This window comes from Komagataeibacter intermedius TF2 (genome assembly GCF_000964425.1).
In the GTDB taxonomy this organism is placed as follows: Bacteria; Pseudomonadota; Alphaproteobacteria; order Acetobacterales; family Acetobacteraceae; genus Komagataeibacter; species Komagataeibacter intermedius.
The window spans coordinates 172,540-216,934 of record NZ_BANF01000010.1; the positions used below are offsets into that span (position 1 = coordinate 172,540).

At 63.9% G+C, this 44,395-nt stretch carries 45 protein-coding genes and 3 pseudogenes (1 of these 48 cut by a window edge); 11 read left to right on the forward strand and 37 right to left on the reverse strand.

Features of this window, described 5'->3' with window-relative positions:
- The 7 genes from dapD to rpmH all read right to left on the reverse strand — a co-directional run.
- Positions 1-543 carry the 5' portion of a 2,3,4,5-tetrahydropyridine-2,6-dicarboxylate N-succinyltransferase gene (dapD, locus tag B7449_RS02135; protein ID WP_039732749.1) on the reverse strand. The gene continues 306 nt to the left of window position 1, outside the view, so 543 of the gene's 849 nt are visible here — the first part of the coding sequence; the start codon lies at positions 541-543; its stop codon lies beyond the left edge, outside the window.
- 142 nt (positions 544-685) lie between these two features.
- The gene (argB, locus tag B7449_RS02140; protein WP_039732748.1) at positions 686-1,591 is read right to left on the reverse strand and encodes an acetylglutamate kinase; all 906 of its coding nucleotides are present in this window, start codon (positions 1,589-1,591) and stop codon (positions 686-688) included.
- 69 nt (positions 1,592-1,660) lie between these two features.
- On the reverse strand, positions 1,661-2,287 hold the full coding sequence (yihA, locus tag B7449_RS02145; RefSeq protein WP_082084727.1) for a ribosome biogenesis GTP-binding protein YihA/YsxC: 627 nt from the start codon (positions 2,285-2,287) through the stop codon (positions 1,661-1,663).
- 54 nt (positions 2,288-2,341) lie between these two features.
- Complete coding sequence (gene yidC / locus B7449_RS02150) at positions 2,342-4,105, reverse strand: membrane protein insertase YidC (protein WP_039732747.1); 1,764 nt, start codon at positions 4,103-4,105, stop codon at positions 2,342-2,344.
- Complete coding sequence (gene yidD, locus B7449_RS02155; RefSeq protein WP_025437582.1) at positions 4,105-4,401, reverse strand: membrane protein insertion efficiency factor YidD; 297 nt, start codon at positions 4,399-4,401, stop codon at positions 4,105-4,107. Before yidD ends, yidC begins: the two co-directional genes overlap by 1 nt.
- Entirely contained in the window at positions 4,398-4,748 is a 351-nt protein-coding gene (gene rnpA, locus B7449_RS02160) for a ribonuclease P protein component (protein WP_039732746.1), read from the reverse strand. The genes yidD and rnpA overlap by 4 nt, the downstream gene beginning before the upstream one ends.
- A 78-nt stretch (positions 4,749-4,826) precedes the next feature.
- The gene (gene rpmH / locus B7449_RS02165; protein ID WP_010507731.1) at positions 4,827-4,961 is read right to left on the reverse strand and encodes a 50S ribosomal protein L34; all 135 of its coding nucleotides are present in this window, start codon (positions 4,959-4,961) and stop codon (positions 4,827-4,829) included.
- A 152-nt stretch (positions 4,962-5,113) separates the two neighbouring features.
- On the opposite strand from rpmH, the gene B7449_RS02170 reads away from it, so the two are divergent.
- Positions 5,114-5,341, forward strand: coding sequence for a hypothetical protein (locus tag B7449_RS02170; protein WP_167335732.1), 228 nt, complete (start codon positions 5,114-5,116; stop codon positions 5,339-5,341).
- Positions 5,342-5,359: 18 nt separating this feature from the next.
- Here B7449_RS02170 and gloA read toward each other — a convergent pair whose 3' ends face one another.
- From gloA to folK, 20 genes are all read right to left on the reverse strand, one after another.
- Positions 5,360-5,749 carry a lactoylglutathione lyase gene (gene gloA, locus B7449_RS02175; protein ID WP_010513819.1) on the reverse strand — a complete coding sequence of 130 codons (390 nt, stop codon included), beginning with the start codon at positions 5,747-5,749 and terminating at the stop codon, positions 5,360-5,362.
- Positions 5,750-5,762: 13 nt separating this feature from the next.
- Positions 5,763-6,629 carry an LpxI family protein gene (locus B7449_RS02180; RefSeq protein ID WP_039732745.1) on the reverse strand — a complete coding sequence of 289 codons (867 nt, stop codon included), beginning with the start codon at positions 6,627-6,629 and terminating at the stop codon, positions 5,763-5,765.
- The gene (gene lpxA / locus B7449_RS02185; protein WP_039732744.1) at positions 6,619-7,470 is read right to left on the reverse strand and encodes an acyl-ACP--UDP-N-acetylglucosamine O-acyltransferase; all 852 of its coding nucleotides are present in this window, start codon (positions 7,468-7,470) and stop codon (positions 6,619-6,621) included. The genes B7449_RS02180 and lpxA overlap by 11 nt, the downstream gene beginning before the upstream one ends.
- A gap of 133 nt (positions 7,471-7,603) precedes the next feature.
- Positions 7,604-8,089 carry a 3-hydroxyacyl-ACP dehydratase FabZ gene (fabZ, locus tag B7449_RS02190; protein ID WP_039732838.1) on the reverse strand — a complete coding sequence of 162 codons (486 nt, stop codon included), beginning with the start codon at positions 8,087-8,089 and terminating at the stop codon, positions 7,604-7,606.
- Between the two features lie 90 nt (positions 8,090-8,179).
- Positions 8,180-9,316, reverse strand: a complete 1,137-nt coding sequence (lpxD, locus tag B7449_RS02195; RefSeq protein ID WP_039732743.1) for a UDP-3-O-(3-hydroxymyristoyl)glucosamine N-acyltransferase — start codon at positions 9,314-9,316, stop codon at positions 8,180-8,182.
- Positions 9,276-10,118, reverse strand: a complete 843-nt coding sequence (locus B7449_RS02200) for an OmpH family outer membrane protein (RefSeq protein ID WP_039732742.1) — start codon at positions 10,116-10,118, stop codon at positions 9,276-9,278. The genes lpxD and B7449_RS02200 overlap by 41 nt, the downstream gene beginning before the upstream one ends.
- A gap of 7 nt (positions 10,119-10,125) precedes the next feature.
- Positions 10,126-12,549 (reverse strand): outer membrane protein assembly factor BamA, encoded by a 2,424-nt coding sequence (gene bamA, locus B7449_RS02205; RefSeq protein ID WP_039732741.1) that lies wholly within the window; start codon positions 12,547-12,549, stop codon positions 10,126-10,128.
- A 192-nt stretch (positions 12,550-12,741) separates the two neighbouring features.
- Positions 12,742-13,851 carry an RIP metalloprotease RseP gene (gene rseP / locus B7449_RS02210; RefSeq protein WP_039732740.1) on the reverse strand — a complete coding sequence of 370 codons (1,110 nt, stop codon included), beginning with the start codon at positions 13,849-13,851 and terminating at the stop codon, positions 12,742-12,744.
- A 48-nt stretch (positions 13,852-13,899) separates the two neighbouring features.
- Positions 13,900-15,057, reverse strand: a complete 1,158-nt coding sequence (gene dxr, locus B7449_RS02215) for a 1-deoxy-D-xylulose-5-phosphate reductoisomerase (protein ID WP_039732739.1) — start codon at positions 15,055-15,057, stop codon at positions 13,900-13,902.
- 44 nt (positions 15,058-15,101) lie between these two features.
- The gene (locus B7449_RS02220; RefSeq protein WP_048883188.1) at positions 15,102-15,914 is read right to left on the reverse strand and encodes a phosphatidate cytidylyltransferase; all 813 of its coding nucleotides are present in this window, start codon (positions 15,912-15,914) and stop codon (positions 15,102-15,104) included.
- A gap of 28 nt (positions 15,915-15,942) precedes the next feature.
- Complete coding sequence (gene uppS / locus B7449_RS02225) at positions 15,943-16,617, reverse strand: polyprenyl diphosphate synthase (RefSeq protein ID WP_242407763.1); 675 nt, start codon at positions 16,615-16,617, stop codon at positions 15,943-15,945.
- A 126-nt stretch (positions 16,618-16,743) separates the two neighbouring features.
- Positions 16,744-17,310 (reverse strand): ribosome recycling factor, encoded by a 567-nt coding sequence (frr, locus tag B7449_RS02230; RefSeq protein ID WP_039732736.1) that lies wholly within the window; start codon positions 17,308-17,310, stop codon positions 16,744-16,746.
- A gap of 77 nt (positions 17,311-17,387) precedes the next feature.
- Complete coding sequence (gene pyrH / locus B7449_RS02235; RefSeq protein WP_039732735.1) at positions 17,388-18,131, reverse strand: UMP kinase; 744 nt, start codon at positions 18,129-18,131, stop codon at positions 17,388-17,390.
- 116 nt (positions 18,132-18,247) lie between these two features.
- Entirely contained in the window at positions 18,248-19,162 is a 915-nt protein-coding gene (gene era, locus B7449_RS02240) for a GTPase Era (RefSeq protein ID WP_039732734.1), read from the reverse strand.
- On the reverse strand, positions 19,162-19,929 hold the full coding sequence (rnc, locus tag B7449_RS02245; RefSeq protein WP_039732733.1) for a ribonuclease III: 768 nt from the start codon (positions 19,927-19,929) through the stop codon (positions 19,162-19,164). Before rnc ends, era begins: the two co-directional genes overlap by 1 nt.
- A gap of 2 nt (positions 19,930-19,931) precedes the next feature.
- Entirely contained in the window at positions 19,932-20,738 is an 807-nt protein-coding gene (lepB, locus tag B7449_RS02250) for a signal peptidase I (protein ID WP_010513838.1), read from the reverse strand.
- A gap of 126 nt (positions 20,739-20,864) precedes the next feature.
- A complete protein-coding gene (gene acpS / locus B7449_RS02255; protein ID WP_039732731.1) occupies positions 20,865-21,278 on the reverse strand; it encodes a holo-ACP synthase in 414 nt (137 codons plus the stop codon).
- Positions 21,279-21,281: 3 nt separating this feature from the next.
- Positions 21,282-23,567 carry a RelA/SpoT family protein gene (locus tag B7449_RS02260; RefSeq protein ID WP_039732730.1) on the reverse strand — a complete coding sequence of 762 codons (2,286 nt, stop codon included), beginning with the start codon at positions 23,565-23,567 and terminating at the stop codon, positions 21,282-21,284.
- A 63-nt stretch (positions 23,568-23,630) separates the two neighbouring features.
- A complete protein-coding gene (rpoZ, locus tag B7449_RS02265; protein ID WP_039732729.1) occupies positions 23,631-24,026 on the reverse strand; it encodes a DNA-directed RNA polymerase subunit omega in 396 nt (131 codons plus the stop codon).
- An 81-nt stretch (positions 24,027-24,107) separates the two neighbouring features.
- Complete coding sequence (gene folK / locus B7449_RS02270; RefSeq protein ID WP_199858337.1) at positions 24,108-24,644, reverse strand: 2-amino-4-hydroxy-6-hydroxymethyldihydropteridine diphosphokinase; 537 nt, start codon at positions 24,642-24,644, stop codon at positions 24,108-24,110.
- Positions 24,645-24,839: 195 nt separating this feature from the next.
- Here folK and B7449_RS02275 point away from each other — a divergent pair, with 195 nt between their 5' ends.
- A complete protein-coding gene (locus B7449_RS02275) occupies positions 24,840-25,448 on the forward strand; it encodes a LabA-like NYN domain-containing protein (protein WP_010513844.1) in 609 nt (202 codons plus the stop codon).
- Positions 25,449-25,502: 54 nt separating this feature from the next.
- Here B7449_RS02275 and B7449_RS02280 read toward each other — a convergent pair whose 3' ends face one another.
- Both B7449_RS02280 and B7449_RS02290 read right to left on the reverse strand, forming a co-directional pair.
- Positions 25,503-26,999, reverse strand: coding sequence for a malate:quinone oxidoreductase (locus B7449_RS02280; protein WP_039732726.1), 1,497 nt, complete (start codon positions 26,997-26,999; stop codon positions 25,503-25,505).
- A 364-nt stretch (positions 27,000-27,363) separates the two neighbouring features.
- Entirely contained in the window at positions 27,364-28,317 is a 954-nt protein-coding gene (locus B7449_RS02290) for a bifunctional enoyl-CoA hydratase/phosphate acetyltransferase (protein WP_039732725.1), read from the reverse strand.
- A gap of 185 nt (positions 28,318-28,502) precedes the next feature.
- On the opposite strand from B7449_RS02290, the gene B7449_RS02295 reads away from it, so the two are divergent.
- Positions 28,503-29,378, forward strand: a complete 876-nt coding sequence (locus tag B7449_RS02295; RefSeq protein ID WP_039732724.1) for an NAD(P)-dependent oxidoreductase — start codon at positions 28,503-28,505, stop codon at positions 29,376-29,378.
- Between the two features lie 32 nt (positions 29,379-29,410).
- Here B7449_RS02295 and B7449_RS02300 read toward each other — a convergent pair whose 3' ends face one another.
- Positions 29,411-30,265, reverse strand: a complete 855-nt coding sequence (locus tag B7449_RS02300) for a squalene/phytoene synthase family protein (protein WP_039732723.1) — start codon at positions 30,263-30,265, stop codon at positions 29,411-29,413.
- Between the two features lie 129 nt (positions 30,266-30,394).
- Between B7449_RS02300 and B7449_RS02305 the strand changes: the two genes are divergently transcribed.
- Complete coding sequence (locus tag B7449_RS02305; RefSeq protein WP_039732837.1) at positions 30,395-31,003, forward strand: superoxide dismutase; 609 nt, start codon at positions 30,395-30,397, stop codon at positions 31,001-31,003.
- A gap of 191 nt (positions 31,004-31,194) precedes the next feature.
- Here B7449_RS02305 and B7449_RS02310 read toward each other — a convergent pair whose 3' ends face one another.
- The gene (locus B7449_RS02310; protein WP_039732722.1) at positions 31,195-32,628 is read right to left on the reverse strand and encodes a sugar porter family MFS transporter; all 1,434 of its coding nucleotides are present in this window, start codon (positions 32,626-32,628) and stop codon (positions 31,195-31,197) included.
- A 93-nt stretch (positions 32,629-32,721) separates the two neighbouring features.
- Positions 32,722-33,105 carry a preprotein translocase subunit YajC gene (yajC, locus tag B7449_RS02315; protein ID WP_039732721.1) on the reverse strand — a complete coding sequence of 128 codons (384 nt, stop codon included), beginning with the start codon at positions 33,103-33,105 and terminating at the stop codon, positions 32,722-32,724.
- 172 nt (positions 33,106-33,277) lie between these two features.
- On the opposite strand from yajC, the gene B7449_RS02320 reads away from it, so the two are divergent.
- From B7449_RS02320 to mutT, 3 genes are all read left to right on the forward strand, one after another.
- Complete coding sequence (locus B7449_RS02320; protein ID WP_039732836.1) at positions 33,278-34,144, forward strand: ATP-binding protein; 867 nt, start codon at positions 33,278-33,280, stop codon at positions 34,142-34,144.
- 285 nt (positions 34,145-34,429) lie between these two features.
- Positions 34,430-35,551, forward strand: coding sequence for an aromatic ring-hydroxylating oxygenase subunit alpha (locus B7449_RS02325; RefSeq protein ID WP_039732720.1), 1,122 nt, complete (start codon positions 34,430-34,432; stop codon positions 35,549-35,551).
- Positions 35,548-36,558, forward strand: coding sequence for an 8-oxo-dGTP diphosphatase MutT (gene mutT / locus B7449_RS02330; protein ID WP_039732719.1), 1,011 nt, complete (start codon positions 35,548-35,550; stop codon positions 36,556-36,558). Before B7449_RS02325 ends, mutT begins: the two co-directional genes overlap by 4 nt.
- On the opposite strand, the pseudogene B7449_RS02335 reads toward mutT, so the two are convergent.
- Positions 36,555-36,962 (reverse strand): annotated as a pseudogene (locus tag B7449_RS02335) (SMP-30/gluconolactonase/LRE family protein); the annotation flags it as partial. The gene mutT and the pseudogene B7449_RS02335 sit on opposite strands and share 4 nt — an antisense overlap.
- 86 nt (positions 36,963-37,048) lie before the next feature.
- Here B7449_RS02335 and B7449_RS02340 point away from each other — a divergent pair.
- Positions 37,049-38,106 (forward strand): IS630 family transposase gene (locus tag B7449_RS02340; RefSeq protein ID WP_198133929.1). Its coding sequence is split into 2 segments (ribosomal slippage): positions 37,049-37,541 and positions 37,541-38,106, totalling 1,059 coding nucleotides; the frame shifts between segments, so codons are not numbered across the junction.
- A 15-nt stretch (positions 38,107-38,121) separates the two neighbouring features.
- On the opposite strand, the pseudogene B7449_RS02345 reads toward B7449_RS02340, so the two are convergent.
- Positions 38,122-38,637, reverse strand: a pseudogene (locus B7449_RS02345) (SMP-30/gluconolactonase/LRE family protein); the annotation flags it as partial.
- A gap of 96 nt (positions 38,638-38,733) precedes the next feature.
- Between B7449_RS02345 and B7449_RS02350 the strand changes: the two are divergent.
- The gene (locus tag B7449_RS02350) at positions 38,734-39,492 is read left to right on the forward strand and encodes a competence/damage-inducible protein A (RefSeq protein ID WP_039732835.1); all 759 of its coding nucleotides are present in this window, start codon (positions 38,734-38,736) and stop codon (positions 39,490-39,492) included.
- Positions 39,493-39,639: 147 nt separating this feature from the next.
- On the opposite strand, the gene B7449_RS02355 is transcribed toward B7449_RS02350, so the two are convergent.
- The 3 genes from B7449_RS02355 to B7449_RS02365 all read right to left on the reverse strand — a co-directional run bounded on the left by B7449_RS02355 (position 39,640) and on the right by B7449_RS02365 (position 41,819).
- On the reverse strand, positions 39,640-40,596 hold the full coding sequence (locus B7449_RS02355) for an acetyl-CoA carboxylase carboxyltransferase subunit alpha (protein ID WP_029329372.1): 957 nt from the start codon (positions 40,594-40,596) through the stop codon (positions 39,640-39,642).
- 71 nt (positions 40,597-40,667) lie between these two features.
- On the reverse strand, positions 40,668-41,585 hold the full coding sequence (locus B7449_RS02360) for a tyrosine recombinase (RefSeq protein WP_039732717.1): 918 nt from the start codon (positions 41,583-41,585) through the stop codon (positions 40,668-40,670).
- Positions 41,586-41,597: 12 nt separating this feature from the next.
- Positions 41,598-41,819, reverse strand: a complete 222-nt coding sequence (locus B7449_RS02365) for a hypothetical protein (RefSeq protein WP_039732834.1) — start codon at positions 41,817-41,819, stop codon at positions 41,598-41,600.
- Between the two features lie 130 nt (positions 41,820-41,949).
- Here B7449_RS02365 and aroB point away from each other — a divergent pair, with 130 nt between their 5' ends.
- Both aroB and B7449_RS02375 read left to right on the forward strand, forming a co-directional pair.
- Positions 41,950-43,683, forward strand: a complete 1,734-nt coding sequence (aroB, locus tag B7449_RS02370) for a 3-dehydroquinate synthase (protein WP_052279954.1) — start codon at positions 41,950-41,952, stop codon at positions 43,681-43,683.
- Positions 43,684-43,961: 278 nt separating this feature from the next.
- A pseudogene (locus B7449_RS02375) lies at positions 43,962-44,395 on the forward strand (OmpA family protein); the annotation flags it as partial.

Consider the following 44,395-nt stretch of genomic DNA (forward strand, 5'->3'; position numbering starts at 1 on the left):
GATGATGACAGGGGCCGCCTGCAGCGGCTCCAGCACGCCACCAATGCCCACGCCGCCGCTGATGTGGCAGTTCTTGCCGATCTGCGCGCAGCTGCCGATCGTGACCCACGTGTCGACCATCGTGCCGCTATCGACATACGCACCAGCGTTGACGAAGCTGGGCATCAGCACGACACCCGGCGCGATGAACGCGGAACGGCGCACGATGGAGCCCGGCACCGCACGGAAGCCCGCAGCGGCGAACGCCGCCTGGTCCCAGCCCGCGAATTTCAGCGGCACCTTGTCATAGCTGGGCGCACCCGCGCCGCCGCCTTCAACAATCCGGTTGTCATTGAAACGGAAGGACAGCAGCACGGCCTTCTTCAGCCATTCATTGACAGTCCAGCCATCCGCGCCCGGGGTCGCGACGCGCAGCTTGCCTGAATCCAGCGCCAGCAGCGCCGCCTCGACGGCATCACGGTCCGCGCCGGTTGTCGCGGTGGACAGCGTCTCGCGACGCTCCCACAGGGCCTCGATCTGGCTCTGGAGGGATGTATCGGTCATATTTGCAAAATCCTGTCTTGGGCTGACTGTCCCGGCGGGTCATGCCGGGGGCCTTCGGTATTGAATCGCCTGCGGACCATGCGGAGGATCAGGGGCAATGTCAACGCAATGCCCCTGCCCACATTACCCGATCCGGCGCGGTTTACCCACCCCGGATCAGCGTGCCCGGTCCGGCTTCCGTAAACAGTTCCAGCAGGCAGGAATGCCGCACCCGGCCATCAAGGATGACGGCAGCCTTCGCACCGGCACGCACGGCCTCGAGGCAGGTTTCGACCTTGGGGATCATGCCGCCCGAAATCATGCCGCTGGCAATGCCGCGACGGGCATCTTCCGCCGTCAGTTCCGGGATCAGCCTGCCATCGCCATCCAGCACGCCGGGCACGTCCGTCAGCATGAGCAGGCGGCTGGCATTGACCGCGCCCGCAATGGCGCCGGCCGCCGTATCGGCATTGATGTTGTAGGTTTCACCCTGCTCGCCCGCGCCAATGGGGGCGATCACCGGGATCAGCCCCGAACCGGACAACGCATAGATCACGCGCGGGTCGATGCGGGTGGGTTCCCCCACGAAACCAAGGTCCAGCAGGCGGTCGGTCTCGATACCGGCTTCACGCGCGCGGCGCTGGAGCCTGCGGGCGGAAATCAGGCCGCCATCCAGCCCCGAAATGCCAACCGCCAGCGCACCGGCCCGGTTGATCAGGCCCGCGACCTGCTTGTTCACCTTGCCACCCAGCACCATCTCGATCACATCGATCATGGCGGCGTCGGTCACGCGCAGGCCGTCGATGAAGGTCGACTCAATCTGCAGCCGCCTGAGCATCGCGCTGATCTGCGGGCCACCGCCATGCACCACGACCGGGTTGACACCCACCTGCTTGAGCAGCGCGATATCATGGCCAAACGCCGTGGACAGCGATGTATCGACCATCGCGCTGCCGCCATATTTGACGACAACCGTGTCCCCCGCATACCGACGCAGGTAAGGCAGCGCCCTGGCCAGAACCTCGGCCCGTACCTGCGCCTCCTGGTCGCCCGATTGCGTTCCTGTCATCCGAACGTTCCCTTCGCTCCTGACTGCTGAATACCATGGCCCATGGGTGGGGCCAGACGTATGGCCGCCTTATACCGGATTGGCCAGCCGTGCGAGTTCCGCACGCAGGTCCTCGATCCCCATTCCGGTTTCGCTGCTGGTCGCCAGTACGTGCGGATACGCCGCCGCATGCGTGGCCACGATGCCCGTGACTTCGCGCAGCTTGGCCTCCAGCACGGCAGGCTTGGGCACGTCGCACTTGGTCAGCACGACCTGAAAGGTCACGGCAGCCCGGTCCAGCAGCTTCATGATTTCCTGGTCGGTCGCCTTGACTTCCACCCGGCTGTCCAGCAGCAGCACCACGCGGCGCAGCGTCGGCCTGCCACGCAGGTAGGAAAACATCATGCCCTGCCAGTCTTCCTTGACCGCCTTGGCCGCCTTGGCAAAACCATAGCCGGGCATGTCCACCAGCGTCAGCCGGTCAGCCAGTTCAAAGAAATTGAGCTGCTTGGTCCGTCCCGGTTCGGACGATGCCCGCGCCAGCGCCCGCCGCCCGGTCAGGGCATTGATCAGGCTGGACTTGCCGACATTGGACCGCCCCGCGAACGCGATTTCCGGCAGCACGGGATCGGGTAGCTGACCAAGCTTCTGCGCGCCGAACACGAAGTTGAATTCGCCAGCGAACAGCACGCGACCGATTTCACGGTCGCGTTCCATTTCTTCCGGTGTCGGCGCAGAGGAGGAAAATTCCACCATCATGGTCCCCGTAAGTTATTTCTTCCCGGCCGGAAGCTTCGGCTTCGCCGGTGCCTTGGCGGCGGGCGTACCCCTGTTCATCCGGCGCTGGATCAACGTCTGCTGCGCCATGGTCAGCAGGTTGTTCCAGCAGTAGTAGATCACCAGTCCCGATGGCTGGCGCGCCATGAAGAACGTGAAGATGATCGGCATGAACTGGAACATCTTCTGCTGTGCGGGGTCCGCCGCCGGTGCCGGATTCAGGCGCATCTGGGCGAACATGGTCAGCCCGAACGCGATCGGCCACAGGCCAAGCTGGAGCATGGGGGAGATGACCGACGGATTCCACGGGATCAGCCCGAACAGGGTGAACAGGTTTGTCGGGTCAAAGGACGACAGGTCATGAATCCAGCCGAAGAAGGGCGCGTGCCGCATCTCGATGGTAACGTACAGGTCCTTGTACAGACACCAGAACACCGGGATCTGCAGCAGCATGGGCAGGCAGCCGCTAGCCGGGTTGACCTTTTCCTGCTTGTACAGTGCGATCATCTGCTGGTTCAGCGCCATCTGGTCGTCTTTATACCGCTCACGCAGGGCTTTGATCTTGGGCTGGAGCTGCCGCATCTTGCCCATGGAATGGAACTGCTTGGTCGCCAGCGGGAAGAACAGCGCCTTGACCAGCAGGGTGAACGCCATCAGCGCCAGACCGAAATTGCCCAGCATGGTGTTCAGCCAGTCCAGCACCGTAAAGATCGGACGGGTCAGAAAGGCGAACCAGCCGAAATCGACCGCTTTCCAGAAATCGGGGATATGCAGGCTGGATTCATATTTTTCCAGCAGCGGCACTTCCTTCGCCCCGGCAAAGACGTGGCTGGCGGTCGTCGCATCGCCCCCGGCAGCAACGACCAGCGGCGCGCGCGCGGTGAAACCGACATCATAAATGCCCCTGTCCCCGCCCGTGGGCTGATAGGCATAGGTGCCCGCTACATCGCTATCCTGCTGCGGAATGACGGCGGACAGCCAGTATTTGTCGGTAATCCCGGCCCAGCCGCCCTGACCTGCCTTGGTCCAGGCGATATTGCCCGGCGGCACAGCACCCTTGCGCAGGGATTTGTAGGAACTTTCATCCAGCTTGTGATCAATGACGGAAATCGGCCCTTCATGCACAAGGTAGCCGCCGGTCTCAACCGGGGTATAGGCCCGTTCCACACGGGAGAACGGATACAGCGAAACCGCTTCCCCCCCGTGGTTGATCACCTTCTGCGTGACCGAGAACATGTAGTTCTGGTCAATCGCGATGTTGATCTGGAACACCTGCCCCTGTCCGTTATCCCATGACAGGGTAACAGGCTGTGCCCGGGTCAGGGTATCATGGTCGGCGGTCCAGACGGTATTCGCGTCCGGCACGCTGACATGGCCGCCGCTGACATTGGTCCAGCCCACCTCAACCAGGTTGGGTTCCGCCTGCCCGCGCGGTTCCAGCACACGCACCAGCGGGCTGCCGTCCTTTACGGTCTCATGATAGTTCTTGAGCACGAGGTCATCGAGGCGCGCGCCACGCAGGTCAAGCGAACCATGCACGCGGTCGGCATCAATCGTGACACGCGGATCGGGCTGGCCCGTATCCGCCGGGGCCGCAGCAGCCGTGCTGCTGTCGCCTGCCGCTGGCGCGGGGGCCGGTGCGGGCGTGGGGGCCTGCTGCTCGACCGTTTTATGGCTCTGCTGTGGCAGGAAATACTCAAAACCAACCAGCACCACGGCAGACAGTGCTGTTGCCACCATAAAACGCTTGATATCCATCAGCGACCCGCCAGACTTTTCGTGTTTTTCATGGAGTCATGCATGTCACAGCCGCAGGCCGTGGCGGGAACGGGGTCATGGCCACCCGCATTCCAGGGGTTGCAGCGCAGGATGCGCCAACCCGCCAGCACACTGCCGCGCATGGCCCCATGGCGGGCGATGGCGTCACGTGCGTAATGACTGCATGAAGGAGTGAAACGGCAATGCGCGCCCCATACGGGACGGATCACCAGCTGATACGCGCGAATGACCGCGCGCAGCATATGGGCAGGCAGGCTGATGGAAGACGTACTCACGATTCTTCCTTCACTCCCGCCTTGCGCAGGGCCTTGCGGTAATCGCCCAGCAGGGCATCAAACCGCCGCCCGCATGTGCCAGACCGGCCAATCACCACGATATCGACACCCGTAAGCGCCTGTTCGCGGTCCAGCAGCCGGACCACCTCACGCAGGCGCCGCCGCGCCCGGTTGCGCACGACGGAATTGCCTACTTTCTTGGTTACGGTAAAACCGTACCGGGCAGCCTGCGTGTCACCGCGTTCAAGCGCCTGCAGCACCAGTCCCGGAACGGGGGCCTTGCGGCCCTTGGCCGCAACCCGCAGGAACTCAGCGCGTTTCTTAAGGCGCGTGGACTTATCGGCCACTTTCAGCCGCCCCTTTTGTAGAGACATTCATGGTTCCGGACACACACTGGCACCCGAAACGTACAGACGTCACCTGCCTCAGGCAGAAAGACGCTTGCGGCCCTTGGTACGACGGTTTGCAACAACCTTGCGGCCACCAACGGTTTCCATACGCGAACGGAAGCCGTGGCGACGCTTGCGGACCAGCTTCGAGGGTTGATACGTGCGCTTCACAACGGCACTCCCAGATTGACAATGACAGACAGGTTACGGAATAAATTCCAACAGGCCCCGTACGCTACGGAAACCCTGAGCCGCGCCTTATACTGATGCTTTCGGGCAACGTCAATGCTGCTCCCCTCCCGCACCATAACCGGATGATTTCCATGACCTGCCCTGCACGCGACTCTGCCGCCGCGACCGACGAAACGCTGCGACAGCACATTCACGACATCCGTGGCCACCTGTCCCCCGCCATGCTGCGGGCGGATTCGCTGGCCCTCAGCAAGGACGCACATACGCGGCAGGCGGCACAGGACATCCTGGCCGCACTGGACGCGGCGACCAGGGAACTCAGCGCCATGCGCCGCCTGCTTTCCGCGCGCACGCCATAAGGGACGGCACGCCCGGCCTTAGGGTTTCTGGATCAGTTCGATCTTGTAGCCGTCCGGATCTTCGACAAAGGCGATGAAGGTGGTACCGAATTTGACCGGCCCCGGTTCGCGCGTGACCTTGCCGCCACCTGCGCGGACCTTTTCCACCAGGGCGGTCACATCGGGCACGCCAAGGGCAAAGTGGCCGAATCCGGTACCGACATCATATCCATCATCCTGACCCCAATTATAGGTCAGTTCGATTTCCGCCTGCCCTGCCGCGTTATCGGCATACCCGATGAAGACAAGGGTGTATTTCCCTTCCGGCACGTCCCTGCGGCGCAGTTCACGCATGCCCAGCAACTGGTAGAAATCAAGGCTGGCTTCCAGATTGCGCACGCGCACCATTGTATGCAGGTAGGTTCCCATCTGACATTTCCCTTCAGTCCGTTTTTTTATCTTCGCCACCAATCCCGGTCAGGAACAGCCCGGCCTCATCCGCCATGGCAATGCAGGCGGCAGGATCGGTTATCAGCGTCGCACCGGCTTCAATCGCGATTCCACGCAGGCCGGCAGCCAGGGCGCCCGCAACCGTCCGCGGGCCGATTGTTGGCAGGTCGGCACGACGTTCCTGTTCCGGCTTGGCCATTTTGACCAGAACGCCACCAGGACGGTCGGGTTGCCGCAACCCACCCACGCGTTCCAGCATGCGGTCCGTGCCCTCAAGCGCCTCGACCGCCAGCACGAGCCCGCCCTGCGCCACGCACCCCTGCCCGATATCCAGCCGGCCCAGTTCGCGCACCACCCGACGGCCCAGCATAATATCGGCCCACGCCGCGTCATCAGGGCCGACCGCCCCCATCACGCCGCGACGCGCCAGTGAACCGGACAGGTATTCATGTGCGCCACGGATGATGAAGCCTTCTTCGCCCAGTACGCGCACGATGGCGCCAAGCAGGCCGTCATCGCCAGCAAACAGCGCCTTGCCGATACGGGCCAGAATCCGCGCGCCCGTTGCATCAGGCCGCAGGTTGACAAGGGAGGGCCGCCGCACCGGGCCAATCAGCACAAGGTCACGACAGTGATGTTCATGTAACGCGGACAGGATTTCACCCGCTGCCGCAAGCCGGATCATGCGGTGGGGCCAGTGGCCGATCACCTCGGGCTGGGCAAATCCCTGGAATCCGACAATGAAGACCCGGCCACCGGCCTGTTCCACAGCGCGGGCCACCTGACCGGGCAGCGGGCCACCACCGGCAAGGATACCGACGCATGGCCCCTGCCGGTCGGGTGCCTGTTCAGGCGCCATCGCTCTCGATCATGTCCCCATTCTGGACACGCACAAGGCCACGATGGCTGGGGGCGGCAATGAAATCGAGGATTTCAACCACCCGGGCATCATCGGCATAGGTCTGGCGCACATGCTCCAGCCGGTCCTGAAATACCGCGCTGGTCGCGTGGGCAGCCTTGGGATACAGCGCACGGAACGCCTGACGCATGCGCCGGATCTCGTCTGGCTGCACCCCATTGCGGCGAAGCCAGATCCAGTGCAGCCCCACCAGCCGCGCCCGGTTCCCCAGAACGCTGCCGTACGGAATCACATCAGCTTCCACGCCACAGACACCACCGACCAGCGCCGCATGGCCAATGCGCACGAACTGGTGCAGCGCAGCCGCCCCCATGATGCGGGCGTCATCGCCAATCACCACATGGCCACCCATGACCACGTTATTGACGATAATGACCCCACGTCCCAGCGTGCAGTCATGCGCCACATGGGAATTCGCCATGATCAGGCAGTCCGGACCGATACGGGTCACACCCGTTCCGGTGGCGGTGCCCCGGTGGATGGTCACGTTTTCACGGATAATGGTGCGGGCCCCCACAATACAGGAGGTGGGTTCACCCCTGTATTTCAGGTCCTGTGGCGCCATGCCGACAGTGGTGAAGGGATAGCACACCACCCCTTCGCCCAGGGTAGTGCGTTCATCAACCACCACATGGGAAATCAGTTCGGCATTATCCCCGATTTCGACATCCGGCCCGATCGAACACCAGGGCCCGATACGCACACCGTTCCCGATACGCGCACGGCTGGACACAATGGATGACGGATGGATTTCAGGCGCTTTTCCACGCCGTTCATCCATTTGGGTACCGTTAGATGAACTTCCTGCCAGAATAGCCTCCATCCCCGCAAGTAACTGTGGCCCAAAGACCCGGAAGCAGATGCCAGCGGTCCCGCCGGAACAGGACCCGCGCCGCCACCCGTTTCCCGCGGGATTACCCCATTATCATGGCGCTGAACGTTGCTTCCGCAACGGAAACGCCATCAACCCGCGCAATGCCCTTGAACTTCCAGACATTCGCACGGCTACGTTCTTTTTCGACATGAATGCGCAGCTGATCGCCGGGACCAACGGGACGGCGGAATTTCGCGCCATCGATCGTCATGAAGTAAACCAGCTTGCCCTCGAATGCCGGGCCAAGCGTCAGGACCACCAGGGTCGCGGCCGTCTGGGCCATCGCCTCGATGATCAGCACGCCGGGCATGACGGGGCGCGCGGGGAAATGCCCCTGGAAATGCGGCTCATTGACCGTGACATTCTTGATGCCGACCGCCGACTGCCCCAGCACGATATCAACCATGCGATCAATCAGCAGGAAGGGATAGCGATGGGGAATCGCTTCCATGATCCGCATGATGTCAATCGATTCCAGCGTCGCGGGTGCCGCGTCTGCCGGGAGTGCCTCTACTTCTTTATCCACGTCGTCCAACCACTTGTTCGGCCCGGAAGCCCCCCGTACCAGACGGAACAGCGGCTTCCTGCCGGTTGAATATGCGATGGCACCGGGCGATCAGGCCTTGTCCGCCTTTTCCCCGCCTCCATCCTGCGTCGTTTTTTTGGCCATCCGACGCAGAAAGGCCACGTTCCGGAAAAACTCCCGGAATGGCATGGCCGGGCTGCCGATCACGTCGGCCCCGGCCTCCACATCGGACATGACACCACACTGTGCGCCGATCCGGGCCTTGGTCCCGATCTTGATATGCCCGATCAGCCCTGCCTGGGCCGCGACCGTCACGAAATCACCAAGTTCGGTCGAGCCCGAAATGCCAGCCTGCGAGACGACAATACAGCACCGTCCCAGCCGTGCATTATGGCCAATCTGCACCAGATTGTCGAGGCGTGAGCCAGCCCCGATCACCGTATCACGAATGGACCCGCGGTCCACCGTGGAATTGGCTCCGATCTCCACTCCGTCTTCCAGAATGACCCGGCCAAGCTGGGGCACGCTTTCAAACCCTTCGGGTGTCACGGCAAAGCCGAACCCGTCCTGCCCGATGCGCGCGCCAGGCAGCAACGTAACACGTTCGCCCAGCAGGGCATGGGAAATGGCGACATGCGCGCCAATCCGGCACCGCGCACCGATTTCCACCCCACCGCCAATACTGACATGACTGCCGATATCGGCACCCGCACCAATCCGCGCCCTGTCACCCACAACGGTGAAGGCGCCGATCGCGGCGGTCGGGTCAATGTCGCACCCGGTTCCGATGATGGCGGACGGATGAATACCCGGGCGGACCGGCGGCGGCGGGTAGAACAGGGACGCAATGCGCGCCCATGCCTGGTACGGCGCCTTCGACACCAGCACCGCCGCATGGGGGGGCACCTTGTCCGCGAAGGCCGGGGCCACGATCACGGCACCCGCGCCCGTCCCCTCAAGCAGGGGCAGGTAGCGCCGGTTATCCAGAAAGCTGACCTGATCCCGGGTTGCGGACTGCAACGGCGCGATGCCGGTGAACGCATGCCCGTCCCCCGCGCCATCGGCCGCGCCGCGCAGTTCGGCGCCACTGCACTGCGCCAGCTGGTCCAGCCCGAACGGCCCCTGCGTGACGAAAAACCGTGGATCGCCCGGTACATTATCCGGCGTCACTGTCATGAAACCAGCCTTAATGCTTGGCAGGCGGGGTGGACGCCGCGCGGTCGGCATCCGCCGTGGTCGGCATCGTACCCGACTTGGCCAACACTTCGGGATCTACATCCGCCGCAGGAATAAAGACCGTCGGCAGCACGCCATTCAGCTGTGTCGCCACCTGCTGGGTAATATCAAGTCCTTCCTGACTGAGGGCGACCTGTTCACGATGCAGCACCAGATTCATGCCGCGGCTGCTGGCAACCGCGCGGATGATCTGGACCAGTTCGCGTTCGATCTGCCCCAGTGCCACCTGGGCGGCTTCCTGGATTACGCGGTTGCGGTTGCGGAAGTTCTTCTGCGCCGCCAGCACGCGTTCCTGCAGCTTGCGCTCGCTGCTCTGGATCTGGTCGGAGGACATGGTCTTGGCCTGCCCCTGCAGCTTCTGCTGCTCGTCACGCCAGCCAGCCTGTTCCTTCTGGGCGTCGCGGGCCAGATCGTCGCGGCGCGCGCCCAGCACGCGTTCGGCCTGCTGTGCCGCTGATGACATGCGCATGACATCCGGCACGCTGATCACCCCGATGACGGGGGCTGGCGGCGGGGCGCTCTTGGGCACGTCCGGCGCCTTGGGCACGGGCGGCTGCGGCAGGATGGGCGGGGTCTGTGACTGCGCTTCCTCGCTGTCGGATGACGGCGCGGGCAACTGCACGGGGGCAGGTGCCTCATGTTGTGCGGGGCGGGCCGCAGGCTGGGCCGCCTTGGGCACGAACCAGCCCGCATTTCCGCCGGAGCCCTGCGCATGCGCGCCCGATACGGCCTGATATCCCCACCCGAGCAGAGCGGTTGCGGCAAGCAGACGAATGCCGGATTTACGCAACATTATCACCTCAGAATTGTTGGCCGAAGCCGAAGCGGAGCAGCTGGGTCCTGTCGTTCGTTCCCTTATGCAGGGGAACACCCAGATCAATATTCACAAGCCCGAACGGACTCTTCCACGCGATACCCACACCGGTCGAGACAACAGGCGTCAGCGTATCATCATAGACCGGCGTATATTTGGGCCAGTCCTTCATGGAGGTATAGCGCCGGCGGACACGCAGCCCGTCCAGTCCGCCCATATCCACAAAGTACCGTCCCTTGATTCCCATGGCCGATGCAAACGGAATGGGGAAATCCACCTGCGCAGAGGCCGTGTACATGAACCGGCCACCAAGGAAATCCTGCTGCGAATGCATCGGGTTCCCGTCACGCGCGGGGATGGCGTAGCTTCGCGGACCGACGCCACCATCCATGAAGCCGCGCAGCGAATTACCACCAAGGTAGAAGTTATCGATGATGTCGCTGCGCCCGCCACCCCAGTTCATGATGTCGCCTGCACCCGCGCGGAAGCTGACGGTCCAGTCATGGTTGCCCATGATACTGTCAAGCGGGATGTAATAGGCGGCATCCACCTTGCCACGCAGGTAACGTTCATTCCCGCCGATACCGGCGAAGTCACCGCCCACACGTACCACGAAACCTTTATGCGGCTGCTGCCTGCGGTCACGTGTATCGTATGTCAGTGTGGTGCTCAGCTGCGACAGCAGCGACCAGCCGTTCTGATCCTGCACGTAATAGGACGAATCGGACCATGTATCCCCGATCTGACGGTCGGTCAGCGTATAGCTCCACGACTGCGACAGATGGTTGTTGTACGAATACCCCATGCGCAGCGTGATGCCGTACCGCCCTTCCGAATAGCTCTGATAGGTCATGTAGCGGTTCTGGATACCAAAAATGTCGATACCCGCCACCAGGTTGCGGTTCAGGAAATACGGGTCGGTCAGCGAAATGTCGGCCTGATCTTCGTAATAAGCGGCCGTGCCGGTGAAGCCGGCGTCAATGCCGGTGCCCAGCAGGTTATGCTGCTTCAGCCCGAGATTGCCCAGCACGCCGGCATCGGTCGAGTACCCGCCACCCAGCGAGAATTCGCCCGTCGGCTTTTCCACCACGTCGGCCGAGATATTGACCTTGTCCGGCGCGGACCCCGGGGTCTGGTCGATCGAGACGGTCTTGAAGAAGCCAAGATCTTCCAGGATCAGCTTGGAATACTTGCGGTCCAGCGGCGTGTACGGGTCGCCTTCGGCCATGGGCAGCTGCCGCCGGATGACCTTGTCCTCGGTAATGGTGTTGCCGTTGATGTCGATCCGCTCAACATACATCCGCGGGCCTTCGCTTATGTCAAACAGCAGGTTGACGGTGCGCTTTTCCGGGTTACGGGCAATTTCAGGATGAACCATGGCGAAGGGATAGCCCTTGCCCTGCAGCATTTCCTGCATATCCGTCGCGTTATGCTGGATCGCGCTGCCGTCATACCACTGCCCATGAAACAGCGAGATGTACTTGCGCATGGACTCCGCGCTGACATGGCGCAGGGACGAGCGTACATCCATCTTGTTCAGCCGGTAACGCGGGCCTTCTTCCATCGTATAGGTGATGTAGAAGCTCTTGCGGTCGGCCGACAGTTCACCCGTGGCGTTCTTGATCTGGAAATCGACAAAGCCGTTTTTCAGGTAAAACCGATGCAGCAATTCGGCATCATACTTGATGCGTTCGGGATTATACTGGTCACTGGAAGCAAAGAACCGGTACCACGCCGTCTCCTTGGATGACACGACCCCCGCCAGCCGCGCGCTGCTGAAGGCGCGGTTCCCTACGAACGTCACCTTCTTGATCAGCGTCTTCTGCGCTTCGTTGATGTGGAAGATCACATCGACGCGGTTATGCGCGAGGCGGATGATCTGCGGCGTAACGGTGGCCGCGTAACGGGCCTTTTCGGCATAGACGCCAAGAATTTTCTGCCGGTCGGCGGAAATGCCCTGCGGGGAATAGACCGCGCGCGGACGGAGCGAGATGACCTTGGTCAGGTCCTCGTCCTTGGCCGAATGATTGCCTTCGAACACGATACGGTTGACGATCGGGTTCTCGACCACGTGCACTTCCAGCACGTTGCCCACGCGCTTGAGCGTGACATCATGGAACAGGCCCGTGGCGTACAGGGTCTTGAGCGAACGGTCGAGCAGGTCCTGATTGAACCGGTCGCCAGGCTGGACAACCATGTATGACAGGATGGTGCTCGTCTCGATCCGGCTGTTGCCCTTGATGTCCACGGCTTCGATCGGATCTTCAAGCGGGGGTGGCTTGATCGCCTCCACCTGCGGTTCCTGGGGCTGCTGCTCCATGCCGCCTGCAGGTGCCATATCTCCGCCGAATGGCGTGTTCTGTGCTGCTTCATCCTGTGCATGCGCGCCCGCTGTCCAGAACAGCGGCATAACGCAGGCAGACGCAAGCAGCGCTGAACGTTTACTCGACAAAATCGCTATTCCTCACCATTCGGCATGCGGATCAGCCATGCATTATGACCGGATGGAGGGCCGGCTCCCTTCCTGTCATGTATCAGTCTTCGTGGCGGACCTATCCGATATACGCCACACTGTGCAAGCACTTGTGTCACCCGCTGCACCTTAGCCCTGTCCGGCGCGCGAGGCGAGCCATTGGAACAGGCCGAAATGTGACAGATCGTTAAAGGTTGAAAATAGAAATAATCCGGCAATCAGTGCGAAGCCTGCCTGAAAGCTGATTTCCTGAACCCGGCGTGAAACCGGTCGCCCCAGAATAGCCTCAAATACGTAAAATACCAGCCGTCCCCCATCAAGAATCGGCACCGGAAACAGGTTGATCAGCCCGAGGTTGATCGACAGCAGCGCCATGAAGGACACAAGGCTGGGCAGACCGTACTGCGCCACCTGTCCCGACATCTGGGCAATGCGCAGCGGACCGCCAAGGTCCTTTGTGCTGTGCTGGCCCGTAATCATCTGCCAAAGCCCTTCCAGCGTCTGGACGGACACGTGCCATGTTTCTTTGATGGCGGAAACAAACGCATGCGGCAGGGATTGCGGCTTGCCCATCTCGGCAGCGAAGGACACGCCGATCTGCCCGTGGCGGTCCCCACCCTTTTCCTGTACGACGCCGATATGGACCGGCAGCGTCTGGTCCGCGCCGTTGCGCCGCACCGTCAGCGTGGTCTGGGCATCCGCCTGACCACTGACAAAGGATTGCAGGTCGGTCACGTCGCGCACCGTGTGGTCGCCCACGCGCACGATCACGTCGCCCTTTTCCACCCCGGCGCTGGCGGCGGCACTGCCGGGCACGATCTGGGCGACCTGATTGAGGATATGCGGCTGCCCTGACGTTGCGAACAGGCCGGTAAACAGCACGATGGCCAGAAGGAAATTGAAGACCGGCCCGGCCACGATCACGATGGCCCGCGACAGGACCGGCTTGTCATGAAACGTCCGTCCGGGCTGCCAGGCGGCTTTCTGTTCCTCGGTTGCGTCTTCCGGCCCTTCGAATCCGTGGGGGCGGACATATCCGCCCAACGGCACCGGGCACAGCCGCCATTCCGTGCCCACGCTGTCATGCCAGCGCAGGAGCGGACGGCCGAAACCGATCGAAAAGACCTCGACATGTACCCCGCGCCAGCGCGCGGCAAGGTAGTGACCAAGTTCGTGAATGAAAACCAGCACCCCCAGCACGAGGGAGAAAGCCAGAACAGTCCGGATCAGATCATGCATGAACGCTACGCTATCTCCCGATGGCCCGAAAGGCCATCCAGAATCATGTCAGGCTGCGCGGGCAACCGTACGCTGGCGGGCCACACGGCGGGATTCGTTATCCCAGTGCAGCACCTCCTCCAGCGTATCCGCGCGCTGCGGCCCGATGGATTGCATCACATCCTCGACGATCCGTGCAATATCCAGAAAACCGATTTCGCGCTTCAGGAACGCCTCGACCGCAATTTCATTCGCCCCGGACAGGATGGCAGGCATCGCACCACCCACGCGCAGGGATTCGCGCGCAAGGCGCAGGGCGGGGAAGCGGACCTCATCCGGGGCCTCGAAATCAAGGCGCGCCAGGGCCGCAAGGTCCAGCCGGGGGGAATTGGTGGGCATGCGCGCAGGCCATGCCAGCGTATGGGCGATGGGAATGCGCATGTCGGCCGAACCAAGCTGCGCCACGATGGAACCATCGGTGTACTGCACCATGCCATGCACCACCGACTGCGGATGCACGACCACGCCCAGCTTGTCCTCGGTCACGTTGAACAGGCGTGCCGCCTCGATCAGTTCCAGCCCCTTGTTGAACATGGTTGCGGAATCGATGGTGATCTTGGCCCCCATGGTCCATGTGGGGTGCTTCAGCGCGGCCTCCAGCGGGGCTTTTTCCATTTCCTCAAGGCTGGCGCGACGGAACGGGCCACCCGATGCGGTCAGGATGATCTGTTCGACCTCATCCGCCTGCTTGTCGGCCATGGACTGGAATACGGCATTATGCTCGGAATCGACCGGCAGCAGGGTCGCCCCGGCATCCGCCACCGCCTTGAGCATGACATCACCGGCACAGACCAGCGCTTCCTTGTTGGCGAGTGCCACGGACCTGCCGTTGCGCACGGCCGCCAGCGTCGGCTCCAGCCCGGTCGCGCCCGTAATTGCCGCCATGGTCCAGTCCACCGGCAGGGCCGCCGCCTCGATCACCGCGGCGCGGCCACCTGCGGTTTCAACCCCGCTTCCGGCCAGCAGGCGTTCCAGTTCCGGCAGCAGGCTTTCATCGGCGATCACAGCGCGCCGCGCGCCCAGTGCACGGGCCTGTTCCGCCAGCCTGGCGACATTGCGGCCACCAACCAGCGCGCCGGTGCGGAACTGGTCAGGCGCCTGCAGCAGCAGGTCCACCGTGGAACAGCCAATGCTGCCCGTACTGCCCAGAACGGAAACTGTTTTCATTGTAACGTCATTCCCCAAAACTTTTCGTGGCCCCGGCCATCGCTTCAGTGCAGACCCACATACCAGAAAGCAATGCCGCCAGCAGCGCCCAGCGACAGCAGGGCCGCCATGGGGGCGGCAACCAGCAGGCCGTCAAAACGGTCCAGCAGCCCCCCGTGCCCGGGCAGGATCGTGCCCGAATCCTTGACATTGCGAGCCCGCTTGAGGGCACTTTCCCCCAGATCCCCGATCTGGGCCGCAATCGCCACCAGACCACCGAACAGCGCCCCGCGCCACACGGCCCCCGGCAGCGCACCGGGCAACATCGCTGCAATCAGCATGCCACCCAGCACCGCGCAGCACATCCCCCCGATGGAACCCGACCATGTCTTGGCCGGGGAAATGCGCGGCGCCAGCTTCGGACCGCCAAACACCCGTCCCGTCATGTAGGCCCCGGTATCGCTTAACGCTACGCACGCGACCAGGAACAGGACAACCCCCGCGCCCGGTTCGCTCATGTACCGCAGCCACAGAAGCGACAGTCCGGCACAGCCGATCGCGACCTGCCCCGCCCATAGCGCCGGCCCCAGCACGACAGCCGCCACCATGACCAGCAGCGCCCCGCCCCAATGACCAGCCAGCGCCGTGCCGCCGACGCACGCCGCCCACGCCAGACAGAGCTGACCACGCCGCGTCTTGAGCCCGAAACCGAACAGACGCGCCCATTCCATGGCCATGCCCGCCATGGCCAGCACGATCAGCGCGCCATACAGCAGACCACCCGCCCACACGCACAGCGCCACGCACGGCACCAGCACGGCGGCTGACAGGACACGGGCACGCAGGTCTTTCCAGTTTCCTGTTTTTTTTCCCGCCATGCCAGCGGGCGCCGCCCCCGGCGCGGCTTCAGGCCGGTCGCGCACCGAATCGCCTTTCACGCCGCGAATAGATATCCAGCACGGCATCGAAATGCGTGGCGTCAAAATCCGGCCACGGAATATCAAGAAAGACCAGTTCGGCATAAGCCGACTGCCATAAAAGGAAATTGGACAGGCGACATTCCCCACTGGTCCGCACCACAAGGTCGGGGTCGGGCATGCCCGCCGTCAGCAGGGCGCTGGCAAACAGGGTTTCGTCAATATCGCCGGGCTGCAGTTCCCCACGCGCCACGGCCTGTGCCATGCGACCGGCTGCCTGCACGATATCCGCGCGCCCGCCATAGGACAGCGCCAGCACCAGCACCAGACGGGTATTGTTACGTGTCGTGTCCTCGGCGCGCCGGGCTTCTTCCTGAATATCGACTGGAAAGCGGGCAAGGTCGCCAATCACCCGCAACCGCACCCCTTCGCGCGACAGTTCGGCCACCTTGTGCCGCAGGTAATAGCGCAGCAGGCTGGTCAGGTCCGCCACCTCACCCGGGGCGCGCCGCCAGTTTTCGGATGAAAAGGCATACAGGGTCAGCCACCGCACCCCGCGTTTCGTGGCGGCGCGGACGGTCCGTTGCACGGCCTCCGCCCCCGCCCGGTGCCCTGCCAGCAGCGGCAGGTTATGCATGCCAGCCCATCGACCGTTTCCATCCATGATGATGGCGACGTGTTCCGGCAGGCATGGTTGGGGCGAAGCTGGTTGATCTAACCCGGACAAGACCTGATTGCCCCTTCAGTCACGCACACGATGGAGCACAATGGTTACGGTGTTCACGGGCTATCAGACCTGCTTGATCTCGCGTTCTTTTTCAACCAGCAGTTCATCAATGCGCTTGACGTACTGATCGGTCAGCTTCTGGATCGCGTCCGACCATGTCTTGACATCGTCCTCGCTGATCTCGCTGCCCTTTTCCAGCTTCCTGGTCTGGTCCATGCCATCACGGCGCACGCCACGCACGGCAATCTTGCCATTTTCGGCGTACTTGCCCGCGGCGCGGGCCAGCTCGTTACGGCGTTCTTCGGTCAGCTGCGGAATGGGCACGCGCACGGTCTGCCCATCCGCCGCCGGGTTCAGGCCAAGACCGGCATCCCGGATACCGCGTTCAACCGCGCCCACCAGGGTACGATCCCAGACCTGCACCGTCAGCATGCGCGCCTCGGGCACGGCGATGGAGCCAACCTGCGTCAGCGGCACTTCACCACCATAGGCCTCCACGCGCACGGGTTCCAGCAGCGCCGGGCTGGCGCGGCCCGAACGCAGGCCGGCAAAGTCACGGCGCAGGCTTTCAATGGCGCCGTCCATACGGCGGGTCAGATCCGCCAGCAAGGTTTTCTGATCGACAGACACTGTGGCCCTCCTTTTTCAGTTCTTGATCCGGCAGGCATGCCCCGCCCCATGGACGGGACGACGGGAATGCCCCGGTTTCAGTCAGCCGCCACGATGGTGGTGAAACGTCCCTCGCCCCGCATGACACGGGTAAAGGGGTCTTTTCCATGAATGTTGAATACCACGATAGGCAACCGGTTTTCACGCGCAAGGCTGATCGCCGCCGCATCCATGACATTCAGGTCATTGGCCAGCACGTCACGGTAGGTCAGCGTATCATAGCGCTTCGCATCGGGCACCTTGCGCGGATCGGCGGAATAGACGCCATCAACCTGCGTGCCCTTGAACAGGGCGTTGCATTCCATTTCCGCCGCACGCAGCGCGGCACCCGTATCGGTCGTGAAGAAGGGGTTGCCGGTCCCCGCGGCAAAGATCACGACGCGCCCCTTTTCCATATGCCGCACGGCGCGGCGGCGGATATAGGGCTCGGCAATGGAGGACATGTGAATGGCGGTCATGACCCGCGTCGGCACGCCATGACGTTCCAGCGAGTTCTGCATGAGCAGCGCATTGATGACGGTGGCCAGCATGCCCGCGTAGTCACCCTGCGCACGGTCCATGCCGCGGGCGGCGGCGGCCACGCCACGGAAAATGTTGCCACCACCGATGACAAGGCAGACTTCAATTCCGGTCCGGGCCACGGCCGCCACATCGGCTGCAATGGCGTCGACGGTAGCGGGATCAACCCCGTATGATCCGCTGCCCATCAGGGCTTCCCCCGATACCTTCAGCAGGACACGCTTGTAGGAGGTGGGAGCTTGGGGTCTGTCGGACTGGGTCATTGGTCCTCGGCGCAGGTCAGGCAAACAGGGCTAGGGACGGGCAGGCCGCCCGGCCATGCCCTGTCATATAGAGGGATGCCCCCCCCCACAAGCCGATGTACCCCTCTTTTGAGGATTCAGGACGCATCATCCAGGCCGATCGCGCGCAGGCGGGCACGCTCTTCATCCCATCCCGCGCGTTCCTTCACGTTCAGGAAAAGATGGCATTTACGCCCCAGAAGCCGGGTCAGTTCATGCCGCGCCTTTTCGCCGATGGTGCGAATCCGCCTGCCCCCTTCCCCGATCAGGATCGCCTTGTGCGAGGCCCGCGCCACGTAGATCGTCACTTCGATGCGTACCGACCCGTCGGGCCGTTCCTGGAATCCCTCCGTCTCCGCCGTGGCGGCATAGGGCACTTCCTCATGCGTCTGCAGGAAGATCTGTTCGCGCACCAGCTCGGCGGCAAGCAGGCGGTCCGGCAGGTCGGTCAGATCATCCTCGGGATACAGATAGGGGCCTGCCGGAAGGTCGGCGGCCAGACGGTCCAGCAGGTCATCCACACCTTCGCCCGAACGCGCGCTGACCATGAACACATGTTCGACCGGCAGGATGGACGACAGTTCCGCGGTCAGCGGCAGCAGCGCGTCACGGCGGACAAGGTCCGTCTTGTTCAGCACCAGCCACAGCCGGCGCTTCTGTTCCGCAAGCCGGGTCGCTATGGCGCGCAGCGCATCGGTCATGCCCGCGCGCGCGTCAACGATCAGCAGCGTGATGTCGGCATCGTCCGATCCCGTCCATGCGGCGGCGACCATGGCGCGGTCCAGCTTGCGCCGCGGCTGGAAAATGCCCGGCGTATCCACCAGCAGGATCTGCGTATGGTTGCGCATGAGAATGCCCAGCACCCGGAAACGCGTGGTCTGCGCCTTGGGGCTGACGATGGACAGCTTGGTGCCCGCCATGCGGTTCAGCAGCGTGGACTTGCCCGCGTTGGGCGCGCCAACAATGGCCACGAAGCCACAGCGTGTCGTGTTGTCGTGATCCTGCACGGTCATTATCCCTTGCGGTCAGTGGAAGAAGCGGCCTGTCCATTCGCGCCAAGCTGGCGCAGCAGGTCCGATGCGGCATCACTTTCAGCCGCGCGCTTGCTGCCCGCGACCCCCTGCCCGGTCCTGCCCTGCGCATCCACCGCAATGACGAAACGCGGCGCATGCGATGGCCCGTCAGAAGACACGACACGGTACTGTGGCAGCGGCAGGCCACGCCCAAGCACCCATTCCTGCAATGCGGTCTTGGGGTCCTTGGGCGGGCGGGCCTGGGCCACGATGGAGTCATTCCACATTCGCCGCACGAAGGCGCGGGCCGGGTCCAGCCCGCCATCCAGGTACATGGCCCCCAGTATGGCCTCGACCGCGTCAGCCAGCACATTGGCCATCTGCCGCACGCCCGCGCGGGCTTCATGCTCGGCCACATCCAGCGCCGACTGCAGCCCCATGACATGAGCCACCTGCGCCAGCACCGTACGGGAGACGAGGTGCGCATGACGCGGGCCAAGCGCGCCTTCCTGTTCATCGGGAAAGCGTTCCAGCAGCCATTCAGCCATAAGCAGGCCAAGCACCCGGTCGCCTATGAATTCCAGCCGTTCGTTGGACCCGGCCCCGCGCTTTGCCGCGCTTTGCCGCGCGCGGCGTCCGCCATTGCGTTCATGCGCGGCCGAACGGTGCGTGAGCGCGCGCAAAAGCAGGTCGGCCCGCGTGAAATGATAGCCCAGACACGCCTCCAGCCGGACGATTTCCGCCGCGGGCACGCGTTCGGCATCCATGATCAGTGGACCCCCATGAACAGACGGTTCCAGCGGATCTCGACCGGCCAGTACCAGACCTGCCAGAAGGGATGGGCGTTATCGACCGACATGAATATCCACTTGGCCTGTCCCACCAGGTTTTCCATCGGAACGAAACCGAGATCCTGCGGTTCATCGCCCATGAAGCGGCTGTCGGCGCTGTCATCGCGGTTGTCGCCCATGGCGAAGAAATAGCCCGGTGGCACGACATATTCCGGGGTGTCATTCTTTCCCCCTTCATCCGTCAGCTTCAGGATATCGTGGGCGACCGGGCCATGGCCACCGCTGCCGGGCAGTATCTCGCGGTAGCGGTCGCCTTCCATGCGGGTGCGGTGTTCGTCTATCGCGGTGTATTCGCCTTCGGGCTCACGCGGGACTTCCTGCCCGTTCAGAATCAGCTTACCCGCACGCATCTGCACCGTATCGCCCGGCAGGCCAACAATCCGCTTGATGTAGTCGATCGACGTGTCCTTGGTGAAGCGGAACACGGCCACATCGCCACGGTGCGGAGTGCTGTTGAATATCCGTCCCTCGAACAGGTTGGGCGAGCCGGGCAGCGCGTAATGCGAATAACCGTAGCTGTATTTCGCCACCCACACGTAATCCCCCACCTGCAGGGTCGGGATCATGGAACCGGACGGGATATTGAACGGCTCGAACAGCACCGTGCGCACGGTAACGGCCAGAACCCCGGCAATCACGACGGTACGCACCAGTTCCAGCAGCCCCCCGTCCCGACGCGCCGCATCAGGCCCCGATGGGGAGGAAATCGTCTTGTTATCGTCCATTGGCATAATTGTTCTTCAATCCGGATCTGGCATCGACCGGACACGGGGCGCCGGACGAATAACGTGCGGATCAAGCCCACGCACCCCCCGCCTGTCAAGCATTGCCCATACGGGCACGACAGGCGATCAGGCCGCGCCGGCCTTTTCCGCCATGATCATGACCTGCGCAAAGGCATAGGGATGCTCATCGGTCATGGTCAGAAACACCCGCGCCACAAGCCCGTCGGGCACCAGTGCGTGCAGCCGCGCCAGCGCCCCGCCCGTCAGTCGCATGACCGGCTGACCCGTCGGCAGGTTCTCGACCCCCATGTCACGATGGAACACGCCCTGCGAAAAGCCGGTCCCCAGCGCCTTGCCGCAGGCTTCCTTCGCCGCCCACCGCTTGGCGTAGGTCCCCAGCCGCGCAGGCCCGTGCCTGCGGGCGGCGGCGGCCCGTTCGGGTACGGTGAAAACGCGCTCCTCGAACCGCGCCCCGTGCCGCGCGAGGACGGTTTCGATCCGCCGCGCGTCACACAGGTCGGAACCAATGCCGATCAGCATGGCCTACCCCCTGGCCCGTTCCACCTGCACCACGCCACGGGCCGCGCGCAGCGCCACCATGATGGTTGTCAGGTGGCGCAGGTCCCGTACCTCGATATCCGCAAGGATTTCCATGAATTCAAGCTGCCGGTTGACGATGCGCAGGTTGACCAGCACGCCTTCATGCTTGGCGGCGATATTAGTCAGCGTCGCCAGCATGGCCGGTTCATTGGCCGTCACCACGCTCAGCCGCCCGGTATAAAGGCCGGTGGCATTACGCGCGATCAGGTCATAATCCCAGTCAAGGTCCATGAACCGTTCGGGGGTGGCGGCAAAGGTTTCCAGCGTCTGGCACCCCAGCGTATGGACCGTGATCCCCTTGCCGGTGGACACGATGCCCACGATCCTGTCGCCGGGCAGCGGGTGGCAGCACCCGGCGAAATGCACCGCCATGCCAGCACCCACGCCCGCCAGCGCCATGCCCGCCGCAGGCTTGCGCCGCCCCGCAGCCCCCCCGGGGGACGCCGAGGGCGCGCGCATGGACAGGCCCGGCACCATGCGCGGCGCACGCGGCGCACGACGCAGTTCGGGATAGGCCAGCTGCACGACTTCGCGCGCGGACTGGTTGCCATTGCCCACCGCGACATACAGGTCGGGCACCGATTGCAGGCGCAGGTCCTTGAGCAGGCTGTCCAGCACCTTTTCCGACCCGTCCACCCCTTCCTGCCGGAAGGCCTTGGCCAGCGCCACGCGGCCGCTTTCCAGATGGGCCTCGCGCTGCTGCAGCGCCACATGGCGGCGGATGCGCGCGCGCGCCTTGCCGGTAACGACAAAACGTTCCCACGACGGCGAGGGCGTGCCCCCGCGCGCGGTCATGATCTCGACCTGATCGCCATTCTGCAGTTCATGGCGCAGCGGCATGAGGCGGCCATTGATGCGCGCGCCAACGCAGCTGTCACCCACCTGGCTATGCACGGCGTAGGCGAAATCGACCGGCGTCGCCCCACGCGGCAGCGAAATCAGCTGACCCTTGGGCGTGAAGCAGAAAACCTGATCCTGATAGAGTTCGAGCTTGGTGTTCTCAAGGAACTCATCAGGCGCGGCCGAGTCCTCAAGGATGTCGAGCAGATCCTGCACCCAGCGCAGACCGGACACGACGCCCTTTGCTTCCCTGCTGCCGGCGGCATCGGGCACCTGCTTGTACAGCCAGTGCGACGCGACACCATTTTCGGCCACGTCGTGCATTTCCGGCGTGCGGATCTGGACCTCGATCTTCTGGTTGCGCGGGTGGCGCAGGGTCACGCCGGTATGCAGGCTCTGGTAACCATTGGCCTTGGGGGTGGAGATATAGTCCTTGAACCGCCCCGCAATGACCGGATAGGCCGCATGCACCGCGCCAAGCGCCACATAACAGGCCTCACGCGTCGGGACCATGATGCGAAACGCCATGATGTCCGACAGCTGTTCAAAAGCGACGTTGCGCCGCTGCATCTTTTCCCAGATGGAATAGGGCGTCTTTTCCCGCCCGGTAACCTCCACACCCTCCAGCCCGGCTTCCGCGCACAGGGCCTGAAGCTCGCGGCGGATTTCCTCGATCACGTCCGCGCCCTGCCCGCGCAGGTAGTTCAGGCGCGCGCGGATGGTCGCCATCGCTTCGGGCTCAAGCGCCGCGAACGACAGGTTCTGCAGTTCCACCTTCACCTTGTCCATGCCGATACGGCCGGCAAGGGGGGCGTAGATTTCCATGGTTTCGCGCGCGATGCGCTGCCTGCGGTCCAGGCGCTGCACGTAATGCAGCGTGCGCATGTTGTGCAGGCGGTCAGCCAGCTTGACCAGCAGCACGCGGATATCGCGCGACATGGCCAGCACCAGCTTGCGGAAGTTTTCCGCCTGCTTGGTCCGGTCGGACTGCAGCTCCAGCCGCGTCAGCTTGGTGACACCATCCACCAGCTCGGCAACGGTATTGCCGAATTCCGCGCGCAGCTGCTGCTGTGTTACACCCGTATCCTCGATCGTGTCATGCAGCAGGGCCGTGATGATCGAGGCGGCATCCAGATGGAAACCCGCCAGTATGTTGGCGACGGCAAGCGGATGGGTAATGTAGGGATCGCCGTTATCACGTGCCTGCCCCGCATGGGCGGCCTTCGCCACGTCAAAGGCGCGGCGGATCAGGTCCGTATCGGCACCGGGATCATACGCCAGGATGCGACGGATCAGGCCGTCGCATGAAACCACGCGTTCCCCTTCCCCCCGCATGGCGGGAAGGGCGGCAGCGCCTGCCGTCACTCCACCCGTGACAGGCACGGGCATGGAGGAAGATGTCGTTTCCGATCTGACCGGGTCAGTCACCTTCCACCCTTTCGTCAGAAGATGTTACCGGCCCCGTCCACTCAGGGCCGCCTCAACCGAAGCCTCAAGTTCTTCAGCCGACATGCCGCTGCTGGAATTGCGTGCCTCTTCCTCGGCCGAGACATCCTGCAGGCCGAAGATGTTCTGTTCGGTCGGGATCAGGTCGACCACTTCCTCATCCGCGGGCTCCGGCTCCGGCGCGCGGGCCAGCGAGCGGACGAGGTCGCTGCGGATCTGGTCCAGACTTACGGTCTGGTCAGCGATCTCACGCAGGGCAACAACGGGGTTCTTGTCGTTGTCACGGTCAATCGTCATTTCCTCGCCACGGGACAGGGCGCGTGCGCGCTGCGCTGCCAGCAGCACCAGTTCAAAACGATTGGGAACCCGCTCAACGCAGTCCTCGACAGTGACGCGTGCCATCAGGCCTGAACTCCGGTTATTAATTGGTTGTGTTGATCAGAATTTACCTTACTACCCGCCCGCCTGTCCCGATGCAAGCATTCAGTCAGCCCGCGCGGGCATGGGCGTGATCTCCTGCCCCGCGACGGCGGGCAGGAAGGCGTCGATTCCCTGCCCCGTCACCGGGTCGCGCCAGTCGGGCATGACATCACGCAGCGGCAGCAGCACGAAGGCCCGCCCGGTCGCGCGCGGGTGCGGCAGAACGGGATCGGGAGCCGCGCGCACACGGTCGCCCATGGTGATGATGTCCAGATCAAGCGGGCGGGCGGCGTTCACCACCGTGCGCCTGCGTCCGGCCTCGGCCTCGATGTCATGCAGCCGCGCCAGCAGCCATGCCGGGTCCACCTGCCCCGACAGCCGCACGACTCCGTTTACATAGGGGGGCTGGCCCGAAGGGGGAACCGGCGCACTTTCATACCAGCGCGACACCGCCACCACCGACAGGCCGGGCAGGCGCGCAAGCCGGTCAACCGCCCACAGGCAGGTCTCGGCCGCAGTTTCACCACTTTCACGGGGCAGGTTCGCACCTACGGCAATTGTTATATCACTCAGGGCGGGCGCAGATTGCAGCATTGTCATGTGAAAACAGTGTTCCAGACGGTTACCGTCAGTTAGTAATCCCCACGTAGGGAACTTTCAAAAAGGATGTGGCTTCATATAGATGCAAGTGCCATTGCTGCCAGACAACTTTCACCATGATGCAGAATACATGCAGCGCGAAAATTTAACACGGCCATGACGTATTCACTTTTCTTTTTCAGGGACTGACCATAAATGTTTTTTCAACCTCAGGAGCGGCTTTGTCTGTTTATAGACGGCACCAGCCTGTATTCCGCATCCCGTAACCTTGGATTTGAGGTCGATTACCGTAAGTTACTGCATTTTTTTCGTTCCAAGTCGAATGTACTGCGCGCCTATTATTATTCCGCCGTCCTGGACACCGAGGAGTATTCCCCCCTCAAGCCGCTGACCGACTGGCTTGTCTATAACGGCTATACCCTTGTCACGAAAAACGCGCGGGAGTTCATCGACCATAATGGCCGCCGCCGCGTGCGTGGCAACATGGATGTGGAACTGGCGGTGGACATGATGGAAATGGCCCCGCATATCGACCATGCCGTGCTGTTCAGCGGGGATTCTGATTTCCGTCGCCTGCTGGAATCCATGCAGCGCCAGGGCGTGCGCACCACCGTTGTCGGGTCGATCAAGACCTCGCCGCCGCTGATTGGCGATGAACTGCGCCGCCAGGCGGACCAGTTCATTGAACTGGCGGATATCGCGACCCATTTCATGCGCCGCCATATCGAAAACCGGCCGCCGCGCAACGCCACCCCGCCCGTGCGCCATCCCGCCGACCAGATGAGCGAACACGACGAGGACTGAGACACACCGCACCCCGCCCGCCACATAGTGGCCGGGCGGGGTTTTTCGTCGGGATCAGCCGTCCAGCTGCAGCGCCGTGCGCGTGCGTTCGCGCACCTGCGCGCACAAAGCCGCGTCCTGCCCCAGCTTGACACCGTAGGACGGGATCATTTCGCGCAGGCGGGATTCCCATTGCAGCAGACGGCCACCAAAGCAGCGCTGCAGTACTGTCAGCATGATCGGCGCCGCCGTAGACGCCCCGGGGGATGCCCCCAGCAGCCCCGCGATGGAGCCACCCGCGCCGGTCACGACCTCGGTCCCGAACTGCAGCACGCCACCACGCTTTGCATCCTTCTTGATCACCTGAACGCGCTGGCCGGCGGTAATCAGTTCCCAGTCTTCCTTGCGCGCGGTGGGGACAAAGTCACGCAGCGCCTTCAGCCGGTCCTCGCTGGACTGCATGACCTGCTGGATCAGGTACTTCGTCAGCGGCATGTTGTCACGCGCCACCGCCAGCATCGCCCCGATATTGTCCATGCGGATGGAACGCGGCAGGTCCAGCCACGACCCCTGCTTGAGGAACCTGGTCGAGAATCCGGCATACGGCCCGAACAGCAGCCCGCGCTGCCCGTCAATCACGCGCGTGTCCAGATGCGGCACCGACATTGGCGGCGCGCCCACGGATGCCTTGCCATATACCTTGGCATGGTGCTGCTGCACCACCTCGGGGTTGGTGCAGCGCAGGAACTGGCCGCTGACGGGAAAACCGCCAATGCCCCGAGCTTCGGGTATGCCGCTTTTCTGCAGCAGGTGCAGCGCGCCGCCACCCGCGCCAATGAACACGAATTTGGCGCGCACCCGGCGTTCCCCCCCGCCATGTACGGCGCGGACGGACACATCCCATTCATTATTGCCTGCGGGCTTGAGGTCTTCCACCTCATGCGCAAGGTTGAGGTCAAAGCCCGGCTTGCCCTGCAGCAGGTCGATCAGGCGATGGGTCAGCGCGCCGAAATTCACATCCGTGCCCGCCGGATGCCATGTGGCGGCCAGCGGCTGTCCCGGCTTGCGATCCTGCATGACCAGCGGCATCCACTGGCGCAGCTGCCCTTCATCGGTGGACAGCGACATGCCCGCAAACAGCGGGTGTTCCTGCAGTGCAGCGTGGCGGCGGCGCAGGAAGTCAACGTTTTCAGGGCCCCAGACGAAGCTCATGTGCGGAATGGGGTTCAGGAAATCGCGCGGCGAGGCGATCTGCCCCGTTTCCACCAGATAGGACCAGAACTGGCGTGAAACCTGAAAGGCCTCGTTGACGTTCACGGCCTTGGAAATATCCACCACCCCGTCGGGACGAAGCGGCGTGTAATTCAGTTCGCACAGGGCGGAATGGCCGGTGCCGGCATTGTTCCAGCCATTGGAACTTTCCAGCGCCACGTCATCCAGCCGCCCGAACAGGCCAATGGACAGGCCCGGTTCAAGCTGGCGCAGCATCGCGCCCAGCGTTGCACTCATGATTCCGCCGCCAATCAGGACCACGTCGTACGTGGAAGCGGCAGAGGAGGGATTCGAGGTCATGGCATTCTCCGGATCGGCATCGGAAACCCGCTGCGTGGCTGGTCATCGGCTGGACCGGGCAGCCACCCGGCGGCGCGGGGAACCCGGCCTGATTGCACGTTCATGTCAGTTGCCGGCATGGTGACCGGCACCCGGCACATGGGGGCATGAGACCCCACACCGCCGGGCAGTCGTCAGCCCTTTCCTTGCCACCATGTGCGCCAGGGCGGGGCATCATCTCTGCGCGAGGACGGCAGCCCGCCCCGTCGCGCACAGGGCCGGACGCCACGGTTCGCACCGGCCCGCCGCCCGGAAAACGCCCCCGCCCGCAAGGACAACATCGCGCGAGCGGGCCGCCCCTCCTTACACGCATCACGCATGACCGTCATCCGCATTGATCCATGCAGGCCGCCGGATTCCCGCCATATCCCTGCCGGATCATGACTGCCGCGACCATGCATGACAGCACGCGCACCGGCACGGGGTCCGCGCGGCTGGTCAGGATGACGGGCACGCGCATGCCCATGACGATGCCCGCCGCCCGCGCCTGACCGATGAAGGTCATCTGCTTGGCAAGGATGTTTCCTGCTTCAAGGTCAGGCACCACCAGTATGTCAGCCTGCCCCGCCACGGGGGAGACCACGCCCTTGCACCGCGCGGCCTCGGGGCTGACGGCGTTGTCAAGCGCCAGCGGGCCATCCAGTACCGCGCCGGTAATCTGGCCGCGCTCGGCCATCTTGCACAGGATGGCCGCATCCAGCGTGGAGGGCAGGTCGGGATTGACCATTTCCACCGCCGACAGGACCGCCACCTTTGGCAGCCCGATGCCCAGCATGTGGCCAAGGTCGATGCTGTTCTGGACAATGTCGCGCCGGACATCCAGGTCGGGGGCGATGTTCACCGCCCCATCGGTCACCAGCAGCACGCGCGGGGCCTGCGGCGCATCCAGAACGTAGACGTGGCTCATGCGCCGGGTCGTGCGCAGGCCGCCTTCATGGTGGCCCAGTTCGTGCAGGAAAATGCGCGAATGCAGCGACCCCTTCATCAGGGCCGCAACCGTTCCCTCCCGCGCCATGCGCACGCCCTCGCGCGCGGCGTCGCCATCGGTGGGCACGTCAACGATCCGGCAGCCCGGCAGGGTAATGCCCGCGTCCTTCGCCATCTGGCCGATCCGGGCGGCGGGACCGATCAGCACGGGCGTGGCCATCCCCGCCTGCGCAATGTCGGATGCCGCCTGCAACGCCGGCGCGCTGCAGGGATAGACCACGCCCAGCGCCATGGGCGGATGGCCGGCAAGGGTCCATGCCAGATCGTCAAAAAAATGCAGGCTGCGCATCATGTCTCCTTCCCGTGACGGACCAAGTGCGGGCACCTGATTGCCACAGTCCCCCCCGATCTCCCGGCATCATCTTTATGCGAGGCATACCCGCCGCGCGTCATCGGGACGTGACGTCATGCCCGCCATTGCCCACAGTCAGGCATCGGCCATCGCGCCATCACGCAACAGGTTCAAGGAGGACCCGCATGTCCACTGCTCCACTGATCGGTTTTGTCGGATTTGGGGCCATGGCGTCCCGCATGGGGGCCAATCTGGCCAGGGCTGGCTACCGGATCGTGGCCTATACCCCGTCGGGCCGGGGCGGCGATGGCAGCACCCGGTTCGTGCCCACCCCACGCGCGCTGGCGCAGGAAGCCGATATTGTCCTGGCCTGCGTGCCGGATGACGAGGCGCTGGACAAATCCATGAACGGCCCGGATGGCGTGCTGGCGGGCATGAAGCCGGGCGGCCTGCTGATCAACACCAGCACGGTGGCACCCGAAACCTCCGTAGCACTGGCGCAGTCGGGTCAGGCGCGCGGCATCACCACCATTGACGCCCCCGTGGCCGGCAGCACGCCGGAAGCGGAGTCGGGCAACCTGATCGTGCTGGCCGGTGGCGCGGCAGCGGACATCAGTCGTGCGCAGGCCGTGTTTGACGCCATTGGCCGCCTGACCATCCATGCTGGCCCCGTGGGCAGCGGGTCGAAGCTGAAGCTGGTCATCAACGGCATCATGGGCGCGACGCTGGCGGTCGTGGCGGAAGGCGTTACCTATGGCCTCGCCTCCGGGCTGGACCGGAACATGCTGTTTGACGCGCTGGATGAGGTGCCGGTGATTTCCCCCCACCACAAGCGCAAGCTGAAGGCGGCGAAGGGGGGGGATTTCAGCCCGCAGTTCCCAGCGCGTCTCATGCAGAAGGACATGCGCCTGCTCCTGACCGACGCGGCCCGCCAGACCGCCCCCCTGCCCGCCATGGCGGCAGCAACCCAGAGCCTGTCACTGACCCGCCGCCGCCACCCGGACGAGGATTATTCCGCCCTGTTCGCCGTCATGGAAAGCATGGTGGCCAACACGCCCTGACATCCCGCCAGCGGACGGTTACGGAACGGTCCCTAGACCCACCCGCGCAGTAGCGCGCCCATGACCGCCAGCCTGTCGCCCACGCCACGGGGGGATGCACTCCCATCGCCATCCACCCGCCCACGCATGTCCCGCAGGCCGAGGACGGCGGGCAGGCCCGTGGCAAGGGCGGCACGCGGCAGGCGTGGCCCCTCACGCACCATGTCCAGCCATTCGCGTCCCTGCTGGCGCAACCCGTCGCGCAGGGATGCGATCTGGGCAGGCGTGGCCTGCCCGGTCCGCAGGCTGTCGCGCGTCAGGCCAACATGCGCCAGCGCATCTTCGGGCAACGGGCAGCGCCCCGCGCGCAGCACGGCGGGCAGGTAGCGCACCAGCGCCCCTACGCCATAAATCCCGCCCATGAGGCGTATGCGCGACAGCAGCGTGGATTCGGTAAACCCCGCCGCCTGCGCCATGGCGACCTGCACGCCCCCCGCGCCATCCAGCATGGACGCCTGCCATGCCGCCCGGTCAGGCAGGCCATCGAGTTCACATTCGCGTGCCATGATGATGCCCTCCAGCGTTTCACGCCGCACCATGCCACGATCCAGCAGATCCAGCAGGGCCACCGCCGTGTCGTGACGCTGCGCATTGCCGCTTTCCAGCACGTCGCGCCACCACTGCAGCCGGATCAGGCCCGCCATCGGCCCCGCCACCGCCCATGATGCAGGGGTCGCAACCGCCCGCGTGCATTCATGGTTGAAGGCGATCAGCACCATCGCCGCCATGCGCGCGGCCGATGGCACGAACAGCGCGCAGAAGAAGCGGTCCGGGTCGGCACGACGCGCGTCATGCAGGAACGACGCCCCCCCTGCCACCGGCGGGCATGCATCCATCTGGCCCGTCATGGCGTTTGATCCGGAAGGCGTGGCGCAGGGGTGTTCATATGTCCGTCACTTGACGCACCCGCTCCACACCCATAGCAATCTTGGTATGGCGGCTTCATGCCGCTCCTTGCAATTCCCAGGAGAATGTTCATGGCTTTCGAATTGCCGTCCCTTCCCTTCGCCTATAATGCCCTTGCCAACCGTGGCATGTGCCAGGAAACGCTGGAACTGCATCATGACAAGCACCATCAGGCCTATGTGACGGCGCTGAACGGATTTGTCGAATCCAAGCCGGAACTGCAGGGCAAGTCGCTTGAGGAAATCATCCTCATGGTCAAGGGCAAGCCTGACCAGGCGCCCGTGTTCAACAATGCGGGACAGCACTGGAACCACATCCTGTTCTGGCAGAACCTTGCCCCCAAGGGCGGCGAGATCCCCCACGCCCTGTCCAAGAAGCTGGTCGAGGATTTCGGCAGCATCGAAAAGTTCAAGGCCGACTTCAAGGCAGCCGCCGCGTCGCAGTTCGGATCGGGCTGGGCATGGCTGGTTCTGGGGTCCGACGGCAAGCTGAAGGTGACCAAGACCGGCAACGGCTCCAACCCGCTGGCCGAAGGCCAGGGCAAGGTGCTGCTGGGTCTGGACGTGTGGGAACACTCCTACTACCTCGACTTCCGCAACCGTCGTCCCGACTACATCACCAACTACCTGGACAAGCTGGCCAACTACGAGTTCGCCGAAGCGCAGCTCCAGTCCGCCTGATTGCCTGTTTTCAGGTAACAGACCGAAAAACCCGGCCTTGCGCCGGGTTTTTTGCATCTGGGGCCGTCTGAAACGCCTGCCGGGGGACATAGCGGGAAATCCCAAGGCGGCTTCAGGACAGGCCGCCTTTTTTGAAACAGGGCTGCGCCAGGAATCCCGGTTCCTGTCAATGGGTCGTTACAGACGGCTTCTCATACCCGCGAATGCGCCCGCGTACCCAGCGCCCGCAGAGGGGTGCCGCGCATCAGTTCCACCTCGATCTGTTCCAGCGTCATGCCGCGCGTTTCGGGCACCCGCAGCAGCACCATGACCATAAACACCGCATTCAGCCCGGCATATCCCCACAGCACCCGGTCCGCCCCCAGTATTTCCAGCCCGGTCAGGAACGTGGCGCTGACCAGCATGTTGGCCACCCAGTTGGCGCAGGTGGAACACGCCATGCCGAACTCACGCCCGCGCAGCGGCAGGATCTCGGCACAGAGCAGCCACGTCAGCGGTCCCGCCGCAAACGCGAACGCCGCGACAAACACCAGCATGAACACCCCCATAAGCAGCCGCATGCCCGGCATGGGCGGCATGCCCCCCGCCACCACGGCAGCCTGCGCACCCATGGCCAGCGCCATGACGGCAAAGCCGCCGATCAGCATGGGCCTGCGCCCGATCCGGTCCACGCAGGTCGTGGCGATACAGGTGGACAGCAGGTTGATGATCCCGATTCCCACCGGTCCCCACACCTGCATGTAATGGCCATACCCCGCCAGCCCGATGATGTAGGGCGCGTAGTACAGCACCGCGTTGATGCCGGAAAACTGCTGCGCCACCTGCAGCCCCACCGCCAGCCACATGGCCCGGCGGCAGTTTGGGTCTTTCATGAAACTGCCGATCCCGTCGCGGCGGGCGGCCAGGCGGGCCATGATCGCATTGCGTTCAGCCATGACCAGCCGGGGCAGGCCACGCAGTTCAATCAGCACGCGCCGCGCATCGCGTTCGCGCCCCTGCGCCAGCAGCCAGCGCGGGCTGGGCGGCAGGAACAGCACCCCCATCATGAACACAAGGCCGGGAAATCCCACCACGCCCAGCATCCACCGCCATCCGCCAAAATAGGAAAACAGCCCGTCGGATACGAACGCGGCGAGCAGTCCGCACGAAATCATGAGCTGGTAGCCCAGTATCATCGCGCCCCGACGTCCGGAATCGGCAATTTCGGCAATATAAAGTGGCGTGGCGAACGTGGTCGCCCCGGTCGCCAGCCCCAGCAGCAGCCGCGCCAGCATGAGCGAACGGTACGACGTGGCTTCGGCGCATAACAGGGGACCAACCACGAACAGGGCCGCCGTCAGCACCAGCGTGCGCTTGCGCCCGCAGCGATGCGACAGCCACGCAGCCCCCAGCACGCCCATTGCCGCACCCAGCAGCATGACGCCAACCATGGATTCGCGCTGGAAATCCGACAGGACGAATTCCTGCGTGATCAGGTCCAGCGCACCGGACATGACCCCCGTATCAAGCCCGAACAGGATGCCCGACAATGCCGCCAGGCCACCAATCAACCCCGCGCGTCCCCGCAGGACCGGCCCATGCCGGATGGTGGGACCTGTCTCTGCATCGTCGCGCTGCCTGTGCATCCTGCCTGCTCCTGATGTTACAGGATGCAACGGCAGAACGCGGGTGAAGTTCACCCCCCATCCACAGCCGCGCGGGGATTAAGGGGGCGGGACTTACTTCGCCGGCTTGTCGGGCGTGGAGTCGTTGGCGGGCGTGGACGCGCTGGTAATGACCGAACCCAGCGTATCGCGTATTACGGTCACCCGCACGTTCGGCGCGATTTCGACCTCGACCTCGTTCGACTCCGCCTGCACCTTCTGCACCACGCCGATGACGCCACCCGCCGTCAGCACCCGGTCGCCACGGCGCAGGGAGGCAATCTGGTTGCGCAGCTGCTTCTGCTTGACCTGCTGCGGGCGAATCAGCAGGAAATAGAAAATGGCGAACATGGCCACATACGGCAGCATGGCCATGATGCCATCACCACTGAGCAGCCCACCGCCAGCCGACTGGGCATGCGCGGACGTTGTTAAAAAATCATTGATAATAGAAGGCATTACGATCTTTCCGGCATAATGAAGGATTGAACGGGTTGCGGGTTTGACATGCGGACCATAGTTTTCGCCTGTTTCCCGTCAAGGCGTTCGCCTGTCCCGCACGGCCAACGCGCTCCGGATCGCCTGGTGGCATATGCTACCGCACTCAGTCATGCTGGAATCAGGAACGACGATGGACAGCACCACCCTTCCCCTTCTCGAACGCATTGCCACGGCCCTTGAACGGCTGTCCCCGCCTGCGCCTTCGCTGGCCGGGCTGGAGCAGGCGGACGCCTTCATCTGGCATCCCGGCCTTGGCCGCCTGACCGCCGTGCCCCATGTCGCCCACGTGGACATGGACCTGCTGCAGGGCATTGACCGGCAGCGGAAGATGCTGCTGGACAACACGCTGCATTTCGCCCGTGGCCTGCCCGCCAACAACGCCATGCTGTGGGGCGCGCGCGGCATGGGCAAGTCATCGCTGGTCAAGGCCGCCCACGCGCAGGCGAACCTGGTGGACGGCAAACCCGCGGCCCCGGGCAAGGGACGGCTGGTACTGGTTGAAATCCAGCGCGAGGACCTGTCCACGCTGCCCGACCTGCTGGCGCTGCTGCGTGAAAGCCCGCGCCGTTTCATCGTCTTCTGCGACGACCTGTCGTTCGAGCGCGAGGACGCGGATTACAAGGCCCTGAAATCGGTGCTGGACGGCGGCATCGCCGGGCGGCCGCAGAACGTGCTGTTCTACGCCACGTCCAACCGCCGCCACCTGATGCCGCGCGAGATGATCGAGAACGAAAGTTCGACCGCCATCAACACGTCCGAAGCGACAGAGGAAAAGGTCTCGCTGTCCGACCGCTTCGGCCTGTGGATCGGATTCCACAACTGTGCGCAGGACACGTTCATGGACATGGTCCGCGCCTATGCGAAGGAACGCAGTCTGCCGATTACGGATGCGGACCTGACCCGGCGCGCCAATGCGTGGTCGCTGTCGCGCGGCGGCCGGTCGGGGCGTGTCGCGTTCCAGTTCATTGAAGACCTCAGCGCGGAACTTTCTGCGTGAACATGATCCATAACATGGATTGATCCCCGTCCTGCCTGTCATGCTGGCGCCATTACCCGCGCCCATGGCGACGGCAGATGGAACGAGGAGGCAGCCGGGGAAATGGCCCGGCAATATATTACAAAACATTATGGCGCTGAACCATTTGCCCTGGGGGTAAAAAACATCCTTAATATCGCCATGGCGGCGCGATACGGTCAGACATGCCCTACCCCCGGCATGTGACCGGCATCCTGTCCCATGGCACATCCGGCTGCCATGCCCTGTTAACAGTCAAGAGAGACAATGGATCAGTCGTTATCGCCCGACAGCATGCAGTCCTCCGCCCCGGTCACCGGGCGGGATCTGCGCCGCATTCGTGCCAACCCCGATTTCTGGTACCCCGTTGCGTGGTCACGGGAACTGAAGCCGGGCAAGACCATAGGCACCCGCTATGCCGGGCAGCCCATTGCCCTGGTCCGCCCCAAGGAAGGCGGCGGCGTATTCGCGCTGGAAGACCGCTGCGCCCACCGTCAGGTCCCGCTGAGCAAGGGCACCGTCAAGGGCGAGTCAGTCCAGTGCTGCTATCACGGCTGGGCCTATGGCCGGTCGGGCCGCTGCATTGACGTGCCCTATCTGGGCAAGGGCAAGCTGCCCAACGGCGTGCGCACCTACCCCGTGCGGGAGGTTGACGGCCTGATCTTCGTTTTCCCCGGAGACCCGGCCAAGGCCGGGACAACACCCTTCCCCCGTCTGGCGGAAGTGGCCAACCCCGCCTACAAGACCCGCCGCTTCGGCCAGCTTGTGCACTGCCACTACAGCTTCATGCACGAGAACCTGATGGACATGAACCACCAGTTCATGCACATGAAGCAGATGGGCCAGATGAAGCCCCGCTTCCTGGGGCAGGAACGTGGCCCCGGACTGGTGGAAGCCCGCTACAGCTTCGCCCGCACCAGCGGCAAGCAGCCGCTTGGCGAGGCGCTGATCTTTGGCCAGAAGCGCGATAACAGCGAAAAATTCGCCCATCGCGACGTCATGACCATCCGCACGGTCTATCCTTACCAGACGCTTCATATCCAGACGGGCGACAGCGCCCCGGTCATGGACCTGTGGATTGCATACGTGCCGCAGGACGAAGCGGAACTGACCAACCGGGTGTTCGGACTGCTATCGATCAAGCGGCCGGGCGTTCCGGGCCTGCTGGATCTGGCATGGCCATTCCTGACCGCGTTTACCGAACGGATTTTCCGTGAAGACCGCGAGATCGTGGAACTGGAACAGAACGCCTGGTACGAACAGGGCGGCGACCGCAACCAGGAAATCTTCCCGGTCATATGCAACCTGCGCGAACTGCTGGTGGAATGCGGACTGCCAGCCGGACAGGACACGCCCGCACCCGTCGCAAGGGGCGCCTCAAGCGCATGAGCGTGCAGGGAATACATGGTTCCGGCACCTTACTGGAGGCCGGTGAATACCGCCTGCGTGAAGTCCGCACATCTGATGCGGGCACCATGCACAGGCTGATCAATGACTGGAGCGTGGTGCGGATGCTCAGCCGCGTTCCCTTCCCCTACTCGCTGGCGCTGACCGAGGAATGGATCGCCGCGACCATTGAACAGTCGCAGCGCGGGGAAGCCTACCATTTCGCCATTACGTGCCCGTCATCCGATACGCCCGATTCGCTGATCGGGTGTATCGGCCTGCGCATCAATGCCGCCGACCGGTCCTGCTCGCTGGGGTACTGGGTGGGGCGCGCGCACTGGAACCGCAAGGTCGCCACCACCACAGCAGGCCGTCTGGCGCGCTGGGCGCTGGCCAACCTGCCGGTGGAACGTCTGACCGCATCTGCGGCACATGACAACCATGCCTCCATCGCCGTGCTGCGCCGGATCGGTTTCCGGGAAAATGGAACGGGGTCGCAGGAATTCGTTTCACGCGGGGGGGAATACCCCGTCCGCCTGTTCGAGGCGCGCCATGCCGACCTGTCGGGGGACGCAATGGCCGAGGAAATGGCCCAGGTGACGGACAGCACCCGCAAAGTCGTGCTGGTCGCGGCCGTGGCGCTGGTGGATTCGGACGCCCGCGTGCTGCTGGCCCGACGGCCCGAAGGCAAGTCGATGGCAGGCCTGTGGGAATTCCCCGGCGGCAAGGTCGAAACGGGGGAAACGCCCGAACAGGCCCTGATCCGCGAACTGGATGAGGAACTGGGGCTGGATGTCGCCCGCTCCTGCCTTGCGCCGTTTACGTTCGTTTCCCACGATTACGGGCATTTTCACCTGCTCATGCCCATCTATGTCTGTCACCGGTGGAAAAACACACCCACCCCGCGGGAAGGACAGACACTGGAATGGGTGGCAGCCGACAGGCTGCGCGATTACCCCATGCCCGATGCCGACCGCCCCCTGATCCCGCTGCTGCAGGATCTGCTTTAGCCCAGCGGAATATCCCGCAAGGCCGCCAGTTCGGCAGCGGGGAACGGAACCGGCTGCTGTCCCGGCACGTCCACCTGAAAACTGAACAGGCTGCCCGCCTGCGGCATCTGCGCCAGACGGTCGGGCGGCGTATTCTTCCGCGCTGTCGTAATATACGCCGTGCGCAGGTCGGGCCCGCCAAAGGCCACCTTGGTCACGTTCAGCGCCCCCGGCACGGGAATGGATGGCAGGGACGTACCATCGGGCTGGAAACGCACGATCCGTCCCCCGTTCCATACGCCAACCCAGAGATTGCCCATGCTATCGACCACCACCCCGTCGGGGTAGCCGTCATCGATCCGCGCGAACACCCGCCGGTTCGACAGGCTGCCATCTTCGGCCAGGTCGAACACGTAATACCAACCATTGTTTGGCCTGACTCACGGGGTACCCATCGGTTTAAAAATGTGATTCATAGGATGCAGACCATTCTCTGAAGGAGGCATTCTGGATGGGCAGCCCTCTATCCCTGCGTGACGATCATGATAGTTCGGAGTTGCGACGCCTTGCGCGCAGAAGCCGGCATGCGGGTCAGTCGCGTCGCCTGTTGGCGCTTGCGGCGATTTATGATGGCGCCTCGCGCGGCGAGGCGGCCCTGCTTGCGGGGACAGACCGTCAGAGTATCCGTGACTGGGTGCTGCGTTTCAATGCGGATGGCCCGGATGGCCTTGTGGATCGTCATGGCGGGGGACAGAAAGCCCGCCTGACACAGGAGATGCTGTCTGCCCTGAAAACCCGGCTCGAAGAAAGACCCATCCCTGCGGTGCATGGTGTTGTCCGCTGGCGACTGTGTGATCTCTGCGGGTGGCTGCATGAGACCTATGGCGTCAGCCTGTCGGAAACGCGTCTGGGTCAGATCATACGCCGCGAGGGGTTCCGCCTGCTGACAGCCCGGCCACGGCACTATCGCCAGGATACAGAAGCCCAGGACATTTTTAAAAAGAGTTCCCCGGTGTCATGGCGGCGATCAGGTCCAGACATCCCGGAAAAGATATCGAAATCTGGTGGTCTGACGAGGCGCGGATCGGCCAGAAAACGAAGCTGACCCGACGGTGGGCGAAACGGGGCACCCGGCCCCGGGCCGTTGCTGACCTGCGCACCAGATCCGCGTGGATTTTCGGGGCCATCTGTCCTGAAAAGGGAGCGGCCGCAGGCCTCGTGCTCCCTGTCTGCAACCTGCACGGCATGCAGCTCCATCTCGCGGAGATTTCACGCACGGTCGCGCAGGGCGCTCACGCCGTCCTCATTGTGGATCAGGCCGCATGGCATACCAGTCAGAAGCTGGATGTTCCCTACAATATCACCATTCTCCCGCTGCCTCCCCGGGCTCCTGAACTGAACCCGGTGGAAAATCTCTGGCAGTTCCTGCGCAATACATGGCTCTCAAACAGGATCTTCAGAACCTATGACGATATCGTTGATATCGCCTGCCATGCCTGGAACCAGCTCGTCAATCAACCATGGCGCATCATGTCAATCGGACTGCGCAATTGGGCTCATGGGTTATAGCAATCAACGGTTGGTATAAATGATCCCGGCAGGGGAGTGGTTGTGGTACAGCCGCCGCCCATCGGGGGAAATGCCGGGACCATTGGTGACGATATATCCCTCATCATGGCGCAGGACACTCAGGCCCGTCCCCTCGCGGGTGACGGAATACAGCGCACCGCTGGGCGTGCTTTCGCCATCGTCCATGGTGCCGAACCACAGCCGTCCCTTCGAATCGACACTTCCGTCATTGATGCGATTGCCGGGCAGGTCGGGCTCCACCGCGACGTCCCTGCGGAACACGCCGGTTGCCGGGTCCAGGCAGTACAGCCCGTCCTTCAGCCCGCACATGAGCGTGCCGTCACTGACCGGCGCCACGAAACCGGGACGCTGCGGCGCGGACCATGACGCGCGCGCGCCACTGGCGGGATGAAAACGATGGATGGCCTGGCCTACAATATCGACGAAATAGAGCGCCTGTTCCCGCACGGACCATACGGGTCCTTCGCCCAGTTCCGCCCGGATGTCCCAGACACAGTGCGGTTGCGGCATTGCTGCGGTGTTCATGACTTCTCCTTCCGGTAGGCTTGCTGTCGTTATAGGGTGGGGGGAAATGCTCCCGCCCGCAACCTAGTGGAAACATGCATCATGAACCCCACCGCCTGCCTGCTGGTCATAGGCAATGAAATCCTGTCCGGCCGCACACAGGACGTAAACGTGCAGTATATCGCCCGCCGCCTGTCTGAAACCGGCATTACGTTAAGCGAGGTCCGGATCATTCCGGACATCCGCGCCGTGATCGTACGCAACGTGACCGAAGCCCGCGCGGCCTATGACAATGTCTTTACCACGGGCGGCATCGGGCCGACGCATGACGACATCACCTCCGCCTGCGTCGCGGAATCGTTTGGCGTGCCGTGGGTCCACCATCCCGAAACCTTCCGCATGCTGGAAGCGCACTTCCCGCCGAACGAATTCAATCCCGCCCGCCAGCGCATGGCCACGATGCCGCAGGGGGCCGTGCCCATCCGCAATGCCGTTTCGGTCGCGCCCGGCTTCACCATGGGCAACGTGCATGTCATGGCGGGCGTGCCGCGCATCATGCGCGCGATGTTCGAGGAAGTTCTGCCAACCCTGCCCCATGGCACCCCGGTCACGTCCCGGGCATGGCATGCCAACGGCCTGTATGAAGGTACGCTGGCCGCAGGGCTGGAAACGATACAGCAGCGCCATCCCGACATTGATATCGGGTCCTACCCCTACCGACTTGATGAAAGCTGCCGGGGCGTGTGCCTGTTATGCAAGGGGACAGATGTAAAGGGCGTGGAAGCCGCGTCCGACGCCGTGCGCGACCTGATCGAACGCCTTGGCTTCACGCCACAGCCGGGGGAACCGGTAAAGGGCTGAAAGACCGCCTGCCCGGAAAGCATCAGGTAGCCATAAGGATAGGGTCTGATGACGCTTTTTTCAGCACGCTTCCGGGGCCACCTTCTTTAAAAAAGGTGGCCCCGGAAGCTTTTATCAGTGCTGGTCACTGCATCATGGCGCGGCAGGTCAGGCGACGGCTTCACGCCCCATGGCGAGGAATTTCTCACGCCGCTGCGCCTTGAGCAGAACAGGGTCCTTGGCCTGCAGGCCCGGCAGTTCCGCCGCAATGGCGTCACCCACCGCGCGAATCGCGGCGGCGGGTTCGCGCTGCGCGCCACCCAGCGGTTCGGGAATGATGCGGTCGATCAGGCGCAGTTGCAGCAGGTCCTGCGCCGTCAGCTTCAGCGCATCCGCCGCCGTGGAAGCCTGCTTGGGATCGCGCCACAGGATGGAGGCACAGGCCTCGGGCGAGATCACGGAATAGATGGCGTGCTCCAGCATCATCACCCGGTCGCCCGCACCCAGCGCCACGGCCCCGCCGGACCCACCTTCGCCAATGACGGTGGCAATCACCGGCACCGGCACGTTCAGGCAGGTTTCAATGGACCGCGCGATGGCTTCCGCCTGTCCGCGCGCTTCCGCATCAATGCCGGGCCATGCGCCGGACGTATCAATGAAGGTCAGGACCGGCAGGCCGAATCGTCCGGCCAGCTTCATCAGCCGCTGCGCCTTGCGATAGCCTTCGGGCCGGGCCATGCCGAAATTATGCTTGAGCCGTGTTTCGATCTCGGCCCCGCGTTCGGTTCCGATCACCACCACCGGCGTGCCCTTGAACCGGCCGATACCGCCAATGATGGCCTTGTCATCACCAAACAGCCGGTCACCGGCCAGCGGGGCGAATTCGGTTATCAGCGCATTGATGTAATCAATCGTATGCGGGCGCTGGGCATGGCGGGCCACCTGCACCTTCTGCCACGGCGTCAGCTTGGCATAGGCCGCACGCAACTGCCGGTCGGCTTTTTCACTCAACCGGGTGATCTCTTCGGCGATGTTGATCCCGTCCGGACCGGACATCCTGCGAAGCTCGTCGATCTTGTTCTCAAGTTCGGCGACCGACTTTTCGAAATCTAGAAACTGGCGCATGCGCTGCCGATAGCACAGCCTGCACGCCAGCCAAACATTTTCACGCAAGGAATCCGCCCTGCCATGCATTTTTATCCACGCCCGTCCGCACTGGACAGCGGATGATGCCGCGCCACCGCGTCGCGCAGGCGGTCAAGCATCACATGGGTATAGATCTGGGTGGTGGCGATGTCGGCATGGCCCAGCAGCACCTGCAATGCCCGCAGGTCCGCCCCATGGGCCAGCAGGTGCGTGGCGAAGGAATGCCGCAGCACATGGGGCGACAGCCGCTGCGGGTCCAGCCCCGCCCGCAGCGCCACGTCATGCAGGATCCGGTCAAAGCCCTGCCGCGTCATGGGCCGGGCCGGGCCGCGACCGGGAAACAGGTAAGGGCTTTTCCGCACGGTATCCATGTCCATCAGCGCGCGGGCGGCGGCGCGGGCGCGGGCGGACATGGGCACCATGCGTTCGCGCCCGCCCTTGCCGCGCACCAGCATCATGCCCGGCGCCGCATCCAGCGCGCGACGCGGCAGCGACAGCAGTTCGGATATGCGCAGCCCCGATGCATACAGCATTTCCAGCGCGGCCCGCGCCACAAGCAGCCTGCGCCTGCGCGCGGGTGTCGCATCATCTTCAGGCTCACACGCCGCCAGAAGCGCCGTGACCTCCGCCTCCGACAGGAAACGCGGCAGGGTCATGTCCAGGCGCGGAGCATCGAGCAGGGCGGCGGGGTTGTCAGGTCGCAGCTCCTCACGGGCAAGGAACAGGAAATACTGCTTGATGCAGGACAGTCGGCGGGCCTGCGTGCGGGGGGCCAGCCCCTGCTCCGCCAGGCCGGACAGATAGTCGCGCAGGTCCGCCTCCCCCGCATCCAGCGCGGAGACACCACGCGCACGCAGCGCGTCGGTCATGTCCCCCAGATCACGGGCATAGGCCTGGATGGTGTTCAGCGCCGCCCCGCGCTCGGCCGCCAGCATTTCCAGAAAGGCATCAACCGCGTTCCCGACCATGGGGCCTGCCGCTTACTGCGCCGCGGTTGGGGCTGCGACCGGGGCCAGCGGCGCCACGGGCAGGGCCGCAGGCGTGCCCAGCGGCGCGGGGGCCGCCGCCACGGGCGCGGCAAAGGCGATGTCCTTGTGCACGTCCTGCTGCACCAGCGCAGGCGGAAAGGCGCCCAGCGAGAAGAATCCCCCCACCCCACACACGACCAGAACGCCGATCACGGCAATAACAATACGGATCATCCAACCGCTTCCCATATCCTGCACACCCCGGCTGTCCACGATCCGGGCCGGATACACGCTGCCGCGCGCATGGCCGGACGTTGGTGCGGACTCTACCGGTTCCGTCCTGCTGTATGTTAGGTTGCGCGCCATGTCACGCCAGATTCCCCCCGACCGGCCCGGTCCGGCCACGCCATCGCGCACCATTCCGCTTGACCTCAATGCCGTCGGCCCTGCCACGCCACGACAGGCGGGCAGCGGGCGCACCATCGTGCTGGTCGGGCTTATGGGCGCGGGGAAAACGACGATCGGCCGTATCCTCGCTGCGCGTCTGGGGGTGCCGTTTGTCGATTCGGATGAGGAAATCGAACGCGCCGCCGGCTGCACCATCGCCGACCTGTTCCAGAAATACGGCGAACCCGAATTCCGTCGGGGCGAACGGCTGGTCATCCGCCGCCTGCTGTCCGGCCCGCCCGTGGTGCTGGCGACGGGCGGGGGCGCATTCATGGATTCCCGCACGCGGGCGAGCGTACGCGAGCATGCCGTCTCCATCTGGCTGCGCTGCCCTCTGCCGGTGCTGGTGCAGCGCGTGGCGGACCGCACGCACCGCCCCCTGCTGAACGCCGCCCCGCCGCATGCGGTGCTGGCGGACCTTATGCGCCTGCGCCATCCGGTCTATGCCGAGGCCGATATCATCGTGGATTGTGGAGACGACAACGTGGAACACAGCGCCGACCATGTCATTCAGGCCCTGAAGCATAACCGGCAGCCACTGCGGGTGCCCGTGCGGCTGGACCGCGCCAGCTATGATGTCGTGATCGGTCCCGACGTGATCCGTCGCGCCGGCGCGCTGCTGGCCCCCGTCCTGCCGCAGAAGCGCGTGATGATCCTGACGGACGACACGGTTTCCCCCCTGCACCTGCCCCGGCTTCTGGAAGGGCTGGAGGAAACCGGAATCCGCGCGGAGGTCATCACCATCCCCCCCGGGGAAGGGTCGAAGACCATCGGCATGTACGAACGCGTGACCAACGCCCTGCTGGAGGCGCATGTCGAACGCGGCACCACGGTCGTGGCGCTGGGCGGTGGCGTGGTGGGGGACCTGGCCGGATTCTGTGCCGCCACCACGCTGCGTGGCCTGCCCTTCGTGCAGATCCCGACAACACTGCTGTCACAGGTGGATTCGTCCGTAGGGGGCAAGACCGGCATCAACACGCCGTTTGGCAAGAACCTGCTGGGGGCGTTCCACCAGCCCATCGCGGTGCTGGCCGATACCTCGACGCTGGCCACCCTGCCGGTGCGCGAACTGCGTGCGGGCTATGCCGAAATCGTCAAGTCGGGGCTGCTGGGCGATGCCACGCTGTTCGACTGGTGCGAACGCCACGGGGCGGCGGTGCTGGCGGGCGACCCGGCCATGCAGGCCGAAGCCATCCGCATGGCCTGCGCGTTCAAGGCGCGCGTGGTGATTGCCGACGAGCGCGAGGAACGCAAGGCCGATGGCCGCGCGCTGCTCAACCTCGGTCATACCTTCGGCCACGCGCTGGAGGCGGAAATGGGCTATAATGGCAGCCTGCTGCATGGGGAGGCCGTCTCCATCGGGCTTCGACTGGCGTTCATGCTGTCGGTCCGGCTGGGTTACTGCCCGGCGGAAGACCTTGAGCGCGTGACCCGTCACCTCGAACGCCTGTCCATGCCCGCGCGGATCAGCGATACGGGCCGGAATTTCTCCGCCGCCCAGCTGGTGCGCAACATGCAGCGCGACAAGAAGATGCGCGATGGCCGCCTGTCCTTCGTGCTGGTCCGCGGCATTGGCCGGGCCTTCACCTGCCGTGACGTGCCCGATGACGTCGTGCTGGAGGTGCTGCGCGCGGATGGCTGCACGCCCTGATCCCGAACACCTCCGTGTGATATTTTTACAACGTCCCTGCCCCGCCACCCGGCGGCAAAAGGGCATTTAATCTTATCTCAACCTTTGCCCCGCACAACGATCCAGCCATGGATCGGGTGCGGGCAGGTTGCCCGGCATTCCCGCTTCCGCACCCTTCCGCTGGCATTGCGACAACGGCCCATGGGCCAATTGTATCAACATGCATCAGGCCAGTGTGGAACATGCCCCCATCTCCACAAACAAGAAGGCGTCTGATCAAGTATCTTAAGGACGGGAATATGCGTCTTCGCGCGGCATTACTGGCGACTACACTTGGCGCGGCCCCCGTGGCCACCGCCATGGCCACAACGATAACAGGGCCGTATGTTGGCATTGGCGGCGGCTATGACCTGACCCAGACCCAGCATGCCCATGGCTTTGACCGCGACACATACGAGAGCGAGAGCGGGAAGATCAGAAACGCCCCGGAGGTGAATGCGCAGAACCTGTATGAAGCCCATTCGCGCGAGCGCATGCGCCATGGCGATGGCTGGACCGGGTTCGCCAATTTCGGCTGGGGCTTTGGCAATGGCCTGCGTGCGGAAATCGAAGGGGTCTATAACTGGTCGGCGCTGACCGGGTACAGCGCGGCCTACGGCAACGGCAGCCACGTCAGTGGGCGGACCAACGGCAGCGACCGTTCCTATGGCGGTTTTGTCAACGTGCTGTATGA

Excerpts from the sequence above, each read along its gene's own strand:
- mutT (WP_039732719.1), top strand. The coding sequence starts at position 35,548 with ATGAGCGTGCAGGGAATACATGGTTCCGGCACCTTACTGGAGGCCGGT.
- B7449_RS02180 (WP_039732745.1), bottom strand. The coding sequence starts at position 6,629 with ATGGCGCCTGAACAGGCACCCGACCGGCAGGGGCCATGCGTCGGTATC.
- lpxA (WP_039732744.1), bottom strand. The coding sequence starts at position 7,470 with ATGGATGAACGGCGTGGAAAAGCGCCTGAAATCCATCCGTCATCCATT.
- gloA (WP_010513819.1), bottom strand. The coding sequence starts at position 5,749 with ATGGGAACCTACCTGCATACAATGGTGCGCGTGCGCAATCTGGAAGCC.
- rseP (WP_039732740.1), bottom strand. The coding sequence starts at position 13,851 with ATGCATGATCTGATCCGGACTGTTCTGGCTTTCTCCCTCGTGCTGGGG.
- B7449_RS02355 (WP_029329372.1), bottom strand. The coding sequence starts at position 40,596 with ATGCGCCAGTTTCTAGATTTCGAAAAGTCGGTCGCCGAACTTGAGAAC.
- pyrH (WP_039732735.1), bottom strand. The coding sequence starts at position 18,131 with ATGACCCAGTCCGACAGACCCCAAGCTCCCACCTCCTACAAGCGTGTC.
- argB (WP_039732748.1), bottom strand. The coding sequence starts at position 1,591 with ATGACAGGAACGCAATCGGGCGACCAGGAGGCGCAGGTACGGGCCGAG.
- rnc (WP_039732733.1), bottom strand. The coding sequence starts at position 19,929 with ATGGATGCCGAACGCGTGCCCGCGGCGGAAATCGTCCGGCTGGAGGCG.
- B7449_RS02275 (WP_010513844.1), top strand. The coding sequence starts at position 24,840 with ATGTTTTTTCAACCTCAGGAGCGGCTTTGTCTGTTTATAGACGGCACC.
- B7449_RS02220 (WP_048883188.1), bottom strand. The coding sequence starts at position 15,914 with ATGGCGGGAAAAAAAACAGGAAACTGGAAAGACCTGCGTGCCCGTGTC.
- B7449_RS02170 (WP_167335732.1), top strand. The coding sequence starts at position 5,114 with ATGACCTGCCCTGCACGCGACTCTGCCGCCGCGACCGACGAAACGCTG.
- B7449_RS02260 (WP_039732730.1), bottom strand. The coding sequence starts at position 23,567 with ATGCCCGTGCCTGTCACGGGTGGAGTGACGGCAGGCGCTGCCGCCCTT.
- B7449_RS02360 (WP_039732717.1), bottom strand. The coding sequence starts at position 41,585 with ATGGTCGGGAACGCGGTTGATGCCTTTCTGGAAATGCTGGCGGCCGAG.
- yajC (WP_039732721.1), bottom strand. The coding sequence starts at position 33,105 with ATGCCTTCTATTATCAATGATTTTTTAACAACGTCCGCGCATGCCCAG.
- acpS (WP_039732731.1), bottom strand. The coding sequence starts at position 21,278 with ATGCTGATCGGCATTGGTTCCGACCTGTGTGACGCGCGGCGGATCGAA.
- yidC (WP_039732747.1), bottom strand. The coding sequence starts at position 4,105 with ATGGATATCAAGCGTTTTATGGTGGCAACAGCACTGTCTGCCGTGGTG.
- B7449_RS02365 (WP_039732834.1), bottom strand. The coding sequence starts at position 41,819 with ATGATCCGTATTGTTATTGCCGTGATCGGCGTTCTGGTCGTGTGTGGG.
- rpoZ (WP_039732729.1), bottom strand. The coding sequence starts at position 24,026 with ATGGCACGCGTCACTGTCGAGGACTGCGTTGAGCGGGTTCCCAATCGT.
- aroB (WP_052279954.1), top strand. The coding sequence starts at position 41,950 with ATGTCACGCCAGATTCCCCCCGACCGGCCCGGTCCGGCCACGCCATCG.
- B7449_RS02300 (WP_039732723.1), bottom strand. The coding sequence starts at position 30,265 with ATGACGGGCCAGATGGATGCATGCCCGCCGGTGGCAGGGGGGGCGTCG.
- dxr (WP_039732739.1), bottom strand. The coding sequence starts at position 15,057 with ATGAAAACAGTTTCCGTTCTGGGCAGTACGGGCAGCATTGGCTGTTCC.
- B7449_RS02290 (WP_039732725.1), bottom strand. The coding sequence starts at position 28,317 with ATGATGCGCAGCCTGCATTTTTTTGACGATCTGGCATGGACCCTTGCC.
- yihA (WP_082084727.1), bottom strand. The coding sequence starts at position 2,287 with ATGGAACGCGACCGTGAAATCGGTCGCGTGCTGTTCGCTGGCGAATTC.
- B7449_RS02350 (WP_039732835.1), top strand. The coding sequence starts at position 38,734 with ATGAACCCCACCGCCTGCCTGCTGGTCATAGGCAATGAAATCCTGTCC.
- B7449_RS02320 (WP_039732836.1), top strand. The coding sequence starts at position 33,278 with ATGGACAGCACCACCCTTCCCCTTCTCGAACGCATTGCCACGGCCCTT.
- B7449_RS02310 (WP_039732722.1), bottom strand. The coding sequence starts at position 32,628 with ATGCACAGGCAGCGCGACGATGCAGAGACAGGTCCCACCATCCGGCAT.
- folK (WP_199858337.1), bottom strand. The coding sequence starts at position 24,644 with ATGACAATGCTGCAATCTGCGCCCGCCCTGAGTGATATAACAATTGCC.
- era (WP_039732734.1), bottom strand. The coding sequence starts at position 19,162 with ATGACCGTGCAGGATCACGACAACACGACACGCTGTGGCTTCGTGGCC.
- B7449_RS02325 (WP_039732720.1), top strand. The coding sequence starts at position 34,430 with ATGGATCAGTCGTTATCGCCCGACAGCATGCAGTCCTCCGCCCCGGTC.
- lpxD (WP_039732743.1), bottom strand. The coding sequence starts at position 9,316 with ATGCCGACCGCGCGGCGTCCACCCCGCCTGCCAAGCATTAAGGCTGGT.
- bamA (WP_039732741.1), bottom strand. The coding sequence starts at position 12,549 with ATGCCGCTGTTCTGGACAGCGGGCGCGCATGCACAGGATGAAGCAGCA.
- lepB (WP_010513838.1), bottom strand. The coding sequence starts at position 20,738 with ATGGACGATAACAAGACGATTTCCTCCCCATCGGGGCCTGATGCGGCG.
- B7449_RS02305 (WP_039732837.1), top strand. The coding sequence starts at position 30,395 with ATGGCTTTCGAATTGCCGTCCCTTCCCTTCGCCTATAATGCCCTTGCC.
- B7449_RS02200 (WP_039732742.1), bottom strand. The coding sequence starts at position 10,118 with ATGTTGCGTAAATCCGGCATTCGTCTGCTTGCCGCAACCGCTCTGCTC.
- B7449_RS02295 (WP_039732724.1), top strand. The coding sequence starts at position 28,503 with ATGTCCACTGCTCCACTGATCGGTTTTGTCGGATTTGGGGCCATGGCG.
- B7449_RS02280 (WP_039732726.1), bottom strand. The coding sequence starts at position 26,999 with ATGACCTCGAATCCCTCCTCTGCCGCTTCCACGTACGACGTGGTCCTG.
- uppS (WP_242407763.1), bottom strand. The coding sequence starts at position 16,617 with ATGGATGGAAACGGTCGATGGGCTGGCATGCATAACCTGCCGCTGCTG.